Here is a 57,671-nt window from a genome sequence, read left to right on the forward strand (position 1 = left end):
GGTGTAATTCAAAAAAATCAAAGCGTTAGCAGGCTAAGCCTGCTCCCCCCAACCAGACACCATTGTCCAGTCGGAATCGGATTAATGGCCTTCGTGTGCTTGTCCAATATAGACAAGGGTGAGCATCATGAAGATGAACGCCTGGAGCAACACAATCAGAATGTGGAAGATTGCCCACACAGAACCGGCCAGAATGTGACCGATACCCAGTCCCAGGCTGGCGCCATTAAACCCTGTCCATGCGCCACCCAGCAGAGCGATCAGCATGAAAACCAGTTCACCGGCAAACATATTGCCGAACAACCGCATACCCAAGGAGACCGACTTGGCGGCGTACTCGATGCAGTTCAGCAAGAAGTTAAAGGGTGCGAGCACCACGGCCATCAGGCCCGAGGCGGCGAACGGTGCAGTAAACAGCTCTTTGACAAAGCCGCCTGGGTGCTTGATCTTGATGCCGTAGTAGAACATCAGCAGCAGCACGCCCATGGACATGCCCATTGGCACGTTCAGGTCAGCGGTAGGCAAAATACGGTGGTAGTACAGAGGGTCGCCGTGTTCGGCGGCCAGACCTGTCTGGATGAAGATCCAGCCCAGGCCATCAACGGGCAGCAAGTCCAGCACGTTCATCATGATGATCCACAGGAACACGGTCAGCGCCAAAGGCGAGACAAATTTCCGGGACTCAGCGTTAGGAACAATGGATTTGGCCTGGTCTTCAACCCAGTCGACCAGCATTTCTACAAAAGACTGCAGGCGGCCTGGCACACCGGCTGTTGCGGCCGAAGCGGCGCGCCACAGAAAGAAAACCACAACCAGACCCATCAGCAGGGACCAGAACATGGAGTCGTAGTTAATGACACCGAAGTTGGCCAGAACATCCTGTTTTTCACCTACGTTATTCAAGTGAACCAGGTGATGCTGGATGTACCCTGACTGAGGCGAAATATCACTAGCAGCAGCCATCTGTATTTACCCTGTGATGTATACGTTATGGGACAAGCCCGTGAAACAAAAATTCGTTATGGCAGCTTGCGGAAAAACAGCAGCAGCACATATCCCTTCAAGACACACAACAAGCCAAAGAGCAAAGCAGGCCAAACCAACCAGCCCGTATTTGCCATGGCAGCCGTTGCCAGTGTCAATACAGCAAAACCGAGCTTGAACGCTTCACCCCAGAAAAAGGAGAGAGCTCCGGCGTTACCGCCGCCCATCAAACCCAGCAAAAGACGCAATGCGAACAATGCGTTAGGCACAAAATAAGCAGCCGCACCGATAAGTGCTGAGGCTGCTGCATGTGCGCCGGAAATCCATGCCGACAGGACTATAGCCAACAGGCCCATAAAAGCCTGAGCAACAAGTGTGCGCACAATTCCTTGCCCTGCCCGGCGAGCCATGCGGCTACGTTGCTCGGGCGTAAGTACGACGGGTTCGGGAATTGGCGACGTGTCCCCTGCTGTGTGCACCTTGGCTGCGGTGCCTGTCTGCTGATAAATCGGCTGATTCATAGATTAGGAAACAATCAGATAACGTTGTGTGGGTGGATGTACTGCAAAGGCCTCTGGCCAATCCATCCGCGCAATATTATCGGCCCCTTTCAAAAGCCGGTGTCGTCAAACCCATAAAGTATAGCGTCTTTTTTTTGTTGTAAGCAAATTCAGCCCTGCTTGTTTGATACTTAATGCAAGGCTGATTTCCGCAATCTCAATGGCATCAAGGGATAAGCTTATTTTGTAACATTGCAGTGCAGCAATTTTACAACACACCCCCTGTTTTATCGGCTATTGAGAAACTTAGCGATGCTTGAACTCGGGCTTGCGCTTCTCGACGAAAGCACGCATGCCTTCTTTCTGGTCATCCGTGGCAAACAAGCCATGGAAATTACGGCGCTCGAACAGCAGCCCCTCTTCCAGAGACGATTCAAAAGCACGGTTCACGCACTCTTTGGCCATCAGAACCGAAGGCAAGGACATGCTGGCAATCACCGTGGCAGCTTCCAACGCTTCGTCCAGCAATTTGTCGGCAGGCACCACGCGGGAGACCAGACCGGAACGCTCGGCTTCTTCAGCATTCATCATGCGGGACGTCAGGATCAGATCCATAGCCTTGGCTTTACCCACGGCACGCGGCAAACGCTGCGTACCACCAAAGCCGGGAATCACGCCCAGTTTGATTTCAGGCTGACCAAAACGTGCGGAGTCGGCAGCAATAATGAAATCACACAGCATGGCCAACTCGCAGCCACCACCCAGAGCGTAACCAGCAACGGCCGCGATGATGGGTTTGCGGAAACGGCGCAGTTCTTCCCACTGGCCACCCAAGTAATCCTGGGAGCTGACATCGTGGTAATTCCAGTCTTTCATGGCGCCGATATCGGCACCAGCCGCAAAGGCTTTTTCGTTACCGGTCAGCACGATACAACCGATTTCGTTGTCGGTATCGTATTTCTTGAGCAGGGCGTACAACTCGGCGATCAGCTCGTTATTGAGCGCATTCAAAGCCTTGGGCCGATTTAATGTCAATAAAGCAACACGACCATGCACCTCTGCTTTGACTAAGGGTTCGTTCATGCTGACTCCCAGAAAAATTAAATAGAATAGGGGAATGGAACCTACACCCGTACTTTACCGTGCCGAGCCGACAGATCTCGCCGGCCACCGCCTGACTGTCCAGATACAGATCACTTCCCCCCAAACAAATGGCCAAGTCCTCAGCCTTCCGGCCTGGATTCCTGGCAGCTATCTGATCCGCGACTTCTCGCGTCAGATCGAGAGCATAGCTGCCTTCTCTGGCGAAAAGCCGGTTTCCATCCGCAAGCTGGACAATCACCGCTGGCAGTGCGAGCCCTGCGAGGGCCCCTTGAGCGTGCAATACCAGGTCTATGCCTGGGATCTGTCCGTACGAGGCGCGCATATTGACCAGACCCATGCTTTCTTTAATGGCACCAGCGCCCTGTTGGCCGTTGAAGGTCAGACAGAGCAGCCTTGCCTGCTGGAACTGGTGTCCAACGAGGACATGGAAGATTGGCAGGTCTACACCAGTCTGCCCGAAGCCACTGACATGCCGGGCGCAGCAGAGCGCTATGGTTTTGGCCTGTACCGCGCCAGCAATTACGACGAGCTGATCGACCACCCGATTGAAATGGGCACTCCACAGGTCATCAGCTTCTTTGCACACGGCGCTGAACATGAACTGGTCTTTACCGGCGTCATCCCCAATCTGGATTTGCCACGCATCGCCCGTGACGTAGAGAAAATCTGCACCGAGCAAATCGCCTTCTTTGAGCCAGAAACCCGCCGCGCGCCCTTTCTGGATTGCAGCTCGCGCTACGTATTCATGACCATGGTGACCGATGACGGTTACGGCGGTCTGGAGCATCGCGCCTCGACAGCCCTGATGGCGTCGCGCCGCGACCTGCCCACCCAAGGTCAGGACAAATCGGTAAAAAGCGCAGGCTACCAAACCTTCTTGGGTCTGGTCAGCCATGAGTACTTCCACACCTGGAACGTCAAGCGCATCAAGCCCGCTGCATTTGCGCCGTATGACCTGAGCCGCGAAAACCATACCCGCCTGCTGTGGGTGTTTGAAGGTTTCACGTCTTACTATGACGATTTGATGCTGCTGCGCTCGGGCGTGCTGAGCGAAGCTGACTACCTGAAGCTGCTGGCCAAGAACATCAATGCCGTTGAGCGTGGCCCTGGCCGCTTCAAGCAGTCCGCCGCGCAAAGCTCTTTTGATGCCTGGACGCGCTACTACAAGCAGGACGAAAACTCCCCCAACGCACTGGTCAGCTATTACAGCAAGGGCGCCCTGATTGCCCTGGGCCTGGACCTGTGCATTCGCAGCCACACCCAGCAAGCCAAGGACCTGGACGACGTGATGCTGCTGATGTGGGAGCGCTATGGCCGCGACTTCTATCAAGGCAAGCCACAAGGCATTCCTGAAGATGCCATGCCTGCTCTGATCCTGGAAGCCACCGGCTACGACGCCACGGATTTCATTGCCCGCTACGTTGAAGGTTGCGAGGATCTGCCCTTGAAGCCCTGGCTGGCCGAGCAAGGCCTGAAGCTGGAATGGCAAGCCTCCTCCAAGCTGCCCAGCCTGAATGCCCGCTTGCGCCAAAGCGCAGGTCAATGCCAACTGGCAACCGTGTTTACCGATGGCGCAGCGCATCAAGCCGGGCTGTCTGCTGGTGATGCCCTGGTCGCCGTTGACGGTTTGCGCGTCAGCGACACAGCCAGCCTGGAGCGCCTGCTGGCCGCTTACGAGCCCGGCCAGACCGTTCAGGTCCACGCCTTCCGCCGCGATGAACTACACTGCTTCACGCTACAACTGGCGCGCCCTGCTTTGGACGAATGCGTCCTTAGCCGTCAGTCCTGATCTTCTTCACAGGCCCGTCACCACTGACGGGCCTGATACTTTGTTTTTGCCATGACGACACGCCGTATATTTATCAACAATCTGGTGGTGCAGGCCTCGATCGGCATGCTGGACCACGAGCTGGTTCACCGTCAGCCCCTGCATATTGATGCCGAATTCGACACCGCCATTACGCAAGATGTCCAAGACAATGACATTGGCACCGTGCTGGACTACCGCGAGCTGCGCGAGGCGCTGATTGAGGTCAGCACCACGGAACACACCAATCTGCTGGAAACCCTGGTAGAGCGCTTGGCCCAGCGTATCCAGAATCAGTTTCCAAGCGTGGAACGCGTTAAAATCCGGGCCAGCAAGCCCGAGGCCTTTGCCGACTGTGATGCCGTCGGCATCGAGATCGAACGCCACCGCTAATGCTCCCGCCCCGCTTCATGCCGGGGCCACGATGACACCTCTATTCGCTTTTCCTTATGTCCCAAGACACCAGCCCCCTACCCGCCTCCGAAACCGATACGCCCGTATTTGCCACCAAGGCTGAACGCAAGCAGCGCGTTAATGACAACAAGCTGAGCAAGCGCATCATGCGTGAAGTGGGCCGCGCCATCGGGGACTTCAACATGATCGAAGACGGCGACAAGATCATGGTCTGCCTGTCCGGCGGCAAGGACTCGTATGGCCTGCTGGACGTGCTGATGACCATGCAAAAGCGCGCTCCGATCAAGTTCGACATCGTGGCCGTAAACCTGGACCAGAAGCAGCCCGGTTTCCCGGACCATATCCTGCCCGAATATCTGGAAAAGCTGGGTGTGCCATATCACATCGAAACCCAGGACACGTACTCGGTGGTGACACGCGTGATTGCCGAAGGCAAGACCATGTGTTCGCTGTGCTCGCGCCTGCGTCGTGGCATTTTGTACCGCGTCGCCAAAGAGCTGGGCGCGACCAAAATCGCCCTGGGTCACCACCGCGATGACATTCTGGCTACCTTCTTCCTGAACCTGTTTTATGGTGGCCGAATGAAAGGCATGCCGCCCAAGCTGATGTCAGACAATGGCGAACATATTGTGATCCGCCCTTTGGCCTATGTGCCCGAGAAAGATCTGATCGCATACGCCAAGCTTAAAGAATTCCCCATCATTCCCTGTAACCTGTGCGGCTCCCAGGAAAACCTGAAGCGCCAGGAAATCAATCGCATGATTGCTGAATGGGACAAGAAATACCCCTATCGCTCCTGGAATGTCTTTGGCGCGCTGACTCGCGTGGTGCCCTCGCACTTGATGGACCCCAAACTGCATAATTTTGCCGATATGAAGGTGACGGGTCAGGCCGATCCGGAAGGCGACAAGGGTTTTGATCAGGATTATTTTGATGATCACCTGCCTGAAAGCCTGCTAGCAGCAGGTGGTCTGGATGAAGAAGGTGAAGCAGCAAGCTCTGCAGCTCGCCAGGATGCGTTCACCCCAGCCCAAGCAGCCGCGCCCGGTGAACAGCAAATTGTTTTCATGAGCAAGCGCCGCTCGGGACAGTAAAGAAAACGGCTGGGAGTGCTGCTTTGCGCAGCGCCTATCGCCAAAAACAGACAAGCTGCGGCCAATAAAAAGCCCCGTTATAAACATCCAGAACCTGAGTGTTTATAACGGGGCTTTTTTTACACCTGCCAGACTGCTATCAGACCTTAGCTCGGCTTTTGCGAACCATCCCAACGCTCGCCGGGAACCTGAATGTCAAACAGCTCCAGCACCCGCATCACCGTGTGATCGACAATATCGTCGATACTTTTGGGACGCAGATAAAACGCGGGCATAGGCGGGAAAATAATCCCACCCATTTCCGTCACAGCCGTCATATTACGCAAATGCGCCAGATTGAATGGCGTTTCGCGCACCATCATCACCAAACGGCGACGCTCTTTCAAGGTAACGTCAGCCGCTCGGGTAATCAGGTTATCGGACAGGCCATGCGCCACGGCCGCCAAGGTACGCATCGAACACGGCACAACCACCATGCCAGCAGTCGGAAAACTGCCGCTGGCCAAGGTTGCACCCACGTCACGAAAGCTGTACACCTGATCGGCCAGAGCCTGGATATCGTGTCTACCGATATCCAGCTCGTATTTGATGTTCAGCACCCCGGAAGGCGAGATCACCAAATGAGTTTCCACATCCGGACAGGACTGCAGCACTTGCAGCAGACGCACGGTGTAGACCGCTCCGGTGGCCCCGGTCATACCAATGACCAGGCGTCGCTTGGTGCTCACTCCAGAGCCCCAGCCTCGCGCAGCATGGTTTCCAGTTCGCCGTTTTCGTACATTTCAGACACGATGTCCGAACCACCGACGAATTCGCCCTTGATGTACAACTGAGGGATGGTGGGCCAGTTGGAGAAATCCTTGATGGCCTGACGCACTTCGGCGTCGTCCAGCACGTTGACCACAACCACTTGGCTCAGGCCAACAGCACGCAGAATCTGCACCGTACGAGCGGAGAAACCGCACTGAGGCGCCTGAGCTGTGCCCTTCATAAACAGCACAACTGGGTTTTCCGTTACGGTTTCGCGGATGAAATCTTGAACTTCACTCATGATGTTCTCTTAAGAAAAGAATTAACACTGTCCACCTGTGACCCGCCGGATTCCTGCCAGATCCTCATAACTGATGACCTGTTTGAACCCTGCCTGCCGCAGCATATTTTGCACATGGTCGGCCTGATCCCAGCCGTGCTCCATGAGAAGACTCGCACCAGGACGTAGATACGGCCCGGCTCCCTGAACTATTGTACGCAAATCCGTCAAGCCGTCAGAACCATCTGTCAGCGCCTGACGTGGCTCAAAGCGCACATCGCCCTGGCCCAAATGTTCGTCATCCACTGCAATGTATGGAGGGTTGGACACGATCAGGTCAAAAGGTTCCTGGCCTGCCACGGCATCGTACCAACTCCCCAGGCAAAACTCGACTTTCCCACACAAACGCTGAGCATTTAGGCCCGCTTGCGCCAGAACCAGGGTGCTGATGTCGCTCGCCACCACATGGGCATCGGGGCGTGCCAGGGCCAAGGACACCGCGATCGCACCGCTGCCACAGCCCATATCCAGAATGCGGGGGGATTTAATGTTTTGCACGCGTTCCAGCGCACGTTCGACCAGGGTTTCAGTGTCGGGGCGTGGAATCAGCACCGAGGGCGAAACCAGAAACTCGTGGCCCATGAATTCACGGACACCGACGATATAGGCCATAGGCTCACCCGCCACGCGGCGGGCTTCCAGAGCTTGATAGGCTTGAATCTTGTCCAGCGGCAACTCGTCTGTGTCGTGCGCAATCAGCCAGGAACGGCCGACTTCCAGCACCTGCATCCACAGCATGTCGCGCTCCAGGCGCGGCAAGGGGCTTAGCGGCTGCAAGGCTCGCAGGGTACGGGGAGAATCAGCAGGCATAACCGTTTGGGGTACGGCCTGCTCACCGGATAGGCTCATGCTCACGCCTGCGCCAGATCAGCCAGCAAGCCGGCCTGATGTTCGGACAACAAGGCCTTGATCAGCTCGTCCAGATCGCCATCCATGATGTAGCCCAGCTTGTACAAAGTCAGGTTGATACGGTGATCCGTCATGCGGCCTTGCGGGAAGTTGTAGGTGCGGATGCGCTCGGAGCGGTCACCCGTACCCACCAGACTTTTACGCTCGGCGGCTTCTTTGTCAGATTGCTCACGCTGCTGCTTGTCTTTCAGGCGGGCGGCCAGCACCTGCAAGGCTTTTTCGCGGTTGCGGTGCTGGGAACGGTCGTCCTGACACTCCACCACCAGACCCGTAGGCAAGTGGGTCAAACGCACAGCCGAGTCCGTCTTGTTCACGTGCTGACCACCGGCACCGCTGGCGCGGAAAGTGTCCACGCGCAAATCAGCGGGGTTGATGGTGATTTCAGCCAAACCTTCGGCTTCGGGCAAGACGGCCACGGTACACGTAGAGGTATGGATGCGGCCCTGCGCTTCAGTTTCGGGCACACGTTGCACACGATGCGCGCCAGACTCAAATTTCAGGCGACCATATACATCCTGGCCCTCAATACGCACGATGACTTCTTTGTAGCCGCCCACTTCCGAATCGCTGGCGGACATGATTTCCGTACGCCAGCCACAGTTTTCGGCGTAGCGCATGTACATGCGCAGCAAATCCCCGGCAAACAAGGCGCTTTCATCACCACCGGCACCAGCACGGATTTCAATAAATACGTTGCGGGTATCGTCCGGGTCACGTGGCAAGAGCAGAACCTGCAGCTCCTCTTCCAATTGAGCGATACGCTCTTTGCCCAGCTTGTATTCTTCTTCGCCCATTTCCTTCAGTTCGGGGTCGGACATCATGTCCAGAGCGGCCTGCAAATCGCCCTCGGCTGCCTCATAGGCCTTGAACGCCGTCACGACAGGATCCAGCTCGGCGCGCTCGCGCGACATTTTGCGGAACTCATCCATATTGCCCGCAATTTCAGGCTCGGCAAGCATGGCATCAACTTCATGCAGACGGCGAGCCAATTGCTCAAGCCGACTGCGCATAGAGTCTTTCATAGGGAACAGCCTAAAGGGAAAATCAGAGGGTCTGGGCGCAGGTCAAAGCGATCATGCTGCACCGCAGGAGACGGTGGACAGACAAGAGCCCGGACGCTAACGCCGACGCGTTGTCGAGGGCAAGAGGCGAGGCAGCAAACTGAGCAATTGCTCGCGCTCGGCGCCTTCGCTGCGCGTCAATTCAGCCATAGGGCCGTGCATGTACTTTTGAGTGAGGCCATGCGCCAGCATTTCAATGACTTCAGCCGGATCATCACCGCGGGCCAGCATGCGGCGCGCGCGTTCCAGCTCGTGCTGACGTACTTTTTCGACCGACTGCTGCACATCCAGAATGGCGGGCACAATTGCACGGGTGCTAAGCCAGTGCATGTAGTGCTGCACCTGGGTGTCGATAATGGCCTCGGCCTGAACCACAGCGGCCTGACGGGCATCGGCACCACGTTGCACAAAGCGACCCAGATCATCGACGGTGTACAGGTACACGTCGTCCAGGCGGCCTACTTCGGTTTCAATATCGCGTGGCACGGCCAGATCGACCATGACCACAGGGCGGTGACGACGCGAACGCACGGCTCGCTCCACCATGCCCAGGCCCAAAATGGGCAAAGTGCTGGCCGTACAGGATACGACCACATCAAAATCAGCCAGGCGCTCGGGCACATCGGCCAGCTTCATGGTGCTGGCCATAAAACGGGACGCCAGGCTTTCAGCACGTTCCTGAGTACGGTTGGCGACCACGATGCTACAGGGGTTCACCGCCGCAAAGTGCGTGGCGCACAGCTCGATCATTTCGCCAGCACCAATAAACAGCACCTTGGCCTGACTAAGATCACCAAACACGCGCTCGGCCAAACGAACGGCCGCCGCAGCCATGGACACCGAATGGGCGCCAATAGCAGTTTGCGTACGGACTTCCTTGGCGACCGAGAAAGTGCGCTGGAACAATTGATGCAGCAAAGTGCCTAGCGAACCAGCCTCGTTGGCGGCACGCACGGCATCTTTCATCTGACCCAGAATCTGGGGCTCGCCCAAGACCATGGAGTCCAGACCGCTGGCAACACGGAACGCATGGCGCACGGCCTCATTCTGGTTATAGCGATACAAATGGGGGGTCAGCTCGGCAGAACGCAGACTATTGAAGTCGGCCATCCACTCGGGCAGGCGCTCGGCCACATGGGGCTCGGCAGCACAGTAGATCTCGGTGCGATTACAGGTAGACAGAATGGCTGCTTCACGTACACCGGTGCCAAAGGTGGCACGCAAGGTATCAAGCGCAGGCTTTAACACATCGATCGGAAACGCAACGCGCTCGCGCACGGCAACCGGCGCGGACACATGATTCAGACCGAAGGTTAGAACATCTACAGACATGAGCAGTACAGGCTATAGCCCTGAAAAGACCAAGACAGGCAATCTTGCCGAAGCAAAACGCATGAAATTTAAGTGATTTTACGCCGCATGCCAGGGTTTTGCCAAAAATGTTACTTGCATTGCCTTTTTGTGATTACAATTGCTCTCCTTTATGCAGCCCACTTTTCCCTGAAAAGGGCCCCCTCCTAGGGGTACGGCAAAGTTGAAGTCGAAAAGATGCATAAAATTTTTGTTGTACTATGCGCACAAATTAAAAAACGTGGTATAGTTCTATTTTTACCGAGCAGTACACGTTGGCCTGGTAGCTCAGTCGGTAGAGCAGAGGATTGAAAATCCTTGTGTCGGTGGTTCGATTCCGCCCCAGGCCACCAAGAATTCAAACAAAAAGCCCAGTCAAACGACTGGGCTTTTTGTTTTTCTGCTGGCCTCTTATAAACCCTTCAAACTAAGGCTAGCTTGGGTAGCTCTACCCCATAAACGGCGATGGACATTCACTCAACACGGTTACTCACACCGTTCCAGCCGCACGTAATACCATCCACCTGTAGTTATTAATTCTTAAAACTCCTGAACTCATAAACACAGCGCAAGACACGCGTTTGATCTGGCTACGTGATAAATAAAAGCTCAAATGAGAACCACTCGCATATAATGCGTGGCAAATCATCCGACCCCTACCTATCGCGTAGTCATCAACCGTTTCACGTTGTGGCATGAGCGATCGGTACTGTCGTTTGCATAGCTTTGATTGGACTGTGACAGGTGATCGCCCGCTACTACAAAGACCTACTGAACTTCTGCACACGCAGAGTCAGAGACCGCGACAAGGCGGCTGACCTGGCGCAAGAAAGCTACGCCCGTGTACTTGCCATGCAGCAGGCCGGGCAGGTCATTGTGGAGCCTGCGGCGCTCCTTAAGACAGTCGCCGTGCGTGCCGAGATCGACATGCACAGGCGCTCAATTCACCGCCAGCACGAAGACATTGACATGCTGGACGAATCCCAGCAGCTCTCCGGCCCCCAACATCTCCAGCCCGAAGAAGCCTATGCCTCGACCCAGGCGATACAAGCCTATCTGGACACCATTGACTCGCTACCCCCACGCTGCCGGGAAGTATTTCGCATGTACTTGTTCGACGACCTGCCCAACAAGGAGATCGCCGCCCGCTTGGGTATAACGGTGGGCATGGTCGATCAATACATCCGGCGCGGCAAGCTCGCGTGCATAGCACGCAGAAAGGTACTGGACCATGAAGGCTAAGACAAGAATCGACAGCATATCCCGTCAGGCACGCAGAATAATTGGCAGGCCAGGGTACAGTTTTTCCTCTTTCATGCGTCTATACCCATAAGATGAGTCGTTTCCCTTCGTCCCTCAGTGATACTTCCCCTGCCCCTTTTGACGAGGCGGCAGAGGCGTGTGAGCTGAAGGAATTCTTTAGCCAGCAAGACCCTGTGGACATGGCGGCCGTCGATTGGCATACCCGCCAGGAAAACGGCCTGAGCCAAACCGAACAGACCGAATTCCAACAATGGCTGGCCGCCAGTCCAGCCCATGCTGTTGCCTTCGAGAACCTGAATCAGGAGCTCTCGGCCATGCGCGCCATCCCCGCTGCAGAGGTGGCAGCACGTTCCATCCATACTGTCCCACCCACCGTTGAACCTGGCTCAGGCCGCAGGGCCAGCCGCTGGCTCCCATGGCGCTGGCTGGGACCGCACCCAGGCGTCGTGGCATTCTGTTGTTCTGTTCTGTTGGCGATTGGCGTTGGCTGGCATCAATGGATGCAACAGCCTACCTTTTCTCATCACTTTGTCGTCGAGCGCGGGCAACGTCAAACGGTCACCTTACCCGATCGCTCCGAAATGGCTATCGATGCCGACACGCAGGCACAGGTCGCCCTGTACCACGACCGCCGCGAAGTACGGATCACAACGGGGGCAGTCATGTTCAATGTTGCACCTGATCGTGAAAAGCCCTTCCAGGTGTTGGCAGGCTCGGCTCGCGTGACCGTGGTCGGCACTCGGTTCGCCGTGCGCTACCGCAGTACCGGTATAGACTCCGGCGCTGTCAAGGTGGATGTGGAAGAAGGTTATGTACGTGTAGCCAGTTTGAACGGGCAACAGACCGATCACGAAACCGCCCTCACAGCAGGCCAGGGTGTGGCCATCGCCCCCAGTGGCTTAGCCAGTTCGGTCGTCTCGGTTGCACCCCACACCGTGGGACTGTGGAGCAAAGGGCTGGTGCGTTTCGAGAACACTAGGCTGGGGGATGCCCTGGTGGAACTGGAGCGTTACACCCCCACTGGACTGTCTATCCGTGATCCCTCCGTGGCCGATCTGCCATTGGCTGGCAGCTTCCGCATCGACCGGCCAGTAGAGTTTGCGAGGATGCTACCGCAAATCCTGCCCGTCCAATTGGTACGACATAATGATGGCCGAACTGAGATCATCAAGGCACCGTAGACGGGCTGTGCCTGAGAACATAGTCCGCACAAGAAAAATTTAAATTTTTTGATGGGAGAGGTGTAGTTTTACCAAGGCGATGCGTCTTTAAAAGTAATGCAACTCATTTTTATTTCCATTACTCCATAGCGAAAGACGACTCCATGCAGCCGATACCCCCTCATTTCCGTTCTGCCCCTCTGGCCCTAATGGTCGCACTGGCCTTGGGCACACCTGGTCTTGTACATGCCCAAGCCGCCAATACCGACAACAAGACTGTCGCCCTCTCTATTGCCGCACAGCCGCTGAGTGCTGCACTGCATGAGCTCTCTGCCGCCACCGGCACGGCCATCGGCTTCTCCCCGGCACTCGTGGCAGGTAAAACAGCGCATGCAGCTAAAGGCACCCTGACGGTGCAACAGGCTATCGATCAACTACTGCGCGGCACTGCGCTAATCGCGGTATGGGAAGGCGATAGCATCATCATCAAGGCCGAGTCAGCATCGACAGGCCCGGTGACTCAGTTAGAGATCGTCACAATCAAGGCACGAACAGACAGCACAACCGAAGGCACGGACTCACTCACCACCCGCACAGTGAGTATCAACAAGGGCGACCAAGCGATTAAAGACATCCCACAGTCCATCAGTGTGATCACGCGTAAGCAGCTTGATGAACAAGGTATTGTCGACCTCAGAGACGCAGCAAACACCGTTACCGGCGCCGTCGGCGTCAAAGGCGTGGGCCAAGGGATGGTGCTCTCCGCACGCGGCTTCCAGATTAATGACTGGCAATACGACGGTGTGGCCGTTCCCCGCAATACCTATGCACTCGGGAATTGGGGAGCCGAAGAAATGGTTTTCTATGACCGATTGGAAGTTCTGCGTGGGGCCTCCGGACTACTACAAGGCACCGGCAGCCCAGGAGGTGCCGTCAACTTGGTCCGCAAACGTGGGCCGACAGAAAAAACGGTCTCCGTTACCGCTCGTGCCGGATCGTGGGATCGTTATGGCTTGCAATTGGATGCAGGCAGTCCGCTCAATGCAGAGGGAACGCTGAGGGGTCGTTTCGTGGTGGACGAGGCACGCAGCCACTCATTTGTCGATTACGTGAATAACCGTACCCGGTCATTCTATGGTGCGCTGGACTTTGACTTGAGCCCCGACACAACAATAGGCCTGGGAGTCAGTTACATGAACAGCCAAGGGCGGCCAATGATCCGTGGCCTGCCTCGCTATACAGAAGGTGGCGATGTAGGTCTGCCCCGCTCCACATTTAGCGGGGCCTGGTGGAACCAAGCACACTTGGAGCAAACCTCGTTTTATGCTGATCTGGACCATCGTTTCAATGCAAATTGGAAATTCAAAGTATCAGCATTGCATACGAATGAGAACAATACGTCCAAGCACCAGCGAGTTCAAGGAGCAGTAGCGGCAAATGGAAGTGGCCTGACCTATGCCAACTGGATCACGGACTTCGATTCCAAAAGGGTAGGACTGGACGCTTATGTCAATGGTCAATTTAATGCCTTGGGCCTAGACCACGAAGTCACCTTGGGTGCCAATTACTCGAAATACACATCCGACGACATGTGGATACGAGTATTCACCCCAGGCGGCAATATTTTCTCCATTGACCACAATCGGACCGAACCCACGGTCCAGAGCATGCTGGCCTCTGGCAACAGCGTCCAAAACATATCCACATACGATGTGCAGCAAAAAGGAGTCTATGGTAGTTGGCGCGCCCGGATCTCCGATCCATTGACGGCCATTCTGGGGGTGCGTGCAAGCTGGTATGACTATCTCTACTCTGTGCCGCTGACCGGTTCGCAGTCCGTCTACACCGCATCCGGTGAGATTACGCCGTACGTGGGACTGGTTTATGCAGTGAGTCCACAATGGTCGCTGTATAGCAGCTACACCAGCGTGTTTGAGCCACAGTCCGCTAAAACGGTCCAGGGCAAGGAGCTTGATCCAATCAAAGGCACCAATCTGGAGCTCGGCATCAAAGGCGAACTTCTCGACGGGCGCGTAAACACCTCTCTTGCAGTCTTCCGTTATGACCACAAAAACCGTGCCGTCAACGATGTGGCCTCAGGCTATGCTTGCGATGGTTGGTACTGCTCGGTTGCCACAGGCAAGGTACGCAGCCAAGGTATTGAAGCGGAAGTGAGTGGTGAAGTACTACCCAACCTTCAAGTCATGGCAGGCTACACCTACAACACCACGAAATACTTGAGTGATCCGACACTAAAGGGAGAGACCTATAGCACCTGGACACCCAAACACATGTTTCGTCTTTGGGCTTCCTATCGCCTGCCTGGTGAATGGAACCGGCTCACTATAGGCGGTGGCGCAACGGTACAAAGCCACACACTGGGGTATGACCGTTCATTCAAGGTCCCCGGTTACGCAGTGGCGAACCTTCGCCTGGGTTACCAGCTCACACCCGAAATCAATCTTGCCCTTAACCTAAACAATGTGTTCGACAAACGCTATTGGACCCCTGGCTATGCCGAAAAGAACGGCAACAACACCTACGGTGACCCGCGCAATCTGATGATTACGCTAAGGTACGCACCTCGGCTGTAATTAGTGTTGGGTTTGATCGGGGCAAACAAACGCCAACAGAGGCCCTGAACAAGGGCCTCCCTCAAAACCCCACCGGCTCCGCCATCCACCCGAACCCAGCGCTCAGGGTCGGTGGTGGCTTCACACAGTTATTGCGCCCCTGTCGCAGCTCCGTCCAGTTCCCCAGTAACGCCTGTTCGCAATGCGCCTCTGCCCGGCGCAGTTCATTACGGGCTTTGCTGGTGGTGACGCCGAAGCGTTCGGCCACCACGCTCAGGCTTTGTTCTTCCAGGCGCGCGGCCAGAAAGATGGCGCGGCGTTGGCGGGGTAGCAGTTCGATAGCGTAGATCAGAACCGACAGCAAGGACCGGCCGATCAGGCTGGATTCCGGCCCCGGCATGGGGGAAATCTGCTGCTGTTCGTCCAGCTCATCCAAAGGCACCAGCATCCCTCTTCCTGACTCAGCACGCCATTCGTCGATGGCCAGGTTCCTGGCCATGCGCAGCAGATACTGGCGCGGGTTGGCCACTGGCCCGATCTCCCGGCTGCCATGCAGGCGCAGCCAGGTGTCGTGTAAGGCATCCGCTGCGCGGTCACGGCAGCGCAGGCGGATGGTCAGTTGCCGCAGTAGTTCTTCGTAGTTCACCTTCAAATACAAGCACAGTGAATACTGCGGCGTCACACACTCCTCATTCCGCTTGCGGGTAGGCAAGGGCAGGCAAGTCGACAACATGATCAGATCTCCCAGGCTCAGGCTACAGTGTCATCCGCCGCCGCTCCTCGGGCGTCAATCGATCCAGAGCGGATTGCGGATTGGCGCCCAGTCCCAGGACCTGCACCGTACTGTCTTGGCGATACGCAGAGGCATCGATCTTGGATGTTGCCGGGCCTGCCCCTGATGAGGTGGCCCCGCCCCCTGACTGCCCTGCGTCCCCAAATCCCAGAATCTGTACCGTTATGACCGATGGCAGATTCTGACGAGCCTGTGCACGAGCGCGGTTCACCGTGTCCTGGGCTGCCGAAGCGGCCGAGGACGCTGTCGCGCTGGCGTTGGTCAGCGCTCCGGTATTGACCGTCGCCACGACCGGAATCCCTTTGGACTCGCCCTGCACCTGAATATTGTCTGCATTAACCACACGCAGGGCGGCGATATTGATGTCGCCCGATACGCGTATCCCTGCCTCGCCTGCATCTACGGTTCCTAGCGGCGCAATCAAATCGATATAGCCGGGTGGAACTTCAGGAACAGGATTCAGCGTGGCAATACCCGCGCCGGTATTCGGTGTGGATGGCGACAGCGCCACATTGCCAAACAAGTCATAAACACGGCGTTGCGGGGTATAGACCACCGTTGTCTTGCTGCCTCGGCCAGCGTTGATGTCACCTGCGGCCGACCAGGCCAGAATGTTGCCACCAAAGGTCGTAAAGACCCGGCTCTGCCCCATCAAGATATCGCTTTGCGAGAAGAAGTTGATATCCCCCTCTCCTTGCGTAATCACCCCCGATCCTGGGCCAGGGTTGAAACCACCATCAACCCCTACCAGAGCACGGCCACCGGGCGTCAGGATGCTGATGTCACCCCCAAAGTTGGTATGAATACCGGCATCCAGCACATCGTAGAAGGACACGTTATAACCTGGCATTCCCAAGGCCTCCCACTCGGCTTTGGTCAGGTAATTCACCTTGGGCGTGGGTCGGTTTTTACCGCTCGTATTATTGACGTAGTCAGCGTCGTAGTAGAGCGCACTGCTATACATGGTCAAGTCACCGGCATAGCTCAGCGCCTTGCCTTGTGCATCCCGCTCCGGGAACAGGGTGGCAATGGCTTCACGACCACGCAAGTAGCTGCCTGCTCGCTTGCTGTCCCCATCGTTGTATTCCCGGCCTGAAGCACGCAATTCTGCGTAGTAGACGTTACGCAGATAACTGCGCTGCTGCTCGGGTGGCAAGGTATCGAAGAAGCTGCGTGCATCCATGCTGGCGGCATCAAAATGCAGACCCAGGCCGTTATCGCCCGCAAAGCGTGTTGTCAGCCAGTTGACCAGATGCAGTTGGCTCTCCAGCTTGTACTCACGCGCCAAGGGGCGGCTGGACGCGGTGCGCCCTTCTGCCCGGGCCTGATCGCGCACCAGATCCAGCTCGGCCTGTTTCTGATCCAGGAAGCTCTGGGCGCCTGCCTCGTCACCTGTGTAGGCAAACTCTCGCTGCAGCCACTGGGACAAGGTCAGGCCACGGTTATAGACGTACAGCGCCTTGCCCTGCTGATCGGCAAAAGGCAGCTCCAGATCAGCCTGATTATCGGGGTTCAGATAACGCGCGGCGAAGTCGTCCCAATGCGCGCCCTCGCCCATCCCTGCCGACACCGAAATGCTGGCACCACCGCCTCGACTCTCCGACACGGCAGATGCCAAAGGCCCCAGGCTCTTGATCTCGCCCTTGTCGGCCAAATACACATGGCGTCCTGCCGATACGTCCAGCAAACCAGGGCCCTGAATGTAGAAGCTGCTATTGCGCACGTCCCGGCCTGCTTCCACGATGGAAATATCGTCTGCCCAGGCGTGGGTAATCAGATTGCCACGTGTCGTAGCCGTGGGGCTCCAGCTACCCGCCACCGCATCTTGCTGCCCCAAACGAGTGCCGGAATCCGTAATATCCCGGCCAGCGCGAATCGCGACCGGAACCGAGCCTTCCATACGCGAGCCAGCCGAGCCTGGGGGATAGCCCAGCAAGACTTCTTGCCCGACACGCAAGCCCACAATGTCACCATTAACGGCGTAATAACGGGCGGGCTGTCGTTGCTTGGCGGCCGTCGCGATATTGACCGGGGTACCGAATACAAACAGCGAACCCGCGGTGGCACGACCACCGTAAAGGGAGGTGATCCCTCCATTAGTACTCACCGTAAACCAGTTATTCAGACGCATCGCCTCACTATCCACGTTGTGAATAATGCGAGGATTAAAGCCATGCTCTCCCCCACCGGTCTGAGACACCAGACCCACAAAGCCAGGGCGTATCGGGCTAGGCATGGCAGCAGGATCAGCAGTCGACGCCGAGAACACATAGCCCGCTCCCAGGATGGAACGACCGGCCAGGAATTGCAGCTCCCCACGACCGCTTGCATTCACAAACTGCTCGCCTATGGGCGATGGAGCCAAAACCGTACCAAAGCCGTAGCGCAGCAAACCGCCACTTCCCACGGAGACTGTAGCGTCACTGGCACTGGCGCCATAAGCAATATTGCCGTTAGCTGCTGTTGCTCGCAGGATAGATGGGTAGAAATGGCCATCCGCGTTATGGGACTGGTTTCGGTTCAGATCGCCCCAACGCGTATTTTCATACGCAATACGCTCGTCCCATGCCGTAGTGGGCGTCAAGTTGCCACCGGCACTGAACAGATCCACCCCGGTCGCCGGTGTCCACAAGGAGAACCAGGACCAGCCATTGCCATCGTAATGTTGGCCATCCACCGAAAACGGCGTGGAGTGCAACAAGGCCGTACGCCCTGGGTCCGCCACACTGCCCAGCACCAGATCGCCACGGGTTTGCATGCGCACCGCAGAGTCACCCAGGATCAGAATGGGGCCACCCGTCGCCGCTCCGCCCCCGGCGGTGTAGAGATTAGCGGGACGCGTATCCATTTGATCCGCGCCACCAAAGCCTTGCTTGATCCCGCCAATCGCCCCGGCATCCAGGGCTGTTGCGCCACGCAAGTTCACAAACGTACTGTTCAGATCATGCTCGTTCAGGCGCACCTCGGGATTCGGATTCAAGGTTCCCCCCAGACGCAGGATCAGATCACCGCCGCCTGTCTGCACCAGTTCACCACCCGGTGTGACACGGCCAGTGCTGCCAACCACCAAATGCAAGCCCTGACTGCGCGGTGTGTGCGACTGCTGGTTCCACGTGCTGCGAATGCCACGCTGATCAAGCATGCCTGCATCCGCTCCGGCTTCCACAGTCAAATTACCGCCGCCCAGCGTGCCTACGCCGGTAAAACCGGTCAGGAAAGGATCATTGGCAAACAACCAGGTGTCGTACTCACTGTAGTTACCATCCGCCGCCCCAGCCACATACGTACCGAAGTTGACCCACCAGGCGCTGGGAACGCCCTCGCTGCCGGACACGGCACTACCCGTACCCTGACGCCACAACCAACTGCCCACTGCGGTAGAGGCAATCTGTTGACGGGTGTTATGGAAGGTATATTCCAGGTCATTCCGACCGCTGTTATTGCCGACTAGATCCCCTTTCACGCTGCCCTGGGCACGCAATAGCAGGTTGCCGCCGTTTTCGGGATACCAAGCCTGATACAGGCTATCCGCCCCACCATTGACCAAGGACTCAAAACGCTTGCCTTCCTTGCGCAGGACCGTGCCATCGGGCAACTTGCCACGCGCCTGGTTATAGGCCGCGCCCATGGACGCCGACGGTGTACCGGCGGTATAGACCCCATACAGCGAATTCATTTCAATATCGCCGCCGGAAACCAGGTCCAGATCACCCACACCAGTACGCAATACGCTGAATAATTGCTCGCGGGCGGCCTGCGTCACATCCTCCATCTCGGGCGGTGTGGCGGGGGTCAACTCCCTTGCCGCCACCATCACACCCATTCCGAACTCATTCAGCCCCATAGGATCAATACCGATGAAACCCATGGAGCTCAGCTCGTCCACCTCGGCCTGGGTAATGACGGCTCCTGGTGTTGGCACAAAACTCAACAAATATTCGCCAAACATCAGATTGACCAACTCCTCAAACTGGCTAAGGTCGCCCCAACTGTACTCGTAGGTGGCAGGCGAACCTGTGCCTGGCACCAGAACGGTTTTAACCCCCAGACCAAAATGCGTATCGGCCAGCATCAGACGCTTATTGCTGCCCACAGCAGTCAGGCGATTATCGGCAGCAGCCGTATCCGCCCCGGCCACCAGTCGAATATCCCAGGACTGTGAACCTGCTGCCAGCATCGGGGCCAACGCCAGCATGCGACCTTGCATGTCATCTGTATCGCGCGGGCGCAGGTCCACCATTGCCACACCACCAGGCAGAATCACATCGGTTTCTGAAGGAACCAAAGATCCCTTGCTCAGATTCACAGGCTGAGTCAGCTTCATGGCCACGGGCAAAGGCACCCCTTTAGGCCACCAGGTCGCCGCGATTTGAGCGTCTTCTGGCAGACGGAAGCCTGCCGACAACTGCATATTGGCCTGCAAGACAACAGGCTCTTTCAGAACGGTACCGGCGGCATAAATCACTTGGCCGGAAGCATCCAGCACGGCGGCAGACAGGACCGTCCCTGCAGGCAGCGACAAGCTCTGGGCCAGGCTCACCAGACCAGGAATCAGCGTGTCACGCGGCAAGGTCATCGCGCCTACCGGCACGTCGTAATTCAAGGTGCGACCCGCTGCAAACTGAGTGCCTGTATCCAGGGTCACCATGCCACCGCGAGGGATGATCAAGTCACCACCAAAAGGCATGCGGCCTGCGGGCAGCACCCAGCTCTGATCATCCGCTGTCACACCCAGCACGGAGGTATCAAAGCCATCTGTCACGCTACCGAAGATCGCCAGGTCGCCAGCGGCGCGCAAGACCAACGCCCCTGCCTCTCCCGAGCCATAGAGCGAGCTTTTTTGGCTATGCGGGTTCACGCTGGCGTAGCGGAAACCGGACAGATCAATATCGCCATCCACATGCAAGTCACCATCCGGGTTGATGGCAGCGTTGCTGACAATTTCTACGCCAGGACGCAGGTGGAATTCATCGCCATAGGCACGCAGCCCGGCCAGCTTGCCTTGCATCAGAGCCTGATTGGCCAAGGCCTTGTTGATGAAGGTTTCGCTATCCTGGTGTTTCTTCTTCAGATAGTCCTGATCGATGCGCTGATAACTGCGGCCATCCACGGTCAAATCGGTACCTGGCTCGGCATCGTCGTATTGGTAGAAGGCATTGACGGCGATGGACTTGGCGCCGCTGATATTGAGCGCGCCACGGGCATCAATATCCACATCATTGCCCGTTGCGCCACCCAGACGTGGGGCATTCAAGGCCACGGTGCCATAGCGTGCGTCCGTTCCGGCCACGCTCAGATTCATGCTCATGCCATCGGCCAAAAGCAATCGTCCCAGACCCGAATCAAGCTCAATGACCGCGCGGTTAGGTGCTTCAATGACCTGTCCGTAACTGTCACGGCGCAGAACACTGGCGCTGGTATCCAGAACAGCGGTACCGGCTAGTGTGAGGCCGCGCTTGGCAGCCAGACGAATACTGCCTGCCTGCTCGCCGCTGGCATCCACCTTGCCCACCACGGTCAGGCTGCCATTGTCCACGGACACGTTGATTTCACGGGCTTTGAGCTCGTCGCCAATAGTCAGATCACCCTGACGCAACTGGAAGCTGCGACCACCCCAGACCGAGCCTTCGTTCAAGCGAGTATTCAAGGCGGCAAAGTCGGCAATCTGCTGTGCGCGTGCCTCGATAAAGCCTGCGCCAAACGGCACCAGCGTGCCACCGGCATCGTAATGCCCGCTGGCGGCACCGCTGATGCGGCCACGCAGATCCAGCAGACCGTCCATCGCCAAGGTCGTCAATTTACCGGCGCGGTTTTGCTGGGCGGACAGATCAATCAGGGAAGCGGCATCCTGAACAACATTGCCACCACGGCTATTCAGGATGACATCCCCACCCCAACTGTATTTGCTGACATCAAAAAAGCGGATGGGACGGCCTGCCATATCAATCTGCGCACCGTCACGCAACATCACATCGCCTTGTGCGGTCAGGGTCAACTTGCCGCTCGGCAGCAAAACCGCACTATCGAAATTCAGATAACTACCTGCATCCAGCTTCAACTCCGCACCCAGCGACTGGGCGGCGGTCGCTGCATCGGGCTGCACATAATTCGCACCTTCGGGACGAACGGCGTTAATGCTGCCACCGGCGCGAATATGGTTGACCGACCCTGCCTGCCCCGTAAACAGAGGCGTGCTGAAATTCACGTCTCCACCGTAGTAGGTCCAATCCTTGGCGCTTTCATCCCAGGCACCACGGCTGTGATAGACCGACAAAGAACCTTTGTGATTGGCCGTGATGCGTTCGCTGGCATTGAAGTTCACCGTGCCAAAGCCCAGAGCCAGACGGTCATGCGTGCCAACGGTATCCGGCTGACTGCGTGGGCCATAACCAAACTCGATCTGCTTGGCATCAATAAGCAAACGACCGTTGCCCGTACCTGCTCCGCCCGCAATGATGTTGCCTGCTGGTGTTGTGGCGCCGTTCCAGACCAGGATACCTGTCTCGATACGCGCCTGAGTGCTCGCATCGCCGTAGCCGTAAATGGCTGGGGTGCCCAGCACCAGACGTTCCAGAGCCGACTTGCCGGTCGCCGGATCAATCGTGCTCAGGTTCACATCGCCGTAGAAGTTCACGGCATCACGTGCCGTCAGCACCAGGTTTTCCAGTGCGGGGGCACCCATTTGCGTGTCACCACGCAAGAGGCGTTCCAGAACGGACTGATTCAGCGTCAGCCCTGAAGGCAAAATACCCTTGGCGGCAGCCTGGGCCAGCGCATCCGCTCCACCCACATTAATGCCACCCATCGCCAGTACCAGATTGCGTGTGCCATAGCGCACGGACTCATCCAGCTCAAAGGATTTATTGGTGGCCGCCGTAATCGTGCCTTCCGAGTACAAACGGGTTTCACCGGAACAAGTGGCTCCAGTCGCGCAGGTCCCGATATGCAGGAAGCCTGCACCGACGGCACCCCAACTATCATCCGCTTTGGGGGCTGTCACATCCAGCCAACCATTGCTAAGAGCCAACACCCCTTTCTGACCCGGCTCCAGCACATAGCCTTCGCTGGAATCCCACGGCGCAGCGCCCTTGCCCAAGGTGTTGATCGTGGCACCTTGCTCAACAATCAGACCTTTTTCACGGTTACCGACAACCAAAAATACCTGTGCGGCTTCCAGCACCGCGCCATCACGAACAAAGATCGCATCCGTACGGGTGCCACCCAAGCTGACGCGCCCCGCATCGCGGGTAGAACCATAGCCTTGCAACGCAAAGGTCGACGTCGGCGAACCACCAATACTGATCCCCGCCGCGCCCAGACGATTAAGCATGCCTGACTCGACCGACATACCCTCAAAACCAGCCGTAGGCGCAGCACCGTCGGCCAGCACCTCGATACGAGAACCTGTCAGCACCACCGTACCGCCACGGCCATTGCGGGCCGGTTCAAACCGGCTTGCGCCCTGCGCGATCTTCAAACTATGAGCAGCCACTTCCAACTGGCGAGCATCTCGCTCCAATTGCGGACGCGGCACGCTGTCGCGTGTGGCCCAATCCAGACCGAATTGCGAGTAAGAGGTTTCGTTGTATTGGGAATACTGGCGCAGGATATCGGCCGAGGTCAGCACCACGCGGGACGGCAGCGTGTCCACGATTGCGGTGTTCGCTACACCCAGACGTGCGGCCACATTGTAGGAACCGTTGCGCATGGCAATGGCGCCGCCCATGGCCGCATTCGCACTTGCAGCACCGCTGATTTCAACGCGATACGCACCCGGCAACAAGGCATAGGTCGAAGGCAGCAAGGTATACGTGCCTTCTGCCAGGCCCGGCACACCCGCTCCGATATGAATCTGGCGACCCACCATGGGATCACCTGCCCCATTTTCAGCAGCCAGCGGAGCAACGATTTGCTGCACACCGGGCACCACGGCATAGACCGGATTGCTGGACAGCTCGGGCAAGATAAAGCCGTTGGCGGTACTTTGAATCAAGGGATGCAAACGGGCATCGGTAGAGCCACCACGCCCGGTCAGGAAGCCTGCACCAGTCAGCTCACCCCCACCCGACAGATCCAGCAAAGCCCCTTCCTGTACATCAACGCTCGTCGCTTTCAGGTTCAAGTTACCCAGCAAACCACCCAGGCCTACATACGGGGCATCCAGACCACCGTAGTTATAGGTCAGGCCATCCACGGTGCCACCGTACGGCATGAGCAGCCCCGCCGCACTGACCGAGCTGATACTGCCAGGGCGTAGCACCAGCGAGGTAGGAGCCTGCAGTCCACCCCCTACGCCAATACCCAATTCCAGTTGACCCAAAGGTGCCAGCAGCACCCCGCCTTGATCAATATTGGCCGATTGCAAACGCAAGATACCCAAAGCAGAATACGGCTGCGACACATCACCACTGCCGATGCGTTCAATGCGCAGGCTACGCTCGGGGTCGAACAACAACTGCGGGTTATTCCACTGATCACGCGCAATGTGACGGCCGGCCAGCACTTCCGCCGTCACCCCCGTACCCGGGTAGATACGACCTGCGGCCAGAACCAGATTACCGTCAGTCAGCAATTGCGTACGGTCACCCACGGTATGCTTCAAGAAGCGCAGATCGTTTTGGCCTCGCAATTCCACCGTATCAAAGCCAGCACGCGACACCTCTGCCTTGCCATCCTGCAAGGACGTGCCGTAAGCCCCAAAGGCGACTCGGTTGGCGATATCCAGCACACCCGCCTCAATCAGCAAATGGGCATCGTCCAGCACCTCCACCATCTTGCCCACACTGCTGGCGGGATCCTGAATCAGGGGAGTGACGTACTTGTCGCGGGTGGCACGCGTTGCGCCTGCCAAACGGACATGGGGAGCAGCCAGCCTGATTGTCGAACCGACAAGAGAACCGGGCGCCAAGGCAATTTTGGGTACAGCCAGATGCAGGCTTTGCCCCATCGTCAGGTCCACGCCGTCTTCAATCGACAAGATACCGTTGGCCAGCAATGCCAGATTGTCGAAACCACCGGACTGGATACGATCCACACCGATACGGGCATGGCCGTACTGCAAACCGGCATCTGCACGACCGGGTTCCAGATCGGGCGACAGGTTCTCCAACTGCTGCTCGCGCACCAGCGTCATTTCACGGTGTGCCAGCACCCGATTGCTCGGCCCGGCTGCCAGCGAATAGTTAGGCGCTTCCAATGCCAGGGACAAGGTGCCGCCTGCCGCATTGGCACCCCCGGCCTTGGCCTGCATGTCTCCATCCAGATACAGACCATTAAAGCTGGCCAGATGGATCACGCCCCCATTCGAGGCCAGGGTCTGTGCGCCCTGACCGGGCAGATCCAGCGTAGCCGAACTGCCTGAGGCCAGCAGACGGGCGCCTTCACGAATCACAATAAAATTGTCGATGGCATTGAAGGCCGTAGCCGCAGCCTGGTACTTGCTGCCAATCTCGATACGACCACCGTTCAGCACCTTGCCATAACGCTGGCCCTGGCTGTCTACCGCCGTCATGGCCTTGCCCGACACATCCAGCAAGGCCGTACTGCCCAGCCAGACCGACCCATCATGGCCCTTGATATGGTTAGCGTCGTCGCCCCCCGAATTCAAACCATAAATGCCAACTTTTCCGCCTGCGGCCTGCAAGGTGCCATCAATCGTGATCTGACCATTTCCTTGCAAGGTGATGCTCTGACCATCATCCACTTTGATCAGGGCGCCCCGTCCAACGGAGAGCGAAGGGCCACTTGGGTCCACACTTTGTTTTTTGTACTCATAGCCGGAGCTCAGGCTCAGACTGGCCCCGCCACGCTGGCTGACCGCCCCCTTTTCAGGAGACTCGCTAAATTCAGGTGGCAGCCACAAGGTGGCGGCCTGCCACGGATCACTACCCGTCGCCAATTGGCGGGCAGCGGGCAAATCCAGCAACATGACGGGTCGGTTCAGCGTCAGATTGGCATCTTGCGCCACGGCCACCCCAAAGCCGCCCAGCACCTCGTACTGAGCAAAGCCTTTTTGGAATTGGCTGCTATCCAGATGCAGCACGGAATCCACCGCGACGTCCTGCGTCAAACGGGTACCGGCACGCAACAAGGTTCCGGCCGCATAGCTCAGCTCGGCATTGGCAACTGTGCCTGCTTTATACACACCGGCAGAAGGTGCAATCGCGATGCCGTTGGGGAAAATAGCCGGTGGCAGCACGTAATCCTTCGGGAAGCTGCCCGGGGTCAGGATCTCCATAATCACGGTGCCTGCCGGCAAGGTAGGAGGCGTACTCCAGCTATAGCCATCTACCCGCAACTGCTGGCCGTTAGACAGCCACACCATATAACTGGTGTTTTCATTGCTGGGTTTGGGCAAGGTCCAGGCCGTCGTCAAATGAATCCAGCTAGCCGGATTGGACTGCTCCACTTTGGGCGCACCACCAATGACTTCACCCGCTGCTGCGTGAGTACGTGTGTAGTGAAAATCCACGGGCAAAATTGCACCGGGGGCAATGGTGAACCCTTCCAGGGTCACCAAGTCAGCCAAAGAGGCCTCGCCCGCCTGCAGCACGCCATCACTACCGGCGACAGTGCCACCCAGGACAATCGCATTACCGCTTTGGAAACGCATGGTGCCGCCCCCCGCGACACCATGCCCCCTCACTTCCCCTTCAAAAAACAGCTTGCCACCCATACCCGTGGCATTGGCCAGATGTGCATCGGCCGCCAGGGTGATATTGCCGCCCTTACCACCCTGCACGGAACCATCAGCCATATAGGTCGCGCCCGAGGACACGTCCAGCACAGCATGTTCTGCCACGATCACATCACCGCTACTGCGCAGTATGATCTCGCCCCCGTTTCGCCAGGGCAGATAACGCATATCGCGGCTGTCCAGCTCCTGATTGCTCCACAGACCACGAGCATCCAGCCTCACCCCAGAATCAATCTGTGTATGCGTGGTGTAGCCCGCTGGCGTATCCGCCACTTTGCTAAGCTGCCAGCCGTTGCCGGAACTGATCCATTTGTCGACCAGATCACCCAGCACAATACGACCGCCCTGTGCCGTCACATCAGCATGCACATCCACTTGTGCCGCATGCAAGGCCACTTCACCGCCCAAGGCGACCGCGAAAGCCTCGTTCACAGCCACGTTGTGGCTGGCGTAGACGCGCAAGGCACCCAGGCCCATTTTCGTTAACCAGTCCGAATCCAGCGTGATGGACGAAGACGCGGCATCCGACGCATCACCACTGTCTTGCCCGCTGGTCTTGCCAATCACCACTTTCTCGATCAAGGCGCTGGGGGTGTAGCGCAGATTTTGTGTGTCCTTGTCGTAGACCGGTATCCAGCCACCCAGAATCAGTTCGGCGCGACGAGCGACGGCGGTTTGAGACTGCTGATAGCCGTCCAGCCTGGCAGCGGGTGCCTGAATCTGGCGCGGGCCCTGATAGGTTTCGGATTCGATATGGCCTTGCAGGTCGGCAGCCTTGGTCGAGATAACGAGACGACCGGCATCACGCCCTACCGTATAACCTTCTTCGTAGCGCTGTGTGGGGGCCAGAATCGGATTGTAGAAACTGCGGGTTTGACCCCAGCGTGCGCTGGTCTGCTGGTAGCCCTTGTACAAGCCTTCGTAGAGCAGATCGCCCGGGGCGCTGTCTACGGAGTACAGACGTCCATCCACACCCCGCAACCAGCTTTGACGAACAAAACCGCTTTGCACATCCAAGGTGCCACCGGACAGATTGATGATGGAGCCCGGACGCGTCACCACGCTGGCACCGCTGAACTGCACGGTGCCGCCCTGGGCCGACCACTCACCAATACCGTGGCTGGCTACCCCCAGGTAACCGCCCACTTCCAGGAGCCCACCTGCCGTATACCAGCGGTCTTTCTCGTAGCCATTGGTTCCGGCTGGCACAAACACCAGATTGCGACGATCCAGCCAGACATCGCTGCTGCGCAGATTGTCGCCTTCGCGGTTAACCGGGGCATCGCGCTGCTCGTTGCCCTGGATATTGATCTGCACATTATTGGCTTCCATAGCCACCCGCACGCCCACGTGGCCGGAGACATCAATCACGGCATCTTTGCGGACGTCGCTGTTCTTGGCCGCATCCACAAAGACCTGGCCGCCCGTGGCCAGGGTCAGGCTGTCGGCATCGAACACAACATCGCCACCGCTGGCAATTTGCACCAGCGACTGGTCACGACGATGGCGCAAGCCATCGCCTTCTTTATCGGATTCTTTGATCAGGGCTTCGCGCTGTACGTCCAGTGCGGTCGCGGCGCTTTCATCCAGCACGATAGCGGTCACGCTGTCTTTGCCCAAGGTTACAGTGGACTGGGCATCGGTCTTGTTGTTCTGCAGGTGAATGGTGCCGCGAGTATGCACCGAGGTACTGGAAACCAGCACGCCCTCCTGACTGATCGTGCGCCCCGCCAGGGTGATGTCGCCGGTTGCAGCCTGGATCAAGCCCTTGTTTTGTACCTTGCCGCTTTTATCCGCTGCACCCGCTTGCACCACAACCGTGTTGCCACGGGTCGTGGAGTTCACATTTTCTTCTGTCCCCACCCCTTTGCGGATGATGAAGTTTTCACCCGCCGCCAAGGCAACTTGTCCGCCGGGCGTGGAGATACTGCCCGCGTTCACCACTTCCTGACCCAGCAAGAGCACATAGCCCCCGCCCTGGTTCACGGTCTCGGAGGCATGCGTGCCAATATGCGCACCGGCCTGCACTTCAATCTTGCCCTGCGCATTGGTAAAGGACGCTGTGTTGGCATCCTTGCCGTACAAACCTTCAGTGAACTGCTTGTCGGTCATGGTGGCCGCTGCCGTCACCAGATTGCGCACGTTGATCTGCGAGGAACCACTGAACACCACCCCGTTCTGGTTCACCACCATTACGGTGCCGTCGCCCTTGATGGCCCCCTGAATCTGGCTAGGTGCCGTGTCCGCTCCCACCACGCGGTTCAGCACCGCATCGGTGGCTTTTTGCTGGAACTGCACCGTGGTGTTGCGGCCCACGTTAAAGCTTTCCCAGTTCAGCACCGCTTTGCTTTCGGTCTGCTTGATAGCCACATTGTGCTGGCCCTTCTCTTCCGTATGGACAGGGCGCTCGGCTCCGGTCCATACATGCAGATTGCCTGCGGCATCACGGTCCCACACCCCGCCTTGCACGTAGCCCTCTGGCACTCCGGCTTCTTTAGCGGCGGCCTCGCGCGCGGCTTTTTGGGCAGCCTGTTGCGCCGCAATGGCACTGGCCGTGCGGCCCAGATTTTCTACCGAGCGTGCTAATTGCTGACGCGCTTCGGCATGTTGGCGGGCTGCAGAATTCAGTACGCCATTACCAGGGTCTGCGATAGCGCCTTGCGCACCCGACACATTGCGCTCTACCGCGCCCCTGGCGGCAAACCACGCCCCCGATACGGGCTGACTTTGTGCGTAAGCCTGTGCACTTAAACCACCCGTAACCAGCAAGGTCGCAATGGCGCGTGCGACCGGCGTAAGGCGATTCCGGGACTTGTCGCGAGAAGCTCTATCGACGTGGTTTCTAGGATCAGATGACTTGGAAGACAAACTGCGTAGGCGTGGCGACATTGCTTGAGGTTCCCGGCTTAAGACTGGAGGGATTTCGTATCCATATCTACAAGACTGGTTTGGACGAGAAATCAATCACCCTAATTTTGTTACTTTATGTAACTAAGCCTGCCTTAACAAGGCAATCCCACCGGCCAGCTCTTGCACACGTATGCCCGACATGGCGCGCAGCATGTCCAGGGCCAAGTCCATATCGCTGATGGACAGGCTTAAATACACCGGGCGGCTTTTCAGGCTATCGCTATAGACCACGATCTTGCCGGGCCTGTAGCGGTTCAGCTCCTCCACCACCTCGGACAGAGCCTGGCCTTCAAACGCCAGATAGCCGCGACGCCAGGAACTGACCTGATCCAGATTGGGTCGCTGCACGGCTTGGATACGCTCGTAGTCGTAAACCGTTTGCTGACCCGCCTGCAAGGTGACGGTTTGATTGGCTTGCACCATCATTTGTCCTTGCAGACACGTCACCGTGACCGTGCGCCCGGTGTAACGCACATTGAATTGCGCCTGCTGGGCCTGCATACGCCCCGGCCCGGCCTGTACGTGAAGATGACTAGTAGCGCCATCCAGCACATGAATTTCAACCTCGCCTTCTACCAGCTCTATGCCTGCACCTTGCGCGGTATCGCGGCGGTTGAGGCAGGTCTGGGTATTCATCTGAATAGCCACAGCCTGACCGATCTGAATTTCACGCTGCTCGCCCACACCGGTCCGAAAGTCCGACGTCAGCTCCGTGAACGATGGCCACAAGCCCCAGGGCGGGTGCACCACACCAACAACGGCCAAAGCCGATGCGGCAAACGCCCCACCCATAAAGGCGCGTCGGGCCGTAAAGACGGGCTGGGCAGCGGGTGCTTTCCATTCCGGCAATAAATGCCTTGCTGCCTGCAAACCGGGGGTCACGGTGTTCATTGTCACCATCACTTCCCGCCAGGCCGCACGGTGCTCCGGACTTTGCTCCAGCCATTGCTGAAAATCCTGGGCATCAGACTGCCGGGCACTGCCCGAATGCAACTGCACCCACCATTGATTGGCTTGGGTGCGAATGGCATCGGATAGGGAGGATGAAGGAAGACTCATGGTGCAAACAGTAGGCATCAGGAAAGACTGTCGGAGACACTGACACCCACAGCATCGTTGAATTGTTCTGCGCAGCGCAGGCGCAAATAGTCCAGCGCGCGCATCATTTCCTTGTTCACCAGGGAAACCGAAATATTGTACTGTTTGGCGATCTGGGCATAGGTCAGACCATCCACCCGCGAAGCCATCAATATCGAGCGCTGACGGATGGGCATATCCTGCAAAACAGCCAACAACTGCGCAGTCGTGATGCGCGCCCAGGCGCAGCGCTGGGTGTCGTAACTATCGTCAGCAATATGGGTCAAGGCATCCAGATCCATGGCCGTCAGCAAGTTGTTGCGCTGCTTGTAAGAATCAATGGCGATATGGGTGGCCATGCGCAGCAGGTAGGCTTCGTCGTTATTCACCGACACGCCATTCCCCACGCCGCCAATCCGTATCCAGGTTTCCTGCAAGGCATCGGCGGCATCCTCACGCGAACCAATCGTGCGCTCCAAGCGACGACGCAAATGCGTGTAGCGGGCAATCAGGCTTTGGCGCAAACGGCTACGCAGGGCGTCGGACATGATCTACTTCCCCGCCTGCACCGGACAGTCATCACGCACATGGCCCGAGACCGGGGCCAACAACAAGACCAAGGGTTGCGGCAAACCGGCATCGGGCGCGACACCCATTGCCAGCTTGTCCAGCACCCGGCGGATTGCCGTATCACGGCCCGCCTGCCCGGTAGAGCCCAACAAATGCACGCGCTCTACCTGCCCATCCGGGTTCAACCAAAGCTGCATGGCCAGGCGATAGCCGCCGGGACGCGTCAGGGGCCTGCTGCACAAGTCATTACGCACCGTCTGCTGCACACGCGTGACATAGGCGCTGTAATCATGGGCGCCATCGCGTACACCGGAGATATGGCTCAAGTTCAAGGGACGCTGCCCGGATGGCGCCCGGCCCGGCTTGCTGTCAGGCAGACGGATCACAATCGAGCGGTTATCCAGGTAATAGGCTTGCAGGCCCGAGCCCTCCAGCAAGGCGGCCAAGGCCTGGGTGCGTGTCATCTCGCCACGCACCGCTGGCATAGGTCGCTGGGGATCAGCACCGTCCAGCAGCACAGAGAGATCAGAACGCTGCCCATACACTTTCAAAGCCTGAGCCAAAGGCTGGGCCGCAATGTCGAAAGACAAGCGTTCAGAAGAATTTAGCAGGGTGTCAGCATCAGACCGGGCAACTGCGAGACTTGCGCAGGCAAATAACAAGAAAGCACCGAGTAACACCGCCACACTGATCGCCACCTGAGTCATGGTCATGCGCACGTTAATTGGTCTAGCCGCGGCGTCGGACAGTGAAACGAAAAGGGGTGAGGCGAGGCGATTGTAGAAGTCCCCAATGACAACATAGTGACAGTCCAATCCCGCTTTTTTCTTGGCGCACTGCCCGGCCGGACAGTGCGCTCTCTGCTCAAGGCTCCTGCGTCTGTTGCAGTAACTGACTCAAGACCTTGCCATCCACGGTCACCGTATCGGCATCCAGCATGCCTGCCACATACGCCTGGGTGGCTTCCTGCTGTCGCTGGCGTCGCAAGGCATCGCGCAAGGCAGGCTCGACCTCCGCAAGCGAACGCAGGCTGGCGGGGCGCAGCTCCGCCACTTTCAGAATATGCACACCATCGGCCTGCACAATCGGATCGCTGACTTGCCCCGGCTCCAGCTTGGTAACGATGGAACGCATGGCGGGCACCAGTTGGCTCAAGGGTAGAAACCCATTGTCGCCACCCCGCTCGGCGCTGACTCTTTCGTCCGAATGCTCTTTCGCCAGGGCTGCAAAATCCGCCTTGCCCTCGCGCATTTGCTTGACCCAGGCATCGGCTCTTTTCCTGGCTTGCGCCAAGGCCTGTTCATCCTTGTCCGGCACGCTTAGAAAGATCTGGCTCAGACGGTACATGGGAGGCAATTGGAACTGATCCTGATTGGCCTGATATGCCGTTTGCAGATCCTGTTCGGACGGATAGTCGGCCGCGGGCTCAGACACGGATTGCAGATAGCTGCGCAGAATGACCTGGTTTTGCGCTTCTTCAATCGCGCGATGGACTTCGGCCTTTTTATCCCACTCCTGGGCCTTGGCCTGCTCCACTACAGCTTTCTCGGCCAGACGGCTGCGCAGCCACTGCTCCAGCACCACACGATCATTACGCATGGCGTCACGCTGGGCAGGAGGCAAAATCTGCAGGAATTGTTGCAACTCGTCCTGGCTGACCGCTACTTGTCCCAAGGTTGCGACCGCCGGTGTGGCAACGGTCTGGTTTACCGTCGCAGCCGGTGTGCTGATCTGCTGCCCGGCAGGCGCTTTTTGCGGCTGCTGGGCTTGGGCATCACCATTTTTTCCACAACCCACCAACAAGGCCGACAGGCTCAGGGCCAGCACACTTTGCAGCAGGAATTTGGGGTGCGTCATCATGCTCACCGGACTCAGGCCTGGGCGGCTTCAGTTTGTTCGGTTTCGGCTGGCTCAACCGGCGCTGGCGTTGCGTCTTGCTCGCCAGCCGCCTGTTCACCAATGACCGCCTGATTCGCCGCCGCGTACTGGCGCAGGAACAGCAGGAACTCTTGCAACAAGCGATCCCACAATTCAGCCGTCGCTTGCAGATAGGTCGGTGCAACACCACCGGCCACAATCACGTCCATTTCCAGCACCAGAAACTCGCCTTGCACAGCCAAACGGGCGAAGCGCTTGCCGATATTCCAGGCTGACTCGATCCCGGCAGGCATCTCGCCTTGCACACGCAAGGCGCAGCTCAAGGTGTAGTCCAGTGCTTGATCGGCTTCATTCGCCGGATTGCCCAGACGCAGCGCAAAGCCAATGCCCTGCGAGGCCGACAACAGTTGACGATTACCAGCCTGTTCGGACTCGGTGACGCGATAGCCCATCTGCTGCAATAACTCCTGCAATTGCTTCAAGGAGACGGATTGGATGGTTTGGGAGTCAGTCATACATATTCCTTGTGGGTATCAATCAATAAGGCTCAAGGCGCTACCGGCGGCGCTGTCGTTTCGGCTGCGCCGGGCGTGTACAAGCCGTCGTAAAGCTTGTCGCCCAACGCCTGGGCGTGCTCGTCAAACTTCACACGCGCCGAGGCGGCCAGCGGTTGTCGAATCTTGAGCAAATCACCGGTACTGAACTGCTCATACGCCGCCAGAATTTCTTTCCCGGCGGCATACAGCTCCTTGTTTTTTGCCGTACACAGCGCCAATTCCTCTTCACGCTGAGCCAGACTGGACGCCAGGCTGGCTCGCTGCGTTTCTGTAGCACGAGCTTGCACCTGCAAGGTTTCAAACTCGTTACGCGCACGGCCTAATTGCGATTGCGCTGCCGCCACTTGCTGACGAGCAGAGGTCTTGATGCCCTCCTGCTCGTCTTTCAGGGTTTGCGCCTGCTGGCTGGACTTGTCCAAACGGGCCTTGAGCTGCTCGACTTCTTTGCGGGCCGCATCACGCTCTGTTTCTGCGGCCGTTTTCGCCGCCGTCAACTGCGCTTGCTGGCTTTGCAACTGCTGCAATTGCTGGGTGCTGGAGCGCAACTGCGTGCGCAGTCGCTCCTCCATATCCGATTTTTGTGCCATGGCTGGGCCAGCCCACGGGCCCAAACCCGCCAGCAACACAGCGCACAGCGTCATGGCAAAAGGCTTGCGCCCGCTTGGCTGTACACGCTGCTTCCAGGATGAATTCAATATCTTCATGGCTTAGAACCTGGCGTTAAGTTCAAGCTGGATGATGTCGATAGACAGCGGCGCACCATACACTTCCTTGGAACTGCTCCAGCGCAGGTGACCTGTCACGTTCTTCTCGAAGGCGTAGCCTGCACCTACAAAGTAGCCACGTGCATTGGTGCCACCCAGGTGGAAGGAAGAGTCGTTATAGCCATCGGGCATGGCATCCGGTTCGATGTACTTGTAGCCCGCAAATGCCAGCCAGTCGCCCTTGTCTTTCAGGCCCAGGCTGCTGCCCAAGGTGGCTTGCACCATCCAGGCATTGCCACCACTTTCGATGCCGGTCGGGTTGCCGGAAGCATCGTAAGTACCGTTGGAGGCGATGTTATGCAGGCCACCAGCGCGATCGGCCATCTTGTTGCTGTCGTAGGCCAGGTTACGCACGTAATTACCGGCAAGACGCAGGCTCAGGCCATTCATGACTTCGGTGTCCCAGCGCATGTTCACGTCCAGCAAGTTGAACTTGGAAGCCAGGCCCACGTACTGCCATTCGTTCCAGTTCTTGGGGTCTGCCGACCACTGGCGAATGTCACGCAAGAGGAACACGGTATTGCCCTTTTGCATGAAGGCTGGGCGCGACCAGTCGGTATCGCACACATCGCTGGACGAATACAGCGTGCAGGCGCTGGAGCGCTGGCCCGCGATATTGTCGAAGTGGTAATACGCCAGGCTACCGCGCAGATTATTGCGCTCGTTGATCTTCCATTCGGCACCGATCTGCGCACCCAGCAGCCATTTGTTTTCACTGGAACCTTCGGACAGGCTATTGCGATCCCACGGCGTGTTGGCGTATTCCAGCGCGTACGCACCCAGGTTACCGAATACCGTTACGGGACGATCTGACAGGGCGTGTTTGAAGGCAGCAGAAATACCGTCCACATTCAGATCAGACGACCACAGCAAATCGGTGGAATCAAAGGGGCTGGACGCACGGCCCGCCACAATGGTGGCCCAATCCGTGGGCCGGTAGGACAAGTAAGCCTGATCCAGCCACAGGTGCTTTTTACCCATGCCATTACCCAAGGTGTCGGACGTGGACACCGGGTTGTCGTCGCTCCCCGTGGCCAGACGGATACCCGCCTCCCAACGCTCGGACAGCGTCGCTTTCACTCCCAGACGGGCACGGATACGCCACAGATTTCGACGGTCCTGGCGGCTGTTCAGATAAGGAATCTTCAGGCCATACGGCTTGTTCTCGACCACGGTCGGAATGGGGCCGTTGTCGTTCCACTTGGCAAAGTTGATCAGCTCATTGCTGTTCGCACCATCCATCAGGCGCGACTCGTTACGCACCCGTACATCGCCCTCAACCGTGATACGCGACACCCAATCCGGGAAGGTATTGGGCTGGGCCCAGTTTTCGGCCTTGGCCTGCGACATGACTTCGTTTTTGACTTCCTCGCGAATCTGCTCACGCACCGTTTCGGGGATGTAGGTCACGCGCACATCACCCGGCTGAGCCTGGGCCGCACCCGCCGCACCAATATCAGCTTTGCGGGCCTGGGCCGCTTCTGCCTCGGCCTGGGCCACCAGCGCATCGGCCTGGGCCTGTGGCAAGACCCCTTGCTGCACCAGCAAGCGAATCAGATTAACGGTGGCGTTCTGGGATGGCGCCTGAGCCAGCACGGGGCTAGCTGTGCAGGTCAAGGCCAGCGCCACCGCGCAAGCCAGCCGAGTAGGATGGGATTTCATGAAAAGCGCACTCCAAATCATTCGGTCAAAAATGGGCAGACAATCAACTGGGCCTACGACCCGTCACCTGGGCACGAATAGGCATGCTTACCGACGCCGGGGGCCGCTCGCTCAAGCGCCCTACTTCACGCAAGGCGGCGATCAGCGCCGTATCAATCTCGGTATCGCCCGAGGACTGCGACAGGGCGACACGGGTAATGGACCCGTCTTCGGTCAGCCACAACTGCACCTGGACGCGGTAGACCAGGTTGCGGGTGCGGCTGTCTTCACGCAGGATCTTTTGCAGCGCATAGGCCAGGTACTGGCTATAGGTGGCATTGCCTGCACGGCCACCGCCGCTGCCGCCCATGCCCCGCCCCTGTCCGGCACTGATGTTGAAGCTGTCAGTACCGGCCTGGGCGTCGCTGTCCATTTGCATCGGGTCTGACAAATCGTCCGATGGCGTGGGAGGCGCTTCATCCTGCGGTTGAGGTTCTTCAACAGGCGTAGGCTCGGGTTCAGGCTCCGGCTCGACCACTTCCTCTTCTTTGGGCTCTTCAGGCTCTGGTGGAGGTTCGGGCTCGGGCGGTGGTGGAGGCGGTGGCGGCAAGGGAATCAACATGGGCTCTTTGGGCACCTGGCGTTTGATCCCCGCCATGTCATTGGCCCATTTCCAGACCCACCAGCCCAGCAGCGCCACCAGCACCACAACCAGCACCCTGATAGCCAAGCGACGCCAGCGTGCGCGTTCGGTGGCTTGCGGTTTGGATGAGTTTGGCAACATCGTTAGAACACCAAGTAACTTACTGAGGTTTGCCGGTCACCAGACCGACCTGGGACAGCTCCAAGCGCCGCAACACATCCAGCACTTCCACCACTTTCTGGTACTGCACGATGCTGTCGCCGCGCACAATCACCGGGAAGTCCGGGTTCAGGGCTTTCTCGGTACGCAGGCGGTCTTCCAGCTCGGGCAAGGTCACCGGATACGCATCCAGAAACACCTGGCCCGCCTCATTAATGGAAATCGCTTTGGTCTTGGGCTGGACCAGGGACACGGTAGAACTGGCCTTGGGCAAATTCACCTGAATCCCGGAGATCTGTGCGGTGGCGGTCAGGATGAACATGACCAGCACCACCATCAGCACATCGACCAGCGGGGTAATGTTGATACCGTCAACGGCTGCGGAATCATCGTCGTCGTCTCGTAGGGCTGCCATGTCCGTTCCTTATGCCGAACCAGCAGCCTGGGCGTTCGCCAGATCAAGGTCAGCGCCTTGAGCCAGTGCCGCCTCGTGCTTGTCATGTTTGCTCTTGGGCGCGGCCGTGTTCTGACCATGCACTTCGGCCAGACGAGTCACGAACTCGTCCACAAACACACGCATATCGGCGCTGACCTCTTTATTGCGGCCAACCAGGCGGTTGTAGCCAAACAAGGCAGGAATCGCGACGAACAGGCCCATGGCGGTAGCCAGCAAAGCGGCGGCCATACCGGGGGCAATGGCGTTGATGTTCACATCCCCTGCCATCGCCGTGCCCAGGAACACGACCATAATCCCCAGCACCGTGCCGAGCAGACCGATATAAGGGCCACCGGCAATCGCGTTGGACAAGATGCCCAAACGTGCGCCCAGTGCCTGATTTTCTTGTGTACGTACGCCATCCATGGAAGCACGAATGGCTTCAATACTGTTGGGGGACAGCGCTTTCATGCCTTGGGCCTGACGGTTGTGCAGCTCTTTCACACCCATGCGATACAAGCGCCATAGCGAGGAGTGGGCAAAGTTCTGTTCGGCCTTGGCGTCGGTCTGCACCGCATCCAGCTTGCCGCCGGATTCACCAAAGGCGTCACGGAACTGGCGGTTGGCTTCTTGCACACGGCCTACCTGGCGGCTCTTGCGATACATGATGACCCAGGACTGGAACATCATGAACACCAGCACGGCGATCACAATCCAGGCGTCCATAGGCACGGCTTTGAGCAGGAATCCCAAGGCGCCAAAACCAAAACCGGACTGCTCTTCATCCACGCCGTACGCCACAAGGCGGGACTCGGCACCCTGGGCCAGCGCGTCGGCATAAATCAGGGCAGCAGGTCGGGCGATCTTGGACAAGCGCAGCTCGTCGATAGCACCGACAAAAGGCGCGTACTGAGTGGCAGGTACGGCGGCTGGAGCCGCGCTTTCAGTAGCGGCAAGGGCCGGAGCCGCAGCGGCACCCGCTGTTGCACCCTCGGCAGTAGCCGTTTCAGCAGCAGGGGCCACAGGAGTCGCCAGCACAGCGCCCGGCACATCCGCACCCAGGGCGGCAACGGTATTCAAGGGTGGCAGGCTGGCATTCAGCGAAGCCGTAGCACGGCCTTGCACGTACAAAATGACTTGGCTGCCATCGGCTGTAACGGCCAGATGCTGCCAGGTATTGGGCGACAAAGGCGCACCGGCCGGGCTGCGTTGGCCATTGATTTCTACAAAGGGCACGCCCTGGTCCAGACCGATCAAAAAGCTGTTCGCGCCATCACGACGGGCATAGACTAATTGCTGGGCTTGAGGCTGGTCTGCACGTACCCAGGCACTAAAGGAAAAAGCACCGGCAGCAGGCACCGCCAGGGAGGGGCTGGCAGGCAACATCAAAGGCGCAGCACCCACAAACTGGGCGGCACGGCCGGATACCCCATCCGTCACTCCTGCTGGGGCCGTTTGAGCATGGTTGGTATAGGCTGTGCTGTCACGCGAAGGCGCACCAGCGGCACCATCAAAGTGGTAGACCAGGGTGTAGTTGGGATCAAAGGTGATCTGGCCGTTGGAAGCCACCGGGGCTTTCTCATTGCCGTAGTACATCCAGATATCCTGCTTCTGGCTGGCCATCACCTCGGGAATATCCACCCAGATCAGCGCCATGCCCATCAAGGGATCAAAGCTTTCGATCTGGTGGTTCAGCACGGTCTGATCATCGCCGGACACAAAGCGCAGGTCCGAGCCGTTTTCATTGGTGCCATCAAAGGAAAAATTGCCGGTGTGCAGACGCACCAGCAAAGGGGTGCGGCCTACGTTCTCGCTGATCGCGCCACCCTCGGGCGTGGTATCAACGGAGATTTGCTTGCGGTACTGCCAATCAGGCTGCCACCAGGCCTGCGCCACGGCGGGTAGCCAGCCCACCATCACGGCGAGCATCAAAAGAAGAAGGCGTTTCATGATCGAATTACTCCGGGAACAAATTCAGGCAGATTGTTCTGGCTAAGGGGGTCAGAAGGAGGCGCGCAGGCTGAAGTGCACACGCGGATCGTGTCGTTCGGTGTTGACGCCTTGCGTCAGGGGATACGCCCAGTCGGCGTGCAGGGACAGCCAGTCAAACATTTGCAAACGCGTGCCTATGCCCACACTGGCCAGATGAAAGCTGGACTCCTGTTCGGGCAAGGGATCGCGCAAACGCAAACGCGCAACATCGCTAAAGGCATAGAAGCGCCACTCGTTCACCGAGGGGCCAATCCAGCGGGCCAAGGAGGGAGTGCGCAGCTCTACGCTGGCCATCCAGCCATCGTCCGCACTGCGCTCGGCGGCCAGATAACCGCGTACGCTGGTCGCACCACCGGCGGAAAACTGCTCGTTGGAAACCAGAGCGCCCGAGCCAATCTGAAAGCCCACGCGGCCATAGGCCTGCCAGTCTTTGGCAAAGGTTTCGGTGTGGTTCAGATCACCCTTGAACACCATGAAACTGGGGCTGGCCATCCAGCGCTTGTAGTCGAACTCTTCCCATTCGCTGTTCAGGCCAAACAGGCTGCGGCTGGCACCGGTCAAGGTCAGGCCCACGCTGGTTTGCGAGTCCTCGGTGTAGCGGTAGCCGTTATAGGCCAGCGAAAACGGCAGATAAGTCAGCGGTACACGGTCACTGGTTTCGCCAAAGCGGGTCTGCTCTTCAAAATCCTTGTAGTCCATACCGATCGAAGCGGTGTGGTACCACGTACCGGTCTGCGGGAAAGTGTAGGTGGCATGAATGCCGTAGGACTGGCCTTTGCCCAGCACATTGGTGCCGCCTACGGTAGAGACATCGCTGTCCGACTTGTAGCCGGAAAAAGCCAGACTCCAGCGTGGCGACAGAGGCATGGTGTAGGCCGCCGACCAGACCTTGGCGTCCTGCATGTCGCGCGGAGCGGTGAAGTAGGTCAGGGAGAAGGTATGGCCGCTTTGCCAAAGATTGTCGTGACCAATAGTGACCATGCCGCGCAGCTTGCTGGTGTCGGCGCTGTAATCATTGTTCAAGCCCACGCTGGCACTCCAGGGGCTTTTATCGTCAACGCGCAGATCCACATCCATGGTGCCGGGCACGCGCCCTTCTTTCACCATGGGCATGACCTGGCGGCTGGCACCGCGATTCAATTCGGCCAGTTCGGCCTGCGCTTTGCTGAAATCGGGCACCTGCCCTTCTTGCAAGGACGGTACGCCATCACGAATGGCCAGCGGCGAGTAGTGTTCCGCACCGACCACGCGCACGCGGCCGACCTTGGTTTCCGTTACCTGGAAGAACACCACGCCATCGGCTACAGCCTGCTCGGGCAGATCCACGTAGACCGATTGATAGCCTTGGGCGTTATAGACTTCCTGCAAGGCATCGCGTGCTTTTTCAATATCACCCAGGCTGCGCTCGGGCCCCAGAAAAGGATAGACCGCTTTTTCAATACTGCGGGCATCCAGCACCGTGTTGCCACGCACAATGTATTCATTAATGTTGACCTTGCGCTCGGCCTGCGCAGAGGCGACATGAGGCAGCAACAAGGCCAGCGCCATGACTGGCGCAGCACAAAGAGGGTGGCCCCTCCACCCGGACAAACGGACCTTGCGCCCTGTAATTTCTGCTGGCATCACGATGCTTACGATCCTCAATCTGATGAGCGGTGTGCTTGTGTGTCCCGTCCGATATCTGAGCTGGGAAGGCACGCCGCGCGACTCGTTGACATCTAGACGCAGCAGAAATCAAAAACTCTCGTTTGTAACAAAAACTTCATATTTCTATTTGGGCGCTGGGGAGGGCAAAACGGCCATATGCCTGACAAATAGCAATACTTGTTGGGGACCATGAACGGGGCGCGATGCGCTGCGCCTGTCACAAAAACTTCACGCATCAGAAAGGCGGCTTGCGCTAGGGTGTGGGGACTCCGAACCCGTTTCTGGTTTCGCATTTATTGAGTGGTACTGCCCCATGCGCCCCGTACTTTTTTTCTTATTGTTTTTGGCCCAGGCAAGCAGTTTCGCCCAGGAGAGCACGCAAGCCGAAGCGGCCAGGAAGCCGCAAGGCGAGGCATCGCCGGGCTGCGTCAGTGTGGTGGTGGATGGGCAGGCGGCGCTGTCTTACGATTGCTTGAGCCAGCAGATGCAACCCAAAACAGGGCCGGGGCCCAGCACGCCAAGTATGGGATCGGAAGCAATCATTCAAAAAGGCCCGAATGCGATGGGCTTGGTGAACCCGGCGACCACCAGCAATCGCATGGGGTCGAATTTCGGGACGTCGGCTTATCCGCAGCGACCACCTCGGCCGACCGCCCCCTCGCCGTTCGCGCCGCCTAATCCTTGAAGCAAATTTAGCTGCGTTGATACTGCAAGCAGCGCCCCTTGTAGGACAACTCCTTGCCTTCGGGCATCAAGATAGGCCGGTCGCGCAAACAGACTTGCCGCACCAGCTCAAAGCCGTAGCGTTCCATTTCCTGAGTGAATTTATTGCGGTGCCCACGATCCGGGTCCACCACCCAGACTTCGGCCTGCTCTTTGGCGCGCTGGTTCACCAGTTCGGCCAACTGAGCGGGGGTATTGCCTTCATAAAGCAGATCACTGCCCACAATCAGGTCGTAGCGCTGCCGGGCAGGCTGTAGCCCCAGGGAAGCGAGCAAATCAGGGCAGGATTGCTCGCCCCACTGCGCATGGACATAGGGCAAATCGGCCAAACCATTCAAGGCCTGATTCAACTTCAAAAAATGCGGCACCAGAGGGTGGCAGTCGCTGGCATGAATCTGAGCCCCACGCTTGTGCATGAGCAAGCTGGTCAAACCCAAGCCGCAGCCCAGCTCCAGAATGGTTTCATCAGGCCGGACAGGACGATTTTTCAGCTTGCGGGCCAACTGTATGCTGGACGGCCACACCAAACCAAACAAGGGCCAGACGGCGGGACCTATGCCCAAGGCCTGAGCATGCCCCAGGGGGTCCGCGTACTGCATGTGGTCGGCCAAGGCACGAATCCGTAACGATTCTCTGGGCGAGATTCGTATATGCTGAAGACGCGTTTTGAGCTTGGCGGACGTGGGTGAGGTAGAGCCATGTAAGTCTGACATAGATCGATGATCGGCCATATCGACACAAAAAGCGAATTTAGGCCTATTTTGCCGTGGTTTAAACTATAAATGGCAAAAATTAGACGAACTTCGACTTCAACCCCCTATAAGGACTGCTATTGTTCAAAGACCTGATTAACGACCTCAACGACCATTCCATCGTGGAACCAGACATCTTCCTGGACGTACCCTTTGTCCCCAGTGATGACCGCGTCATCGACACCATGCTGCAACTGGCCGGAACCGGCCGCAAAGACGTGCTGTATGACCTGGGCTGCGGCGATGGCCGCATTGTTATTGCTGCCGCCAAAAAATATCGCTGCACCAGCATCGGGGTTGAACTGGACCCGCTACGCGTTGCCGATGCCATGGAGCAAGCAGGCCACGCTGGCGTGGAGTATCTGGTGGACTTTGTGGAAGAGGATCTGTTTACCGCAGACTTCAGCCAGGCCACGATCGTGACGCTGTATTTGATGGACACTATCAACGCCATCCTGCGCCCCCGCTTGCTGCAAGAGCTGCGGCCCGGTGCGCGTATTGTGTCGCACGCCTTTGATATGGGCGACTGGCAGGCCGACGAAATCCTGCAAGTAGGCGGCATCAAGATCTACAAATGGATTGTGCCTGCACAGGTCGCGGGCGAATGGGAGTGGGAGGGGCTGGATGGGACAGACTACCGCTTGCAACTGAAACAGCGTTATCAGGAAGTCAGCGGCAAGGTCTGGATCAATGGCGAACCGGGTGTGCTGGATAATTTGCACTTGTCAGGCGACTGTCTGGAAATCAGTACACAGGCGAACCCGTCGGCCCCTCAGATTTGGACCACGCTGTATTTTGACCATGAAGAACTGCTGTCTGTAGAAGAAGCCGCCTGAATCTTGCAGGCGCTTGTTAGCACTCTTCTTGCTACCTCCATTTCCCGCACTTGATCGTCCAGGCTTAGACGATTTCCAAGCCCCGAGTCCGGCACAACGCCGGACTCGGGGCTTTTTGCTTAAAACTGATATTTCATCGTCAGCATGATCTTTTGTGGTGCGCCATAAAAGCCCTGCGAATCCTCCGTCAGATCCACATACTTCTTGTCGAACAGATTGTTGACGTTCAACTGGGCTGACAGGCTGGACGAGAAGCGGTAATTCGCCATCATGTTCGCCAGCAGGATGGAGCCTTGCGCACGTCTGGCCTTTACGTTCGGCGCGACAACCCTGTCCACGTAAACATGGCTACGCCATTGCAAGCCGCCGCCCACCGTCAGTTTCCCCTCGGTGCCTGGCACCACATAAGAAGTCTGGAGATTCGCCATGTTCTGCGGTTCGGAAGTTTTAAATGGGCCACCTTCCGCATTGCGCACCAGGTTACGAGCAAAGCCCGCAGACACCTGCCAGCCTGGCTGAATTTCACCCGAAGCCTGCAGCTCGAACCCTTCGCTGGTTACGCCCTTGGCACCCCGATAAGCAAAATCGCTAGAGCCGGGAACAGTCAGGTCACCATCTTTCTGGGCCACATTGTCTTGTTCGATCCGAAACACGGCTACCGAGGTGTTGAGCTTGCCGTCAAAGTGCTCGGCTTTCAGGCCCAGTTCGTAGCTCTTGCCCTGCACCGGGTCCAGATAGCCACCACTGGCGTCACGATAGGTCTGTGGCTGGAAGATATCCGTGTAGCTGGCATAGGCGGTGTAGTTCTCGTTGAAGTCGTACAGCAGGCCCGCATACGGCGTAAAGACATGGTGAGTCATGGTGTCATCGCCAGTCTCACGTTTCCAGTTGGTTTGACGACCACCCACAATCAACTTCAGGGAGTCGCCAAGCGACAAGCGCAAGGCACCATAGACCGCATTCTGGCGCGTTTCCTGCTCGCCCAGCAGTTGGAAATTGCCCCACACCGGCTCCGGGTAAGAGCCATTCCACTCGAACACATTGCCCACCGGGGTATTGCCCTGTGGCGCGTGATTGCCATAGCGATAGTTGGCCTTGCTGCCCATCAGGCCCACAAACGCTTCGTGTTCCTGACCAAAAGCGGCGAATGGCCCGCTCAATTCCAGGGACGCACTATTCTGGTCAAACTCCTGATGCGAGCGGTTCAGCAAGGAGCTCATGCCTAGCCCAGTGACTGGATCGGGATGGCCCATCAGATAAATCAGCTTGGAGTCGTACTTGCTTTCCAGACGGCTGACATTGGCCTTCAAGGACCAGCCATTAGAGAAACGATGATCAACACCGGCATAAAAGGTATTGCTGGTCGTGTCCCAGCGGGTCCAATCCGCACCAATGCTGAAAGAACGACGCCAATCCAGGTCGTTCCCCTGCTTATCCAAGGTTGGCAGGCCACCCCAGGTCACGCCAGTTGGACGTTTAGCCTGATGCTCTACCCCCACGCGCACCGTTGTGTCCGGTGTCACATCTGCTTCTGCCGTGGCCAGCCAGGCACGATTGCGGGTGTGGTAGCGGTCGATATAGGAGTCACGCTCCTCCATCATCCCGGCCACTCGTGCGCGTACGGTGCCGTCCTTGTTCAAGGGCGTGGACAGATCAATCGCGCCCCGATGGTGGTCCCAGGAGCCTATGCCTACCGAGGCCGTGCCGGTGAATACATCACTGCTGGCGCGTTTGCGCACCATGTTGACCGACGCACCGGGGTTGCCCGCACCTGTCATCAAACCGGTAGCGCCACGCACAATCTCGATACGGTCGTACAGAATAGGATCGAAGTTGGAAGTGCCAAAGAAGTCATTCTGCGTGGCAATGGACACCCCATCGTACTGATAATTGTCGATATAAAAACCGCGCGAATGGATGTCGGTACGATCAATATCAGAGGTGGAGGCAGTGATCCCCGTTACGGTGCGAAAGGTGTCGCCCAGCGTGGTCAGATTCATGTCTTCCATCTGCTGACGTGTCACCACACTGACCGATTGAGGCGTCTCCCGTGGCGACAAACGCAGACCTGTTGCGGCCGTTGTTGCCTGCGTCGTATAGGAGCCTGAGCCTTCGGTAGACAGATCCCGCCCGACCACGCGCACCGGAGCCAACTGCGTGGCCTCGCCTTGTACAGGGCGCGTCACAGAGACATTGTTGCCATTGCGCCGAAACTCCAGGCCCGTACCGGCCAGCAAGCGGCTCAAGGCCTGATCGGCCGTCAAACTTCCGGAAACAGAGGGCGCATTCAGCCCTTTAACCGCATCGGGCAGATAGAAAATCTGCAAACCGGCCTGTGCGCCCAGTTTTTCCAGCGCCGCATCCAAGGGCTGAGCGGCAATACTGATGGCAACCGGCGCTTCCTGCGCCTGGGCGTCAGAAGAGTGCAAACCAAAAGCAAGAAAAAGCGAGAGTGCGAGGGCGTTAAGGCCAATCAATGTCGTACCCCGACGCGCCGAGGCGGTGGGGCTAGCTTGCGTGTCCAGCATGAACGGAGTTCCAAAAAATAAGTACGCGCACGGTGCGCAGACGCCCTTGGCCAAGGCTATGGGTCAGCTTGTTTTTCGTCTGAAAAGACAAGCCCCCATAAGTAAGACGCCGTAGCGAAAAATTTTCCGGAATGATTCTCACTGCTCTTTTTGATACAGAATGTATCTTTAACGAAGCCTTATCGCGCCATCAACAATGCACTGCCATCAGCCTGCCGTGCCACCAGAACCGGGGCGATATCCGGCAGGATATCCAGGGCCGCTGCAGGCTCTTCAATACTGAGCGTGCCTGAAATACGCAACTTGGCAATCTGCGGGTCTAGCACTCGCAGGGGCTGGTCCAGATAACGGCTCAATTCGCTGGCTACCGTTGCCAAGGGCACATCACGGAACACGATACGCCCTTGCTGCCAGGCGGTGATGGCCTCCACCCGCTCCTGGCTCAATGGCGTCAAACTGCTCTGCACCGCGCTGGAGACCTGTCCCGCCGTCAGGGAAGCCCGCTCGCGACGCCACCAAGGCCCAGTCGACAATTGCACCGATCCTTCCCGCACCGCGACAGTCACCTTGTCCGCCTCCCGGCGCACATTGAATTGCGTGCCCGTCACCAGCACATGCGCCTCGCCCGCCTCGACGGAAAAGGGTCGGCTCTTGTCGGAATGAACGGCAAACAAGGCCTCGCCCCGCAACAATTCCACACTACGGCGCGATTCGTAAAAGGCGATGTTCAACTCCGTATCGGTATTCAGATCCAGCCGGGAGCCATCGGGCAAGTCAAACTGCTGGCGCTCACCGCGCGCGGTCAGTAATCGTTGGGTAAAAACCGGCGTCTCTGCCCACATGGGACGGCTGATCCAGGCACCTGCTGCCACCGTGGCAACCGTCGCTCCCGTCCCTATCAACCAGCGCCTACGCGTGAAACGGGGCGTCTCCTGCGCCGGGCGCGTCATAATCTCCCGCATTTCATCCATAGGCAGATGGTCGGCCACCTGCCAGACCTGCTGCAAAGAACGGTACTCACGCTCATGAGCCGGGTTACTGGCCAACCAGGCATCCCGCTCCTGCTGCTCCTGAACACTCAAGGTGCCAAGCTGCTCCCGGGAAAACCATTCCAGGGCTTGTTCACGCGGCAGATTGGAGGGGGTAGCGTTGTCGTTTCTAGGCATGGTTCGCGTCGCTAGGGACACAGGGCAGAAAACCACGCCCTTCACTATTAAGACGTCTGGGCATGGGGAAATCCGGAATCAATGGGGGGCATAGTTTTGTAACTTTTTTTGAAGATGCCTCAAGGCCCGCTTCATGTATTTTTCCACCGAACTGGGCGTCAAATCCAGCTTCTCGGCAATTTCCTTTTGGGTATAGCCCTCTATTTTGTTCCATAAAAAGACCTGCTGGCACTTCAAGGGCAGCTCCTGCAGCGCATCCCGCAAGGCCTGGCTTAATTGCGCCATACGCAAGTCGCTGTCCGGGCCTGCTTGCGCCGGATGCTCGTCCTCGGGCAGCTCGTGCAAGGACACAAGCTCGTGCCGTGACTGACGGCGAATTTCACTGATCAACTGGTTTTTCGCACTGCGATACAGATACGCTTTTTGATCCAGTGCCGCCGCATGCTCGCCCCGCAACAGGCCTTCAATTGAGTCCTGCGCCGCATCCTCGGCATCCTGCGGCAGGGAGCTGCGTTTCGCCCACGACCCGATCAGCCCGCTGTAATGAGCGAGCCACGTTTTCTTGGGCTTGGGGTGGCGGGACATGGAAAAGGCAGCAGGCAGAGAGCGAATGAATCAGCCATATTAACAATAATTCTCATTTAGATATAGAAAAGTCCCCGCAATGTGGCGTCCTGTCCCACCCTGCAAATTTGCAAGAGGGCTTGCAACATTGGCGCTTTCCTATCCCGCCCTCCTTTTTAAGAATGGTGAGTACAAATCCAATCATAAAAAGGAGACAAACATGGCGGATATCTCTGCCCAGGTTTATGAGGCGCTCTACGCCAAGCCTCAATTCCAGGATCTGGTACGCAAGCGAAGGGGCGTCGTGCTGAGGTTGTTATTTGTCAGCATGGCCTTCTTTTTTCTGGTCCCTATTCTTTCCAGCCTGACCCCCGATCTATTCCGTCTGAAAGTAAGCACATCCACCAATTTCGGGCTTTGGTATCTGATTGCCCAGTATCTGGTGGGCGGTACTGTGGCCTGGCGCTATGCCGTCCAGCTCCGTCATCTGGACAAGATGGTTCAGCAGTTAACGCAACAAGAATCCCCGCAGTCCTCCCTACCCTCGGCTGCCCTTTAAGGGACTCATCATGAAAAAAACAGTATTTGCGACTGCCTTGATGGCGGTCAGCGAAACCGTGCTTGCACAGGAAAGCACCTTGGTTAACGAAGGCAACAGGGTGCTGACATTTTCAGTCTTCGCCTTTCTATTCTTGTTCACGCTGGGTATCACCTTTTTAGCCGCACGCCGTAACTCCACCGCCAGTGATTTCTACACGGCAGGCGGTGGCATCAGCGCCCGTTTCAATGGGCTGGCGATTGCCGGGGACTATCTCTCGGCAGCGGCTTTTTTAGGGGTTTCCGGGCTGATTGCGCTGTACGGTCTGGATGGCATCAGCTATCTGGTGGGCTTTTTTGTGTCCTTTATCCCGGTGCTGATTCTGGTGGCCGAACCCTGCCGTAATCTGGGCCGCTACACGTTGGGCGATGTGCTGTCCTATCGCAACAACTTCCGCGCGACCAAGCTGGTGGTGGCCGGTTCCAGCATTCTGGTGGCCTTGTTTTATATGGTTCCGCAGATTGTGGGCGGGGCCGTCATTATCCGTGCGCTGATCGGCATTCCCTATGAAGTTTCCGTGGGCATCGTTGGTTTGATGATGCTGATTTATGTGCTGTTTGGCGGTATGCGCGCCACCACGTCCGTGCAGGTCCTGAAGGCCGGGCTGCTGATCTCCTTTTGCTTTGTGCTGGTCATCCTGTCCTGGGCCCCCTACGGCTTTAACGTGGAAGCCTTCTTTGGCTCGGTGATTTCCAGCCCTGCCATCCAGAACCATGTGATCAATTTCCTGGGCCAATCCTCGCTGGGCGTGGCTGAAGCCGGGCAGCGCTTTCTGGAGCCGGGCCTGTACCTGAAAAACCCGATTGAACAAGTTTCACTGGGCATGGCCTTGGTGCTGGGAACGGCGGCCATGCCCCATATCCTGATGCGCTTTTTTACCGTGCCCAATGCCAAGGCCGCACGCAAATCCGCGCTGTATGCCATGTTCGCCATCGGCCTATGCCATCTGTTCATTGTCGTGATCGGGTTCTCTGCTGCGCTCAATGTCAGCCCCAGCGCCATTCTGGGTCTGGATAAAGGCGGCAATCTGGCCGCACCCATGTTGGCGCAACTGCTGGGGGGTGGCCCGGAAAGCATGATGGGCAACTTCATGCTGGCTGTTGTTGCCGCCGTGTCCTTTGCGACGATTGTGGCGGTGGTAGCCGGATTGACCCTGGCCGCCGCGTCCTCGCTGGCCCATGACGTGTATATCGGTGCGATTCGCAATGGTTCAGGCACCGAGCGTGAGCAGGTCATTGCCGCCCGTATCGCCACGCTGCTGATGGCCGTCATCTCCATCATTGCCGGTATTGCTGCCAAGGGGCAGAACGTGGCGCATCTGGTCGGTCTGGGCTATGCCGTTGCGGCCTCTGCCAACCTGCCCGCCCTGGTCTGCACCCTGTACTGGAAACGCTGCAATACCGCTGGTGTGGTGGCGGGCGTGGTGGGTGGAACGCTGCTATCCATCGGGCTGGTTCTGGTGTCACCCAATATGACGTATCCCCTGCTGCAAAAAGAGGCGGCACTGGCTACTGTCACCACCGTGAATCAAAAGCTGAGTGCAGCAAGCGACCCCGCTGCGCGCGAAAAGCTGCTTTCAGACCGCGCTACGGCCCAGGCCACAGCAGATGCCATCCCTGCCAACGCAAGCAGCGTAGTGGGCCTGTCCAAGCCCCTGATCAGCCTGCGCAACCCCGGAATTATCTCCATCCCCCTGGGCTTCTTACTGGTGATTCTGTTCTCGCTGTTTACACGCAGCGCCTTGTCCGAATCCAAGTGGGTAGAGATGTCCGTTCGCCGGGAAACCGGATTAGGTGTGGCCAAGGCCACGGTTCACTAAACGTAGAGAGAAACACACCATGTCACTTCCAATCACCCAAGTTGCCGCCGCGCACATTGCCTCTGTTTACATGGATGCCGCCGGTTCCGTGCGCAAGGCCATTGCCATCATTGACGAGGCGGCCCGTCATGGGGCGGAGCTGGTCACTTTCCCCGAGGCCTTTATCCCCGGCTTCCCTGTCTGGGCGGCTTTGTGGGCCCCTATCTACAACCACGAGTGGTTCAAGAAAATGGCGGCCAACAGCATCCATATTGATGGCCCGGAAATCGCCCAGATCCGCGCTGCTGCCAAGCGCAACAGCATCTTTGTGTCCCTGGGATTCAGCGAAAGTACCGAGGCGAGCGTAGGCTGCATCTGGAACTCCAATGTGATCATTGGCGATGATGGCTCCATCCTGAATCACCACCGCAAACTGGTACCCACTTTCTACGAAAAAATGGTCTGGGCACCGGGTGATGGTCACGGCCTGCGCGTATGCCAAACCCGTATTGGCCGTATCGGCGCCCTGATCTGCGGCGAAAACACCAACCCGCTGGCACGCTACTCGCTGGCGGCTCAGGGAGAGCAGATTCATATCTCGGCCTGGCCCGCCATCTGGCCTACACGTATGCCCAAATCCGGCCAGAATTTTGACAATGTGGCGGCCAACAAAATACGGGCAGGCGGTCACTCTTTCGAGTCCAAGGTTTTCGGTATTTTGAATGCAGGTTTCATGGACAAGGCCATGCTGGACGCCCTGACCGAAGGCGGCGATGCCCAGGCACGGGAAGTACTGGAAAACACCCCGCGTGCAGCCACCCAGTTTCTGGACCCCACCGGCGCATCCGTAGGCGACTTTCTGCAAAATGAAGAAGGCATTGCCTATGCCACTTTTGATCTGAATGCCTGCGTGGAACCCAAGCAATTCCACGACATTGTGGGCTACTACAACCGCTTTGATGTATTTGATCTTTCCATTGACCGCCGCCGCATCACCCCCGCCACATTCCGGGGCGGCAACGCCACCCAGTCACGTAGCAGTGAGCCCATGCAGGACAGTCAGCCAGCCCGTTCGGAAACGATGGAAGAATAAAGCCATCGTCTGACACCTCCTGCAAGCAGTAACTGCCCTGTACTTCCGTTGCCTCGGGGGGACAGGGCAGCCCCTATTTCTTTTTCCGAATGAGCCAGTCAGCAGCACAAGGCGTATTGCAAATTTGCAACTCCCTGAAAGCATGATCTATCCAGTGATCGCTCGCAGTAGACTTAAAAATACGCACGGGTTTGAACACGAATCCTGAACCCGTCTTGCAAATATTCTTGTACCGGGTTGCGGCCATGTCCCCTATAGCTCCCAATTGGCACGATTTAAAGATTTTCCTGGAGGTGGCGCGCTGCGGCACCTTGGGTGCGGCCGCCCGCCGTCTGAAGGTGGACCCATCCACCCTGAGCCGTCACATAAGCCGCCTGGAAGAAACCATTAACGCGCCTATCTTCGAGCGCAACAACCAGGGTCTGCACCTGACGGCAGGCGGGCAAGGCCTGCTGGAATATGTAGAGTCCATGGAAGCCAGTGCCATCGCCCTGGCCGAGCAATTGGGGGATCGCCCCAAAGAGCCCTCCGGCACGGTGCGGGTCGGCTCCATGGAAGGGATCGCCTCCCTGTATCTGGCCGCAGAGTTTCAGGGCTTTTCTGCACTACACCCCAAGATTGCGATTGAATTGGTCACCACCACCCAGCAAATGCACGTCAACCGGCGCGAAGCAGATGTGTTCCTGAGCTTCTTTCCCATGGCGGGCAAATCCATTGATGTGGTCCCCTTGGGCTCCTTTCCGCTGCATCTGTACGCCGCCCCCGAGTACCTGGCCCGCCACGGCCACCCCTGCGATCTGGACGACCTGCTGGACCACCAGTTTGCCTCCTATGTGGACGACCTGATCCAACTGGACACCGTGCGCTGGCTAAACGAAATCATCAGCCGACCCAAGCTGGCTTTTCAGTCCTCCAGCATGATTGCCCAGATGTTTGCCGCCGCAGCCGGTGCGGGCATCGTCATGCTGCCCTCTTTTGCCAAGCCGGAGCGACTGGGCATGCTCAAACTGCTGGATGAGCAGGTCAAGGTACGCCGCACAATCTGGATGACAGTGCATCGGGACTTGCAGTACCTGCCACGTATCAAGGCCGTAACGCGTTTTCTGGAAAAAACGATTAACAGGGACTACCCCTGTCAGACCGAGTAGACGCCTGCGCTGCCACCCTTCGCGGCGCACCTCAAGGGCGCACTTTACTGACAAAGAGAAACGTCTCTTAACTGCATGGCGCGTCGGCAATGCTAGGCTGGTCTAACTCCCTGTTTACCCAGCAAAGGAATCAGCCTTATGCGTTTTTCCACCCTCAAAGCACGATGCGCAATGGCCCTGGCCACCGTAGGCGCTACTTTTGCTTTATCCGCCCCCTCGCTGGCGGACGTGATCATCCCCATGAATATGGCCACCGAAAACGGTGCTGGCGAGCAAATCGGCCAGGTTAGCGTCCGTCAGACAGAGCACGGTCTGGTTTTCACGCCAGACTTGAAGAACCTTAAACCCGGTGTGCATGGTTTCCATGTGCATGAAAACCCAAGCTGCGCCCCCAGCGAAAAAGACGGCAAAGTCACCCCAGCCGGAGCAGCAGGCGGCCACCTGGACCCTGAAAAAACCGGCAAGCACGGTTTCCCCTGGGGCAATGGCCACTTGGGCGACCTGCCCGCCTTGTATGTTCAGGCTGACGGCACAGCCAGCACGCCCGTCCTGGCCCCACGCCTGAAGTCTCTGGATCAGATCAAGGGCCACTCCCTGATGATCCACGAAGGCGGTGACAATCACTCCGACCACCCCGCGCCATTAGGCGGCGGTGCCGGGCGTTTTGCTTGCGGAGTGATCAAATAAGCGCCTTCATCCCTCTCACTTTTCCAAGGAGATACCATGAACGAAACGATTGAATCTTCCTTTGAACAACTGCAAGAGATGATCAAGGACATTCGCTTTGCGATGTTCGTCACCCACGCGGAAGGGGGCCAGCTTCATGCCTGGCCCATGACCACGCAACAAGCCAAGATGGGCTCGGAGCATGAGGTCCATGAGCACGACAAGCTCTGGTTCTTCATGGCCAGGTCCAGCAAGGTGGTCCACAATCTGGTGGCCAATCCACATGTAAACATCAGCTACGCCGAGCCCAGAACTGACACCTATGTCTCGGTCTCGGGCATGGCCAGCGTCGTGGACTCCATGAATCAAAAGGAGCGCTTCTGGAACACGCTGGTCGAGGCCTGGTATGAAGAAGGCATCACCGATCCGGATGTTGCATTGATCTGCGTACAGATAGACAGTGCCGAGTACTGGAGCGTGCGCGAAGGCAAGCTGGCTCAGGCAGGCAAGATGCTGAAAGCAACCCTGATGGGCGAGCGCCTGACCGAAATAGGTGAGCACGGCAAAATCACGCCTGCTACCAAACCAGGTCGCTAAACGTCGCCTCCCTGCGGCATCAAACCAGACGCCCGGCCTTGCGCCGGGCTTTTGCTGGCACGCTTGCAGGCGAAGGTGCGACCTTGGTCAACGCCCCTCCAGCCAACGGGCAATACGTGTGTACAAAGGTCCGGTCAGCACCAGTACACACACCATGCGCGCCACCTGAAAGGAGGTCACCATGGGTGCGCCTAACTGCAAGACCTTGGCGGTAATGGCCATCTCTGCAATACCACCGGGGCTGACACCGAGTACCAGCGTGGGGTAAGCAATATCAGACAGCCGATACAAGCCGTAAGCAAAACCAAATGCCAGGGCCAGATTAATCAAGTTGCTGACGGCGGCGACGCCTAGATAACGAGGTGCCCGACGGAAAAAATCAGGGCCGAACTTGTCTCCCAACGCCCAGCCAATACACAACTGCCCCAAGTTGGAAATTTCTACCGGCAAGCCCGACAAAATAATGTCGTTATAGGTCAGGATAGCCACCACCAGCAAAGGCCCTAACACCCAGGGATTGGGCAGGCGCAACACCTGGAAGACAAACCCCGCGGCACTACTCAAGAACACCAACAGAGCCAGACCGGGCAGGTGCAAAAAATCGGGCCTGACCACAGCTCCAGCCTGCTCTCCTGAAAAGCCCAAAGCCTCGAAGGCGAAGGGAATAATGACCACCACCATCAGCACCCGCAAGCCATGGGCAGAGGCGACAAGATCCGGGCGTGCGCCGTAGCGTTCGGCCAGCCCTGTCATTTCGCTAGCACCACCGACCGCGCTGGCAAACCAGGCCGTACGCAAGTCAGTACCGGCAAAGCGGGTCAGCATGAAAGTGCCGATACAGCACAAGACCAGCGCAAACACCATGCCCATCACAATAAACACGGCATTGCTGCCAATCAGGTGCACCATGGCAGGGGTGAAATACAGTCCCAGAGACGCCCCAATAACCCATTGCCCCGCATTACGTGCCAGCGGCATGCAGGCACCCGGGCTGCCGGCCATTTTTGTCGCTGCCGTCAATATCAACGCGCCCAGCATCCAGGGCAAAGGCATGTTCAGCCAACTGGCCACCCATGCGCCGGCCAAGGCTACCCCAAAACCCAAAGCAATCCGAAACCAGTTAGCCATAGCAAAAACAACAAGGCCAGGCAGCAGCCTGGCGCTTTCTCCCGATAAAAGCCCCGCCAATAAAGCGGGGCATTCTTATTTATGCCTTGTCCTGTTCGACTTTACGTCCCACAAATCGACGCAACAGAATCGGACCTACACTAACCAAAACGGCCGCTACCCACAAGGAGATTGAGACGGGGCTCTGGAACAAGATGCCGATCTCACCATCTGTAATGGACAAAGCTCGACGCAGATTCTGCTCCATCATATTCCCCAGCACCACCCCCAGCACCATCGGCGCCATAGGCACATTCATCTTGCGCAGGAAATAGCCCAGCACACCGATGCCCACAACCAGCAGCAAATCAAACGTCGTGCCATTGATAGCGTAAACGCCGATATAGCTGATGGCCAGGATGCCCGGCACCAATAAACGGGGAGGAATAGCCAGCATGGACGCAAACACCCGCACCATGGGCACGTTCATCAAGAACAACATGACGTTGGCCACCATCAAGGAGGCTATCAAGCCCCACACAATCTGTGGCTGGGACTCAAACAGCGCAGGGCCCGGCGTGATGTTGTACAGGGTCAGGGCACCCATCATGACCGCTGTCGTTCCCGATCCAGGCACACCCAAGGTCAGCATGGGGATAAAGGAGCCGGTTGCGGCACTGTTATTGGCAGCCTCTGGCGCTGCCAGGCCACGCATGTCCCCCTGACCAAACATGGCATTGGGGTCTTTACCTTCGATGTATTTTTTCTCGTTGGCATAAGCCACAGCAGAAGCCACGCTGGCCCCGGCTCCGGGCAAGATACCGATAAAAAAGCCCATTAGGCCGCCACGCACGGTACTCCACCAGGTAAAGGCCAACTCTTTCAGGTTAAAGAGCTTGCGCTTGCTCTTAGGCACTTCAATCGACACGCCGCCCAACAGGTTTTCCAGCATCTGCAACATCTCGGCCACAGCAAACAAGCCGATCACGACGACCACAAAATCAATGCCGTCCGCCAGGTTCGGAATGTCGAAGCTGTAACGGTATACCCCCGAGTTGGCGTCCACCCCGACCGTAGAGATAAACAAGCCCAGCATGGCGGCCAGAATACCTTTGACGGGCTCATCGCCCAGCAAGCTGGTCAGCGCGCAGAAGGCAAACACCATCAGTACAAAATATTCGGCTGGGCCAAAGGCCACCGCCCAGCCCGCCAGCAGGGGAGCCAGCAACACAATGCCGCAAATGGCAATCGTCGAACCAATGAACGATGAAAAAGCAGACAAGGACAAGGCCACACTGGCCAGACCTTTACGCGCCAAGGGATAGCCGTCCAGGGTAGTCATGACTGCGGCCGCTTCACCCGGCACATTGATCAGAATAGACGTGATACGACCGCCATACTCCGCGCCCACATAAACTGCAGCCAGCAGAATCAGGGCGGACTCCGGCGGCAACTTCATGGCAAAGGCAATCGGCACCAGCATGGCCACGCCATTAATAGGCCCCAGCCCCGGCAACACACCCACAATGGTGCCAATAAAGGCACCGACCGCTGCAACCAGCAAGTTCTGGACAGAAAAGGCGACGCCAAAACCAACGCTTAAATAGTCAAGAATAGAGCTCATAGCCACTCTCCCAGAATGCCGTATGGAAGAACCACATCCAGGCCCAGATCAAACAAAAGGAACAGCCCGACACCCATCGCCAGCCCCCCGACAAGCGCCTGCTTCCAACTACCGCCAAACAGACGGCCCACCAAGGTAGCCATCACTGTGGTGGCGATGATGAAACCCAGCCACTGGAACAACCAGGCATACGCCGCCAGGTACGCCACCATCATCAGAATGCGGCCATTGGCTCCGCCTGGATTGGCAGCCACTTGCCCGCCCCCTTTTAGAATCAGGCGCAGTCCGCACAAAGCGATGATCAATGCCAGCAATAAGGGGAAGGCTTTGGGCCCAACGGGCTCATAGGAAAAGGGGGGCTCTAGGTCGTAGCCAAAAGCGGTGATCAGGGCAGCAAACACCAGCGCGCCCACGCCGAGTACGCGATCATTCAGCGTCATGATTGGAATCTCCGGATTCGCCCGCCATGAACGACGGGGCAGACAGGCGGCACTCCCGGCGCAAACCGGGCCGGGAGCACCGTAAAGACTTACTTCTTGATCAGGCCAAACGAGTCAGCCAACTCGCGATACTGGACCACTTGCTGTTTGACGTAAGTGTCCAGTTCCGGGCCGCTCATATTGAAAGGGAACAGGCCCTGCTGGGTTTGCATGCGCGCAAACTCGGGGGTCTTCATCAGATTCTCGAACGCCTGAACCCACCACTGATACTGCTCATCAGAGACTTTGGGGCCCACGTAAAAGCCGCGGATAATCGGCCACTCGATGTCAAAGCCCTGCTCTTTGGCTGTAGGGATGGCAGCCAGCGCACCATCCAGCCGTTTGTCATTGAAGACAGCCAGGACACGAATGGGCGCACCGCCCTCCAGCATGGTGTGAGCTTCAGCCGCATCACCCATATAGGCCTGAATATGGCCGCCACGTAATGCTGTCATGGCCTCGCCACCACCTTCAAACGCAACAAAGCGCATTTTGCGGAAATCCACATCTGCCGCACGCGCGGTCAGGGCCGCCTTCATCCAGTCCTGCCCACCCACAGAACCACCCGCCCCCAAGACAATCTTGGTCGGGTCAGCTTTGAAGGCTTCCATCAAGGATTTCAGATCCTGGTAGGGCGAGTCCGCACGGACAATGGCCACACCGTAATCACTGCCAATCGATGCCAGCCAACGCACGTCCTCTACCGAGTATTTGCCAAACTTGCCCTGTGCCAGATTCAGCAAGGAGCCACCGGAGAAAGCCGCAATGGCATTGCTGTCACCGGGACGCTGCGCCACGATGTGGTTGTACGCCACGGCACCCACACCACCCGGCATATAAACGGTGCGCATGGGATTTTCCAGCAATTTGGTTTCCAGAAAACCATTCACGGCCACCCGACAGGTCAAGTCGAACCCGCC

43 protein-coding genes and 1 tRNA gene (1 of these 44 running past the window's edge) are annotated in these 57,671 nt (G+C 57.8%); 15 read left to right on the forward strand and 29 right to left on the reverse strand.

Features of this window, described 5'->3' with window-relative positions; translation table 11 throughout:
• Positions 1 to 81: 81 nt before the first annotated feature.
• From atpB to JYG33_RS11405, 3 genes are all read right to left on the reverse strand, one after another.
• Complete coding sequence (gene atpB, locus JYG33_RS11395; protein ID WP_207872362.1) at positions 82 to 963, reverse strand: F0F1 ATP synthase subunit A; 882 nt, start codon at positions 961 to 963, stop codon at positions 82 to 84.
• Positions 964 to 1,019: 56 nt separating this feature from the next.
• The gene (locus tag JYG33_RS11400) at positions 1,020 to 1,505 is read right to left on the reverse strand and encodes an ATP synthase subunit I (protein ID WP_222668953.1); all 486 of its coding nucleotides are present in this window, start codon (positions 1,503 to 1,505) and stop codon (positions 1,020 to 1,022) included.
• A 285-nt stretch (positions 1,506 to 1,790) separates the two neighbouring features.
• Positions 1,791 to 2,567 carry an enoyl-CoA hydratase gene (locus tag JYG33_RS11405; RefSeq protein ID WP_207872363.1) on the reverse strand — a complete coding sequence of 259 codons (777 nt, stop codon included), beginning with the start codon at positions 2,565 to 2,567 and terminating at the stop codon, positions 1,791 to 1,793.
• Between the two features lie 34 nt (positions 2,568 to 2,601).
• On the opposite strand from JYG33_RS11405, the gene JYG33_RS11410 reads away from it, so the two are divergent.
• Genes JYG33_RS11410 through ttcA form a run of 3 tightly spaced genes read left to right on the forward strand, consistent with a single transcriptional unit; the run spans position 2,602 to position 5,903 of the window.
• Positions 2,602 to 4,377 (forward strand): PDZ domain-containing protein, encoded by a 1,776-nt coding sequence (locus tag JYG33_RS11410; RefSeq protein WP_207872364.1) that lies wholly within the window; start codon positions 2,602 to 2,604, stop codon positions 4,375 to 4,377.
• A gap of 51 nt (positions 4,378 to 4,428) precedes the next feature.
• A complete protein-coding gene (gene folB, locus JYG33_RS11415; RefSeq protein WP_207872365.1) occupies positions 4,429 to 4,788 on the forward strand; it encodes a dihydroneopterin aldolase in 360 nt (119 codons plus the stop codon).
• 56 nt (positions 4,789 to 4,844) lie between these two features.
• Positions 4,845 to 5,903 (forward strand): tRNA 2-thiocytidine(32) synthetase TtcA, encoded by a 1,059-nt coding sequence (gene ttcA / locus JYG33_RS11420; protein ID WP_207872366.1) that lies wholly within the window; start codon positions 4,845 to 4,847, stop codon positions 5,901 to 5,903.
• Positions 5,904 to 6,049: 146 nt separating this feature from the next.
• On the opposite strand, the gene JYG33_RS11425 is transcribed toward ttcA, so the two are convergent.
• The 5 genes from JYG33_RS11425 to hemA form a co-directional block, all read right to left on the reverse strand.
• On the reverse strand, positions 6,050 to 6,601 hold the full coding sequence (locus JYG33_RS11425) for a UbiX family flavin prenyltransferase (protein WP_222669187.1): 552 nt from the start codon (positions 6,599 to 6,601) through the stop codon (positions 6,050 to 6,052).
• A gap of 26 nt (positions 6,602 to 6,627) precedes the next feature.
• On the reverse strand, positions 6,628 to 6,954 hold the full coding sequence (gene grxD, locus JYG33_RS11430) for a Grx4 family monothiol glutaredoxin (RefSeq protein ID WP_207872367.1): 327 nt from the start codon (positions 6,952 to 6,954) through the stop codon (positions 6,628 to 6,630).
• A 21-nt stretch (positions 6,955 to 6,975) separates the two neighbouring features.
• Entirely contained in the window at positions 6,976 to 7,842 is an 867-nt protein-coding gene (gene prmC / locus JYG33_RS11435; RefSeq protein ID WP_207872368.1) for a peptide chain release factor N(5)-glutamine methyltransferase, read from the reverse strand.
• A gap of 2 nt (positions 7,843 to 7,844) precedes the next feature.
• Positions 7,845 to 8,924 carry a peptide chain release factor 1 gene (prfA, locus tag JYG33_RS11440; protein WP_207872369.1) on the reverse strand — a complete coding sequence of 360 codons (1,080 nt, stop codon included), beginning with the start codon at positions 8,922 to 8,924 and terminating at the stop codon, positions 7,845 to 7,847.
• Between the two features lie 96 nt (positions 8,925 to 9,020).
• Complete coding sequence (gene hemA / locus JYG33_RS11445; protein ID WP_207872370.1) at positions 9,021 to 10,295, reverse strand: glutamyl-tRNA reductase; 1,275 nt, start codon at positions 10,293 to 10,295, stop codon at positions 9,021 to 9,023.
• A gap of 295 nt (positions 10,296 to 10,590) precedes the next feature.
• Here hemA and JYG33_RS11450 point away from each other — a divergent pair.
• The 4 genes from JYG33_RS11450 (at position 10,591) to JYG33_RS11465 (ending at position 15,330) form a co-directional block, all read left to right on the forward strand.
• Positions 10,591 to 10,666, forward strand: a tRNA-Phe gene (locus tag JYG33_RS11450).
• Positions 10,667 to 11,057: 391 nt separating this feature from the next.
• The gene (locus JYG33_RS11455) at positions 11,058 to 11,555 is read left to right on the forward strand and encodes an RNA polymerase sigma factor (RefSeq protein ID WP_207872371.1); all 498 of its coding nucleotides are present in this window, start codon (positions 11,058 to 11,060) and stop codon (positions 11,553 to 11,555) included.
• Between the two features lie 92 nt (positions 11,556 to 11,647).
• On the forward strand, positions 11,648 to 12,757 hold the full coding sequence (locus tag JYG33_RS11460; protein WP_207872372.1) for a FecR domain-containing protein: 1,110 nt from the start codon (positions 11,648 to 11,650) through the stop codon (positions 12,755 to 12,757).
• Between the two features lie 143 nt (positions 12,758 to 12,900).
• A complete protein-coding gene (locus JYG33_RS11465; RefSeq protein ID WP_207872373.1) occupies positions 12,901 to 15,330 on the forward strand; it encodes a TonB-dependent receptor in 2,430 nt (809 codons plus the stop codon).
• 61 nt (positions 15,331 to 15,391) lie between these two features.
• On the opposite strand, the gene JYG33_RS11470 is transcribed toward JYG33_RS11465, so the two are convergent.
• The 13 genes from JYG33_RS11470 to JYG33_RS11530 form a co-directional block, all read right to left on the reverse strand.
• Positions 15,392 to 16,042 (reverse strand): sigma-70 family RNA polymerase sigma factor, encoded by a 651-nt coding sequence (locus tag JYG33_RS11470; protein WP_207872374.1) that lies wholly within the window; start codon positions 16,040 to 16,042, stop codon positions 15,392 to 15,394.
• 22 nt (positions 16,043 to 16,064) lie between these two features.
• Positions 16,065 to 29,687, reverse strand: a complete 13,623-nt coding sequence (locus JYG33_RS11475) for a filamentous haemagglutinin family protein (protein ID WP_207872375.1) — start codon at positions 29,685 to 29,687, stop codon at positions 16,065 to 16,067.
• Between the two features lie 102 nt (positions 29,688 to 29,789).
• The gene (locus JYG33_RS11480; RefSeq protein WP_207872376.1) at positions 29,790 to 30,767 is read right to left on the reverse strand and encodes a FecR domain-containing protein; all 978 of its coding nucleotides are present in this window, start codon (positions 30,765 to 30,767) and stop codon (positions 29,790 to 29,792) included.
• A gap of 17 nt (positions 30,768 to 30,784) precedes the next feature.
• Positions 30,785 to 31,333, reverse strand: a complete 549-nt coding sequence (locus tag JYG33_RS11485) for an RNA polymerase sigma factor (RefSeq protein WP_207872377.1) — start codon at positions 31,331 to 31,333, stop codon at positions 30,785 to 30,787.
• Positions 31,334 to 31,336: 3 nt separating this feature from the next.
• A complete protein-coding gene (locus JYG33_RS11490) occupies positions 31,337 to 32,068 on the reverse strand; it encodes a TonB C-terminal domain-containing protein (protein WP_207872378.1) in 732 nt (243 codons plus the stop codon).
• A gap of 151 nt (positions 32,069 to 32,219) precedes the next feature.
• Positions 32,220 to 33,215, reverse strand: a complete 996-nt coding sequence (locus tag JYG33_RS11495) for a peptidylprolyl isomerase (RefSeq protein WP_207872379.1) — start codon at positions 33,213 to 33,215, stop codon at positions 32,220 to 32,222.
• An 11-nt stretch (positions 33,216 to 33,226) separates the two neighbouring features.
• Positions 33,227 to 33,748, reverse strand: a complete 522-nt coding sequence (locus JYG33_RS11500; protein WP_207872380.1) for a YbjN domain-containing protein — start codon at positions 33,746 to 33,748, stop codon at positions 33,227 to 33,229.
• A gap of 32 nt (positions 33,749 to 33,780) precedes the next feature.
• Positions 33,781 to 34,494, reverse strand: a complete 714-nt coding sequence (locus tag JYG33_RS11505; protein ID WP_207872381.1) for a DNA repair protein — start codon at positions 34,492 to 34,494, stop codon at positions 33,781 to 33,783.
• A gap of 3 nt (positions 34,495 to 34,497) precedes the next feature.
• Complete coding sequence (locus JYG33_RS11510; protein ID WP_207872382.1) at positions 34,498 to 36,216, reverse strand: putative porin; 1,719 nt, start codon at positions 36,214 to 36,216, stop codon at positions 34,498 to 34,500.
• Between the two features lie 43 nt (positions 36,217 to 36,259).
• Complete coding sequence (locus JYG33_RS11515; RefSeq protein WP_243430158.1) at positions 36,260 to 36,979, reverse strand: TonB family protein; 720 nt, start codon at positions 36,977 to 36,979, stop codon at positions 36,260 to 36,262.
• A gap of 19 nt (positions 36,980 to 36,998) precedes the next feature.
• The gene (locus JYG33_RS11520) at positions 36,999 to 37,412 is read right to left on the reverse strand and encodes a biopolymer transporter ExbD (RefSeq protein ID WP_189392634.1); all 414 of its coding nucleotides are present in this window, start codon (positions 37,410 to 37,412) and stop codon (positions 36,999 to 37,001) included.
• Between the two features lie 9 nt (positions 37,413 to 37,421).
• The gene (locus JYG33_RS11525; RefSeq protein WP_207872383.1) at positions 37,422 to 39,383 is read right to left on the reverse strand and encodes a MotA/TolQ/ExbB proton channel family protein; all 1,962 of its coding nucleotides are present in this window, start codon (positions 39,381 to 39,383) and stop codon (positions 37,422 to 37,424) included.
• A 51-nt stretch (positions 39,384 to 39,434) separates the two neighbouring features.
• Positions 39,435 to 41,048, reverse strand: a complete 1,614-nt coding sequence (locus JYG33_RS11530; RefSeq protein WP_207875831.1) for a ShlB/FhaC/HecB family hemolysin secretion/activation protein — start codon at positions 41,046 to 41,048, stop codon at positions 39,435 to 39,437.
• A 337-nt stretch (positions 41,049 to 41,385) separates the two neighbouring features.
• Between JYG33_RS11530 and JYG33_RS11535 the strand changes: the two genes are divergently transcribed.
• Entirely contained in the window at positions 41,386 to 41,757 is a 372-nt protein-coding gene (locus JYG33_RS11535) for a hypothetical protein (protein ID WP_207872384.1), read from the forward strand.
• 7 nt (positions 41,758 to 41,764) lie between these two features.
• Here JYG33_RS11535 and JYG33_RS11540 read toward each other — a convergent pair whose 3' ends face one another.
• Positions 41,765 to 42,508: a methyltransferase domain-containing protein gene (locus JYG33_RS11540; protein WP_207872385.1), complete on the reverse strand. Its 744-nt coding sequence runs from the start codon at positions 42,506 to 42,508 to the stop codon at positions 41,765 to 41,767.
• A gap of 119 nt (positions 42,509 to 42,627) precedes the next feature.
• Between JYG33_RS11540 and JYG33_RS11545 the strand changes: the two genes are divergently transcribed.
• Positions 42,628 to 43,383, forward strand: a complete 756-nt coding sequence (locus JYG33_RS11545) for a class I SAM-dependent methyltransferase (RefSeq protein WP_207872386.1) — start codon at positions 42,628 to 42,630, stop codon at positions 43,381 to 43,383.
• A 119-nt stretch (positions 43,384 to 43,502) separates the two neighbouring features.
• Here the strand turns inward: JYG33_RS11545 and JYG33_RS11550 are convergent, their stop codons facing one another.
• The 3 genes from JYG33_RS11550 to JYG33_RS11560 all read right to left on the reverse strand — a co-directional run bounded on the left by JYG33_RS11550 (position 43,503) and on the right by JYG33_RS11560 (position 47,662).
• Entirely contained in the window at positions 43,503 to 45,911 is a 2,409-nt protein-coding gene (locus JYG33_RS11550; protein ID WP_207872387.1) for a TonB-dependent receptor, read from the reverse strand.
• Positions 45,912 to 46,090: 179 nt separating this feature from the next.
• Positions 46,091 to 47,077: a FecR family protein gene (locus JYG33_RS11555; protein WP_207872388.1), complete on the reverse strand. Its 987-nt coding sequence runs from the start codon at positions 47,075 to 47,077 to the stop codon at positions 46,091 to 46,093.
• 78 nt (positions 47,078 to 47,155) lie between these two features.
• Positions 47,156 to 47,662, reverse strand: a complete 507-nt coding sequence (locus tag JYG33_RS11560; protein ID WP_207872389.1) for a sigma-70 family RNA polymerase sigma factor — start codon at positions 47,660 to 47,662, stop codon at positions 47,156 to 47,158.
• Positions 47,663 to 47,861: 199 nt separating this feature from the next.
• Here JYG33_RS11560 and JYG33_RS11565 point away from each other — a divergent pair, with 199 nt between their 5' ends.
• The 6 genes from JYG33_RS11565 (at position 47,862) to JYG33_RS11590 (ending at position 53,541) form a co-directional block, all read left to right on the forward strand.
• On the forward strand, positions 47,862 to 48,200 hold the full coding sequence (locus tag JYG33_RS11565) for a DUF485 domain-containing protein (protein WP_207872390.1): 339 nt from the start codon (positions 47,862 to 47,864) through the stop codon (positions 48,198 to 48,200).
• A gap of 10 nt (positions 48,201 to 48,210) precedes the next feature.
• Positions 48,211 to 50,058 (forward strand): cation acetate symporter, encoded by a 1,848-nt coding sequence (locus tag JYG33_RS11570; protein ID WP_207872391.1) that lies wholly within the window; start codon positions 48,211 to 48,213, stop codon positions 50,056 to 50,058.
• Between the two features lie 19 nt (positions 50,059 to 50,077).
• Entirely contained in the window at positions 50,078 to 51,130 is a 1,053-nt protein-coding gene (locus JYG33_RS11575) for a carbon-nitrogen hydrolase family protein (protein WP_207872392.1), read from the forward strand.
• Positions 51,131 to 51,375: 245 nt separating this feature from the next.
• The gene (locus JYG33_RS11580; protein ID WP_207872393.1) at positions 51,376 to 52,278 is read left to right on the forward strand and encodes a LysR family transcriptional regulator; all 903 of its coding nucleotides are present in this window, start codon (positions 51,376 to 51,378) and stop codon (positions 52,276 to 52,278) included.
• Between the two features lie 138 nt (positions 52,279 to 52,416).
• Positions 52,417 to 52,965, forward strand: a complete 549-nt coding sequence (gene sodC / locus JYG33_RS11585) for a superoxide dismutase family protein (protein WP_153231220.1) — start codon at positions 52,417 to 52,419, stop codon at positions 52,963 to 52,965.
• Positions 52,966 to 53,001: 36 nt separating this feature from the next.
• Complete coding sequence (locus tag JYG33_RS11590) at positions 53,002 to 53,541, forward strand: pyridoxamine 5'-phosphate oxidase family protein (RefSeq protein ID WP_207872394.1); 540 nt, start codon at positions 53,002 to 53,004, stop codon at positions 53,539 to 53,541.
• An 87-nt stretch (positions 53,542 to 53,628) separates the two neighbouring features.
• Here JYG33_RS11590 and JYG33_RS11595 read toward each other — a convergent pair whose 3' ends face one another.
• The 4 genes from JYG33_RS11595 to JYG33_RS11610 form a co-directional block, all read right to left on the reverse strand.
• Positions 53,629 to 54,669 carry an AbrB family transcriptional regulator gene (locus JYG33_RS11595; protein ID WP_207872395.1) on the reverse strand — a complete coding sequence of 347 codons (1,041 nt, stop codon included), beginning with the start codon at positions 54,667 to 54,669 and terminating at the stop codon, positions 53,629 to 53,631.
• A gap of 79 nt (positions 54,670 to 54,748) precedes the next feature.
• The gene (locus tag JYG33_RS11600) at positions 54,749 to 56,272 is read right to left on the reverse strand and encodes a tripartite tricarboxylate transporter permease (protein WP_207872396.1); all 1,524 of its coding nucleotides are present in this window, start codon (positions 56,270 to 56,272) and stop codon (positions 54,749 to 54,751) included.
• On the reverse strand, positions 56,269 to 56,706 hold the full coding sequence (locus JYG33_RS11605; RefSeq protein WP_347708951.1) for a tripartite tricarboxylate transporter TctB family protein: 438 nt from the start codon (positions 56,704 to 56,706) through the stop codon (positions 56,269 to 56,271). Before JYG33_RS11605 ends, JYG33_RS11600 begins: the two co-directional genes overlap by 4 nt.
• A gap of 95 nt (positions 56,707 to 56,801) precedes the next feature.
• Positions 56,802 to 57,671: the 3' portion of a tripartite tricarboxylate transporter substrate binding protein gene (locus tag JYG33_RS11610; RefSeq protein ID WP_207872398.1), read on the reverse strand. It continues 123 nt past the right edge of the window; only the last 870 of its 993 coding nucleotides appear in the window; its start codon lies beyond the right edge, outside the window; it ends in the stop codon at positions 56,802 to 56,804.

Origin of the sequence: Alcaligenes sp. SORT26, from assembly GCF_017377875.1 — a bacterium.
Taxonomy (GTDB): Bacteria; Pseudomonadota; Gammaproteobacteria; order Burkholderiales; family Burkholderiaceae_B; genus Alcaligenes; species Alcaligenes parafaecalis.

Bases quoted from the DNA above. Each gene is read 5' to 3' on its own strand.
- atpB (WP_207872362.1), bottom strand. From the start codon at position 963: ATGGCTGCTGCTAGTGATATTTCGCCTCAGTCAGGGTACATCCAGCAT.
- JYG33_RS11530 (WP_207875831.1), bottom strand. From the start codon at position 41,048: ATGCCAGCAGAAATTACAGGGCGCAAGGTCCGTTTGTCCGGGTGGAGG.
- JYG33_RS11425 (WP_222669187.1), bottom strand. From the start codon at position 6,601: ATGACCGGGGCCACCGGAGCGGTCTACACCGTGCGTCTGCTGCAAGTG.
- JYG33_RS11515 (WP_243430158.1), bottom strand. From the start codon at position 36,979: ATGTTGCCAAACTCATCCAAACCGCAAGCCACCGAACGCGCACGCTGG.
- JYG33_RS11490 (WP_207872378.1), bottom strand. From the start codon at position 32,068: ATGACCATGACTCAGGTGGCGATCAGTGTGGCGGTGTTACTCGGTGCT.
- JYG33_RS11520 (WP_189392634.1), bottom strand. From the start codon at position 37,412: ATGGCAGCCCTACGAGACGACGACGATGATTCCGCAGCCGTTGACGGT.
- JYG33_RS11540 (WP_207872385.1), bottom strand. From the start codon at position 42,508: ATGTCAGACTTACATGGCTCTACCTCACCCACGTCCGCCAAGCTCAAA.
- JYG33_RS11465 (WP_207872373.1), top strand. From the start codon at position 12,901: ATGCAGCCGATACCCCCTCATTTCCGTTCTGCCCCTCTGGCCCTAATG.
- JYG33_RS11580 (WP_207872393.1), top strand. From the start codon at position 51,376: ATGTCCCCTATAGCTCCCAATTGGCACGATTTAAAGATTTTCCTGGAG.
- JYG33_RS11485 (WP_207872377.1), bottom strand. From the start codon at position 31,333: ATGTCCGACGCCCTGCGTAGCCGTTTGCGCCAAAGCCTGATTGCCCGC.
- JYG33_RS11550 (WP_207872387.1), bottom strand. From the start codon at position 45,911: ATGCTGGACACGCAAGCTAGCCCCACCGCCTCGGCGCGTCGGGGTACG.
- JYG33_RS11460 (WP_207872372.1), top strand. From the start codon at position 11,648: ATGAGTCGTTTCCCTTCGTCCCTCAGTGATACTTCCCCTGCCCCTTTT.
- JYG33_RS11535 (WP_207872384.1), top strand. From the start codon at position 41,386: ATGCGCCCCGTACTTTTTTTCTTATTGTTTTTGGCCCAGGCAAGCAGT.
- JYG33_RS11560 (WP_207872389.1), bottom strand. From the start codon at position 47,662: ATGTCCCGCCACCCCAAGCCCAAGAAAACGTGGCTCGCTCATTACAGC.
- JYG33_RS11405 (WP_207872363.1), bottom strand. From the start codon at position 2,567: ATGAACGAACCCTTAGTCAAAGCAGAGGTGCATGGTCGTGTTGCTTTA.
- JYG33_RS11590 (WP_207872394.1), top strand. From the start codon at position 53,002: ATGAACGAAACGATTGAATCTTCCTTTGAACAACTGCAAGAGATGATC.
- JYG33_RS11505 (WP_207872381.1), bottom strand. From the start codon at position 34,494: ATGAAGATATTGAATTCATCCTGGAAGCAGCGTGTACAGCCAAGCGGG.
- hemA (WP_207872370.1), bottom strand. From the start codon at position 10,295: ATGTCTGTAGATGTTCTAACCTTCGGTCTGAATCATGTGTCCGCGCCG.
- JYG33_RS11595 (WP_207872395.1), bottom strand. From the start codon at position 54,669: ATGGCTAACTGGTTTCGGATTGCTTTGGGTTTTGGGGTAGCCTTGGCC.
- JYG33_RS11565 (WP_207872390.1), top strand. From the start codon at position 47,862: ATGGCGGATATCTCTGCCCAGGTTTATGAGGCGCTCTACGCCAAGCCT.
- JYG33_RS11495 (WP_207872379.1), bottom strand. From the start codon at position 33,215: ATGATGACGCACCCCAAATTCCTGCTGCAAAGTGTGCTGGCCCTGAGC.
- JYG33_RS11410 (WP_207872364.1), top strand. From the start codon at position 2,602: ATGGAACCTACACCCGTACTTTACCGTGCCGAGCCGACAGATCTCGCC.
- JYG33_RS11555 (WP_207872388.1), bottom strand. From the start codon at position 47,077: ATGCCTAGAAACGACAACGCTACCCCCTCCAATCTGCCGCGTGAACAA.
- ttcA (WP_207872366.1), top strand. From the start codon at position 4,845: ATGTCCCAAGACACCAGCCCCCTACCCGCCTCCGAAACCGATACGCCC.
- prfA (WP_207872369.1), bottom strand. From the start codon at position 8,924: ATGAAAGACTCTATGCGCAGTCGGCTTGAGCAATTGGCTCGCCGTCTG.
- JYG33_RS11510 (WP_207872382.1), bottom strand. From the start codon at position 36,216: ATGAAATCCCATCCTACTCGGCTGGCTTGCGCGGTGGCGCTGGCCTTG.
- JYG33_RS11500 (WP_207872380.1), bottom strand. From the start codon at position 33,748: ATGACTGACTCCCAAACCATCCAATCCGTCTCCTTGAAGCAATTGCAG.
- JYG33_RS11400 (WP_222668953.1), bottom strand. From the start codon at position 1,505: ATGAATCAGCCGATTTATCAGCAGACAGGCACCGCAGCCAAGGTGCAC.
- prmC (WP_207872368.1), bottom strand. From the start codon at position 7,842: ATGAGCCTATCCGGTGAGCAGGCCGTACCCCAAACGGTTATGCCTGCT.
- folB (WP_207872365.1), top strand. From the start codon at position 4,429: ATGACGACACGCCGTATATTTATCAACAATCTGGTGGTGCAGGCCTCG.
- sodC (WP_153231220.1), top strand. From the start codon at position 52,417: ATGCGTTTTTCCACCCTCAAAGCACGATGCGCAATGGCCCTGGCCACC.
- JYG33_RS11475 (WP_207872375.1), bottom strand. From the start codon at position 29,687: ATGTCGCCACGCCTACGCAGTTTGTCTTCCAAGTCATCTGATCCTAGA.
- grxD (WP_207872367.1), bottom strand. From the start codon at position 6,954: ATGAGTGAAGTTCAAGATTTCATCCGCGAAACCGTAACGGAAAACCCA.
- JYG33_RS11480 (WP_207872376.1), bottom strand. From the start codon at position 30,767: ATGAGTCTTCCTTCATCCTCCCTATCCGATGCCATTCGCACCCAAGCC.
- JYG33_RS11570 (WP_207872391.1), top strand. From the start codon at position 48,211: ATGAAAAAAACAGTATTTGCGACTGCCTTGATGGCGGTCAGCGAAACC.
- JYG33_RS11525 (WP_207872383.1), bottom strand. From the start codon at position 39,383: ATGAAACGCCTTCTTCTTTTGATGCTCGCCGTGATGGTGGGCTGGCTA.
- JYG33_RS11470 (WP_207872374.1), bottom strand. From the start codon at position 16,042: ATGTTGTCGACTTGCCTGCCCTTGCCTACCCGCAAGCGGAATGAGGAG.
- JYG33_RS11575 (WP_207872392.1), top strand. From the start codon at position 50,078: ATGTCACTTCCAATCACCCAAGTTGCCGCCGCGCACATTGCCTCTGTT.
- JYG33_RS11600 (WP_207872396.1), bottom strand. From the start codon at position 56,272: ATGAGCTCTATTCTTGACTATTTAAGCGTTGGTTTTGGCGTCGCCTTT.